Below are 56,736 nucleotides of genomic sequence, written 5' to 3' on the forward strand. Positions count from 1 at the left end.
CGTTGAGCACCCGGCGGTCATCAACCCGCGGCTTGCCGCGCACCTTGGTTGGCAACAGCGGTTTAATCATCGACCACTCGAAATCCGTGAGATCAAAACGGGCCATGCCATCCTCCTGCTCTGGTAAGCAGTGAATCAGAATAGGCCCGCCTTGGGAATCCAATTAATGGGTATGTGACCTAGCCCGGCGGCCTTTTATTATTGATGATAGGGGGATTATACGGGTTTCACCGCAACGTGACTTTGCGGTGTGGGCTGTATCTGTCAAACAGGTTGGTCATAATAAGCAAGAACCGGGCGCGCCGGTGAAGTGGAAATTGTGATGCCAACCATAAGATTGCTACGCTCCTGCTTTGTTGCCCATGTGCTGTCGCTGTTGTTATGTGTCCCTGTATCGGCTCAAGAATCTGATGGGGTGGTGAGCACACCTGTTGGCGTGGTTGAGTTGTTCACCAGTCAGGGCTGCAATGCCTGCCCGCCTGCTGACAGGTTTTTTACCGAGCTTGCCGCCCGTGGTGATGTCATCGCGCTCGCCTATCATGTCGATTACTGGAATTATCTTGGCTGGCGCGACACACTCAGCAACAAGGACAATACAAAACGCCAATATGCCTATATGCGCGCCTTTGAGGCGCGTTCCGTCTATACGCCGCAAGCGGTGATCAACGGTCGCACCCATGTCAACGGTGCGGATCGTGCAGCGGTCGATTTTGCCCTTTCAACGCTGAAATCCGCCGGGAATGGCATGAAGGTTCCGGTCACGATACGCCGCGAGGGAGAGAGCATGGTGATCGAGGCTGGCGATACGGATTTGGGCGGGGGGCTGCCCGCCAGTGCGCGTGTGGTTCTGGCCTGGTTTGAGCCGCCGCAAACGGTAGACATTGTGCGCGGTCGCAATCACGATCGGCAAGTCACTTATTGGAACGCGGTTTCCGCCATGCAAACTGTCGGTGTCTGGCATGGAAAATCACAGCGTTATGAGCTGCCGGTTGGTGAGATGATGCAAAAAGGTGGTTGCGCGGTCTTGCTGCAAGGCAATGCTGGTAATGGGCTGCCGGGACCAATCATCGGCGCGGCAATGATCCGCGACGGAATGCTTTAGAACACATTTTCCGAGGTTGGTTCGATCCGGCTTTGACCCGTGGGCGGGGGGGCTTGGGGGTACAGGCCTGTGCCGGACCGAACCATCTCAGGCAACGTCAAACAAGCTCGCTTCATAATAGGGCAGGAGCACGGATAGAAAAGGGCGAAACTGGGGCAAAAGATCACCAATTCCAACAGGTGGTTATAAATGTAATGTTCTGCTTACCTATGCCTTATACTGATCTTTTCCTGCCTGTCACATATCAAACTGGCAGACTTGCAATTGCCTTGAGAAAAGGCGAGGCTTTGGCATGAAGAAAGACAGTGCCGACGCGACTGAAAAAGAGGCATCCGCAAAGCTTGTTCCGCTTCACGGCATCGCTCAGGGGCGTGTTGGCATGCCGGTGGCGTTTGAACGCCGGGAACTTGATCTCATCTTGAGACTATATGGACGCATGGTTGCTGCCAATGAGTGGAAGGATTATGCCATCGATCATCTGGAAGACCGGGCGGTGTTTTCGGTCTATCGGCGCGCCAGTGAAGTGCCGCTGTTCCAGATCGTCAAGGACCCGAAACTGGCAAGGCGTCAGGGGGCTTTTTCAGTGGTTGCAGCCGGTGGACGCATCCTCAGGCGCGGCCATGAACTGGCGCGCGTGTTGAATGTCTTTGATAGCAGGCTCAAACTGGTGAAGGCGTAAATAGTTTCAGCCGTCTTTCAACGCTATTTCCGGCCATGAGCCGGGATCGGGTGGTTCATTTGTGCCGCCATTCATTTCAAGCTGCATGAAACTGGTATCCAGCCAGCGCCCATGCTTATAGCCGGAACCTTTCAGATTTCCTGTGTGATGAAAGCCAAGCTTTTCGTGCAGGCGCACAGAGGCGCTGTCGGGAGTTCCATCGCCAATGACGGCAATAACTTGCCGGAAACCAAGCTTTTGCACCTCATCAATCAGGGCTTTCAGCAGCGCTGTACCAAGGCCGTGTCCCTTGGCTTGCGGGGCGAGATAAATCGAATCCTCGACTATGAAACGATAAGCAGGACGTGCCCGGAACGGGCCGGCATAGGCATAGCCAAGCACGGCTTCATCGCTGTCCGTGGCCACCAGAAAAGGGTAGCCCTGTGCTTGCAACTGCGCAAAGCGGTCTGTCATTTCAACAAGTGAGGGCGGCTCCAACTCATAGGTGGCGGTGCCGTAAAGCACGGCATCACGGTAGATTTCGGTAATAAAGGGCAGATCGGTTTCGGTTGCCGTGCGTATCATGATCTGACTGTGAAGCTGGAAGATAAACCAGGATAATAAAATTATCGGGGCATGAAAAGCCAAAAGAAAAGGGCGGCTCAAAGGCCGCCCTTCATGTCATGTGTTGTCTGTTTCAGTTATTTTTAGCGACGGTCGCCCATGAACTGAAGCAGGAACATGAACAGGTTGATGAAGTCGAGATAAAGCGTCAGCGCGCCCATGATCGACTTGCGCCCGGCAATTTCTGCATTGTCGGACTCATAATACATTTCCTTGATCTTTTGCGTGTCATAGGCGGTCAGGCCGGCAAAGATCAGCACGCCAAGAGCCGAAACTGCGAAAGACAGGGCCGAAGACTGCAGAAAGATATTGATGACCATGGCAATGATCACGCCAAACAGGCCCATGATCAGGAACGAGCCCATGGCGGTCAGGTCGCGCTTGGTGGTGTAGCCATAAAGCGACAATGCGCCAAAAGCCGCAGCGGTGGCAAAGAAGGTCTGCGTGATCGAGGCGCTGGTATAGATCAGAAAGATCGATGACAGCGACAGGCCGACAAGACCGGCATAGACCCAGAATGTGGTCTGCGCGGCTGCGACGCTCATCGACTGGATGCGAAATGACAGGAAAAACACTGCCGCCAGCGGAGCCAGGATCACCACCCATTTCAGCGGGGAGGCAAAGATGGCATAGCCAAAGGAGGTCAGCATCTGGCCGCTGGGCAGGGTCGCAACTGCGGCAGCGGGGTTGGTGGTGGTGGCCAGCATGATTGTGGCAAAGGCGGCAAGGCCGGTGATCACCAGGCCAAGGCCCATCAGATTATAGACGCGCAGCATATATGCGCGCAGGCCCTCGTCGATGGCCATGTCGGCATGGCCGTAGGAGGCCGTGCGCGTCTGGTAGTTGTGAAGGGGGTCAGCCATTAAAGTCCTCTGTTGCTTCCTGCCCCGTCCGGTGTCGGGTTTTCACCCAGGCGCCGCTGGCGGGGCTCCAGCATGCCTATTGTGAAATATGATATTTATTGCGCCTGGGAACAAGACCTGTAACGGCCGGAAATAGAGGGTGTGTCTTAAAAATTACGTGATTTCATCATTTGCGACGGCTTTTTACAGAAAATTTCAACACGCCTGCCGGGTAGGGGTGAACCTGCGCTTGCTACAGGTTGCGTAAAACCGGGGCGGCCTTGTGGCCAAGAACGCGCCAGGTTCCGGCCAGCCCCATGCCGATGGTCAGCACCAGCGACAGGAGAATGGCGGCCAGCGCCACTTCAATCGAGAACTGCGAGGGCAGGTTCATGATATGAGTAATGATATACCATGAAGCCACCCCGCCTGCCGCCAGCGCAAAAATGGCGGTGGCAAGGCCCAGCAGCATATATTCCAGCATATAGGCCAAAATCAGCGTACGCCGCGTGGCTCCTAATGTTTTTAGAACCACCGCATCATGAATGCGGGCGCGGTTACCGGCAGCCAGCGCGCCAGCCAGCACCAGCACGGACGAGATCAGTGCCAGACCGGCAGCCGCACGGATGGCAGCGCCAAGATCGCGCACAAGCTGATTGACGATGTCGAGCGCGTCCTTGACGCGTACACTGGTCACCGCCGGAAAAGCGCGGGTGACAGCATTGAGAATGTGGGCGTCATCTGTGGCGCTGGCTGTTGTGTCGGAAAGGGTCGCCAGCCAACTGTGGGGGGCGCCGGCAAATGTGTTGGGCGAAAACACCATGACAAAATTGATGCCGAGCGTTTCCCACTGCACCTGACGGAAATTGGCGATGCGCGCCGTAATGTTGCGGCCAAGCACATTGACGGTTACCGTATCGCCAATGGCAAGGCCAAGCTCTTGCGCCTCCTTGGCTGAAAATGAAACCAGCGGTTCGCCCGAATAATCTTGTGGCCACCATGTGCCGCCGGTCAGGGATACATTGTCTGGTTGTGTGGCCTCATAGGTCAGGCCGCGATCGCCGCGCAGCACCCATGCGCCTGCCGGAGGAATTTCCAGTTCGCGTATATCGACGCCATTGAGCGCAATGACGCGGCCGCGCAGCATGGGCACCTTGACCAGCGTGCCTTGCGGGGCCTGAGTGGCGATCAGTGTCGAAAAATCATCGATATTGGCGGCCTGTATATCGACGAAAAAGAAGTTCGGCGCCATTTGCGGCAGGCTGTCAGAAATCTGGCGGCGCAGATTGGTGTCGATCAGCGCCAATGTCACCAGCAATGTCAGCCCAAGTCCCAGTGCCAGCACCACCGAAGGGGTAAGTGCGCCGGGCCGGTGGATATTGCCAACTGCCAGCCGCAATGCAGTTGAATTGAGGCGCGGGGCGCTGCGCGCCAGAAATTGCACAAAAAGCCCGACAAGGCGCAGTACCAGAAATGACAAGATCGTTGCCCCGACAAAAATAATGGCGATACGGCGATCATGGGCGGTCAAAATGGCCAGTGCCGCCAGACCAAGGGCAATGAAGAGGGCAATTGCGCTATAGACAGGGCGGGGTCGCCCCTCGGCATTCAGCCCCAGTTCCCGAAACAGGGCGGTGGCGGGCACATCACGGGCGCGACCCAGCGGCAGGATGGCAAAGGCCAGCGTGACAAGAAAGCCGAATGTCGCCGCCAGCGCCAATGCAGCCGGATAAATTCCGGCTTCTGCCGGCACCGGGATAATGGCCTGCAAGGCGCTTGCAGCGGCAAAGGGTATGAGTGTTGCCAGAACCAGCCCGATGGCGATGCCCAATGCTGCAATCAGCAATATCTGTATCAGATAGACGCTAAAGACAAAGCCGTCTGAAGCGCCAAGGCTCTTGAAGGAGGCAATGACACCGCGCTTGCCATCCAGATAGCTGCGCACCGCATTGGCAACACCTACGCCGCCCACCACCAGCGAGGTCAGGCCGACCAGTGTGAGGAACTGCGAGAAGCGTTCAATATTGGCAGACAGCGCCGGTGCAGCATTGGTGCGGCTGCGTATCGACCAGCCTGCCTGGGGAAAATCTGTGCGCGCCTGCGCTTCCACCTGTTCCAGGCGGGTCGTGCTGGCGTCAGGCTCCAGCCGCAGTTTGTAGCTGTGTTCAACCAGGCTTCCCGCAACCACAAGGCCGGAGGCACGCAACCCTTCCATGGATACCAGCAGGCGCGGGGCAAAGCCAAAACCTTCCGAGACGGCATCGGGCTCGCTGTTGAGTTTGGCGCGCAGCTCAAAATGGGCATTGCCAAGCTGGAGTGTGTCGCCGATTTTCAGGCCAAGCCGTTCAAATAAAAGTTCAGGTGCGGCTGCCCCGAAGCGGTCCGCTTTCTCGCCCAGCAAATCCTCATGGGGAAGGGCTGGCTGCACCTCCAGAACACCATAGAGCGGGTAGGCATTATCGACGGCCTTGACCTCGACCAGCGCCTGATCAGACCCATCGGCAAGGCGCGCCATGGAGCGCATATTTGCACTGTGGGTAACCTTGCCATGGCTGCGCAGAAAGGCAAGTTCGGCCTCATTGGCTTCCCGCTGGTTGAGGCGGAAGCGCACATCGCCGCCAAGCAAGGGCTGGCCTTGTGCGGCCACGCCATCGCTGATGGAGCGGGCAAGCGAATTGACGCCGCCAATGGCGGCCACACCCAATGCGATACAGGCAAGGAAAATGGCAAAGCCGGAAAGGCCACCACGCATTTCCCGCAAGGAAAAGCGCAAGGCCAGCAAAAATTGGCGGATTGTTTTTGTCATGCAATAGCCGTTTCCGGCAATGCCGGTGCTGCCTCGATGTGGCCGGAGCGCATGGCGATGCGGCGTGAGCAGCGCGCCGCAAGCGATGGGTCATGGGTGACAAGCACCAAAGTCATGCCGCGCTCTGCCGCCTTGGAAAACAGCAGATCGGCAATCTGCTTTCCTGTTGCCTGATCAAGATTGCCGGTTGGTTCATCGGCAATCAGGATTGGCGGGGCGGGCGCAAGGGCGCGCGCAATGGCCACGCGCTGCTGTTCACCACCCGACAGCGCCCCCGGATAATGGTTCAGGCGCTCGCCAAGCCCTACCGCCACCAGTTCCTGCTGTGCGATTTTGAAAGGCTCCGGATGGCCCGCCAGTTCCAGCGGCACTGCGACATTTTCCAGCGCTGTCATATTGGGAATGAGGTGAAAGGATTGAAACACAATGCCGATATTGCGGCCCCGGAAGGCGGCGATTTGATCCTCGCTTTTGCCATTGAGCGCCATACCGGCAATGTTGACGCGGCCCGTATCGACGCGCTCCAACCCTGCCAGAACCATCAGCAGCGTGGATTTTCCAGAACCGGAGGGGCCGACAATACCGGCAATTTCACCCTGCCGGATTGTGAGGTTGATGCCTTTGAGAACATGGACCGATGACGCACCTTCGCCCAGCGTCAGCGATACATTTTCCAGTTCGATGACGGTTTTTGTCAAAGCAGATTGTTCCTATATGACGAAGAGCAAGGCGGACAGGGATGCAAATTACAGATGACATATGGGAGCAAAAGCATGGCTTTCAAATACAAGTTTTTGTGCCCGGTTGTGTTTTGGAGTGCAATGCTTCTTGCCGCGGGGCTGGCGTTCGCCATTCCGGTGCAGGCAAAGCCCGTGCAGATCGTCGGTTTCGGTGACAGCCTGATGGCGGGTTACGGGCTGGGGCCGGGTGAAGGTTTTACCGATCAGTTGCAGGAAGCTTTGCGGGCAAAGGGCCATGATGCCGTGGTTGCCAATGCAGGCGTTTCCGGTGACACGACCAGCGGCGGGCTGGCGCGGCTTGACTGGTCGGTGCCGGATGAAACCGATCTGGTTATTCTGGAGCTTGGAGCCAATGATATGCTGCGCGGTGTTGACCCTTCCATCGTGGAAGAAAATCTGGATGAGATGATTGTGCGGCTGAAAGCGCGCGGCATCAAGGTGCTTCTGGCTGGAATGGTGGCGGCTCCCAATCTGGGGCCAGCCTATGGCAAAGCCTTTGGGGCGCTCTATCCGCGTCTGGCGCAAAAGCACGATGTTTTCTTCTATCCCTTTTTTCTGGATGGCGTGGCCGGTGAAATGAGCCTGCTGCACGAAGATGGAATGCACCCCAGCGCTGACGGGGTGCGCATCATGGTCGAAAAGATCATGCCTGTGGTGGAACAGGCGCTTGCCGTGTTTTCTGGCTCCCGACCCTGAATGATGACGAAGGCGTGACACTTTCCCCAGCGCCAATGCGGAATGAAACAATTGGCTTGCTTCACCGCTGGATCAATGGTCCGCTACAGTTCACGAGTCTTAGTTCAAAGACAGGAGGCCATGCCATGCCGCGTCTTTTCACCGCCCTCGAAATTCCAGGCAATGTCGCCTTGTCGCTTTCCCTGTTGCGGGGCGGTCTTCCCGGCGCCCGCTGGATCGATACTGAAAACTATCACATCACCTTGCGGTTTATCGGCGATGTCGAGGGCCATGTTGCCGATGAGATTGCCGATGCGCTGGACCGGGTGCGCCGCCCCTCTTTTTCTCTGTCGCTGGCCGGTGTCGGCGCTTTCGGCCAAAAAAAACCGCATTCGATCTGGGCAGGCGTTGCCCCTTCACCGGAACTTTCTATGCTTCAGGCTGAAATCGACCGCATTTGCCAGCGCTATGGAATTGGTGCTGATCCGCGCAAATTTATGCCGCATGTGACGCTGGCACGTTTGCGCAATGTGTCTGCGCCAGATACGGCGCATTATTTGTCGGGGCGCGGCAATTTTTCAACCGCATCCTTCAAGGTGGGCCGGTTTGTGTTGATGTCATCGCGCGATTCGGTGGGAGGCGGGCCTTACGTCATTGAGGAAGCCTGGCCGCTTACCGGCAATGATGGTTCACTGAACAGTCGTTTTGACCGTGTTTTCGATGAGCCGCAAAGCATGTCATAATCACAGGCAGGCAGGATAGATCATGGTACAGGACAGATTGACGAAAGATGCGCTGGATGCAGCGCTGCAAGAGCGCCCTGACTGGACATTGGCGGGTGATGCAATCGAGCGCCAGTTCATCTTGCGCAATTTTTCGCAAGGCTTTGCCTTCATAACCCGGGTGGCGCTGGCCGCAGAAAAAATGAACCATCATCCTGAATGGTCGAATGTCTATAACAGGGTCGATATCAGGCTCAGCACCCATGATGCAGGCGGATTGACGGAACTTGATTTTACGCTGGCGCGGCGCATTGACGCCATTTTTGATGATTTCAGCGCCCATGCTGGAAGGTAATCTATTGCAGGGGGCAATAGGAAACACCACATAAGACGCTATGACGGGCATCAGTCCGGTCATCGTTCAAGAGGTAGACAAAGATGACTGAAAAGGCCGATTTCAATCTCTTCGGCTTTGCAGACAAGGTTGGAGACGAAAGCCAGATCCGCAATGATTTCTGGCGCACCGCAAAGCGCGCTGCACGTCATGTGCCGTTCATGGAAGATGTCGTGGCTTCCTATTATTGCGTGCTCGACAAGCAGACGCCGCTTCGGCCCAAAGGCATCCTTCTGGCTGCACTTGGCTATTTCGTTTTGCCGGTTGACGCCATTCCTGATTTTATTTTCGGTCTTGGGTTTACCGACGATGTAGCGGTGTTGAGTGCCGCCATTGCAGCGGTACGGGCCCATATCACGCCAGCCCACCAGCAAGCGGCCAGGGATGCGCTTGCCAGGGATGATTGAATCTGGAGTATTTTGTGCGCCGCCAGGACGCACGGCACTCTGGATAAAGGACTGATTTGTCAAAAAGTCAAATTCTTGCCTTTTTCCTCCATTCCAAGTCACCCGCAGGGATATGGCGCTGACACTCGTAGATGAAAATTTACGAAAAGCGCTGGAATAGCGGTGGGTTCTACGGCTGAAACTCCTTTTTTGGGCAATCTTCACGCTTTGGTAACCCAGATTAAATCAAATTGAAGGAAACGGGCGGGGTCGAATCTTTGCCTGTGCCTGCACTGTCTGGAATATGAGAATTATGATGCGTCGATTGATAGCTACCGTTTCTGCCCTGCTTATGCTTGTCTTGGCCTCACCGGCACTGGCGCAGCAGGCCACCAAGATCGGTCAGCATAGTGCGTGGGGCACCTACAGCTATCAGGCGTCCGGCGGCAAGGTGTGCTATGTGCTGACGGTTCCGACCGAAAAGCAGCCGGGCAATCTCAACCATGGCGACATGTTCTTCTTTGTTTCGCAGCGTCCCGGCCAGCAAGTGTCCTACGAGCCGCAATTCATTGCCGGTTATGATTTCCAGGCTGATTCCAAGGTGCGTGTGACGGTTGGCGACAAGTCTTTTACCATGTTCACACGCGGTAAATCAGCCTGGGTTGAAAACGCTGCCGACGAGCCGCAACTGATTGCCGCCATGCGTGGCGGGGCCGACATGAAGGTTCAGGCCAAATCCGGCCGCGGCAATGACACCAGCTATGTGTTTTCGCTAAGAGGCATCACGGCGGCCCTCAATTCCATTTCAAGCTGCAAATAAGCCTGATTGCCTGATCAGGTTTGATTTCTGCGATTGAGGCCGGACCTGCGGGACCGGCCTTTTGCATGGCAGACTTGCCTTGATCAGACCATGACTCCGGCCCGAACTTGTGTTATTGGCGCGCTTCACCCAAATTCGTAGCTAAAAATGGCTGCAACCGCTTATATTGGGTCCATTATGAGCTTTTCACTCGATCTTGTTCCTGCTGGTGCGCGTGCTGCGCTGCGCCCTTCCCCCCGACTGGAAAAACCATCGCTGGTGGGCCTTTCGCGAGAGGAAATGGCGCAGGTGTTGGTCGAAACCGGCCTTGTTGCGCAACGGCAGGCAAAAATGCGGGTCAGCCAGCTCTGGCACTGGCTTTATGTGCGCGGTGTTTCTGATTTTGCGCAGATGTTCAACATCTCCAAAGAATTGCGCGCCAGGCTTGAGCAGGCTTTCACCATTGCGCGCCCTGAAGTCGTTGAAGAACAGATTTCCAGTGACGGCACGCGCAAATGGCTGTTGCGCTTTCCGCCACGCGGCGCCGGTCGCCCTGTCGAGATCGAAACTGTCTATATTCCCGAAGAGGGGCGGGGCACGCTGTGTATTTCCAGCCAGGTCGGCTGTACGCTCACCTGCTCTTTTTGCCATACGGGCACGCAAAAGCTGGTCCGTAATCTGACGACGGAAGAAATTCTGGCGCAGCTTTTGATCGCCCGTGACCGGCTGGGTGATTTTCCCGATAGCGATACACCGGCAGGCGCAATCGTGCCGATTGAAGGGCGCAGGATTTCCAACATCGTGATGATGGGCATGGGCGAGCCGCTCTATAATTTCGAGGCGGTAAAGAAAGCGCTTTTGATTGCCTCGGATGGTGAGGGGCTGTCGCTTTCAAAGCGCCGGATCACGCTGTCCACCTCCGGTGTGGTGCCTGAAATTTACCGCACAGGTGAAGAGATCGGCGTCATGCTGGCCATTTCGCTTCATGCGGTTAATGACGATCTGCGTGACCTTCTGGTGCCGATCAACAAAAAATATCCGCTGGAACAGCTTTTGAAAGCCTGTCGTGACTATCCGGGCCTGTCCAATGCGCGCCGCATCACCTTTGAATATGTGATGCTCAAGGACGTTAATGACAGCCTTGAAGACGCCAGGCAGATGGTCAAGCTGCTTAAAGGCATTCCCGCCAAGATCAATCTTATTCCGTTCAACCCGTGGCCGGGAACCAATTACCAGTGCTCGGACTGGGAAACGATCGAGCGCTTTGCCGATTATATCAATGCGGCGGGCTATGCCTCGCCGATCCGCACACCGCGCGGGCGCGATATTCTGGCGGCATGCGGCCAGCTCAAGTCGGAATCGGAGCGGATGCGTAAAACGGAACGGCTGGCGCTGGAGGCAATGATGATTGCCGGGCATGGTGAAGATTGAGCGGCGTTCTTGCCGTTCTGGCACGTTTTGCCGTGGTGCTGATCGGCTATGGCGCTGCCTGCCTTGCCGCCAGTGCCTTTTCGCATGTGCTGTTTTTGGGCTGGTCGGGGTTGGCAGAAGAAGAAGCCTATCCGATCTTTGCCACAGGGGCGATGATTTCCGTACCCTTGCTGGCGCTGTTTATGGCCCATTTCAATTTTTGGCCAAGTGTTGCCGCCATCATCATTGCCGAATTTACCGGCAAGCGTGACTGGCTGTTTTATGCGCTGGCCGGGGGCTTTGTGGCCCTGGCTTTTGCCGGCCTGTTTTATCGGGGCGCTGAGGGCGCAGCAGAAACACATGACATGGCGCTGCTGCTTGCCATGGTGGGCAGCGGTGTTGTTGGCGGTCTGGCCTACTGGCTGGTGGCTGGCATGTGGACACCCGACTGGCGCAAATAAACAGGTTTGCCTATTTCTGGGTTGTTAAAATCTTGAAGGCGAAGGCTGAAAAAACACCGGCAAACATATAATCCGTCAATCGGGTGATGCAGGGGCTTTTCTTTAAAAGTCCGGCAAAGCGGTCGGCGGCAATCACCATGGCCGTGGTGAATGGTAGCGCCACCACAATGACCATGACGCCCAGGAAGAACAATTTTTCGGGTGCATGCGGGTCCTGTGCAGAGACGAATTGCGGCAGGAACGTCATGAAAAACAGAATGATCTTGGGGTTGAGCAGATTGATGCCAAGCCCCGTTGCCCAGTTGCGCGCCAGTGAATGGCGTGTGCGTCCATTGGTTTCCAGTGAAAATGTCGAACCGTGGCGGAGCGCCTGAAAGGCCAGCCAGATCAGATAAAGCGCACCGGCAATTTTCAGGGCAAAAAAGGCCTGAGGCGAGGCAATGATCAGGGCTGACAGGCCAAGGGCGACAAGTGCCGTGTGAAAAATGATGCCGGTCATCGCACCCAGCATGCAGGCAAGCCCGGCAGCCCTGCCCTGAGACAGCGCCCGCCCGACAAACAGCGTCATATCCGGCCCCGGCGTGATCGTCAGCACCAGTGTGGCGAGTGCAAACTGGGCAAGTATGCTGGCATCGGGAATGAAATTCATGGCTGTTTGGTTGGTTTGAGCTGAAAAAAAGAGCGGCTGCGACATGCAAGCCGCCCCTTATACCCGATCAGCGGGCTCAGTTCGAGAACAATCAGCTATCGAAATAGCTTTGCGTTCCATGCGCCTCAATGGCTTCGGCAAGGCGGCTCAAGGCATGGATATAGGCGGCGGTGCGCGGTGTAACGCCATGGTCCACCGAATGCTGCCAGACGGCGCGGCCTTCACGCTCCATAATGGTGCGCAGCCTGGTGTGAACCTCGTCCAGTTCCCAATAATAGCCCTGCTTGTTTTGCACCCATTCAAAATAGGAGACGGTAACACCGCCCGCATTGGCCAAAATGTCGGGCAGCACCACAACATTGCGGCTGGCCAGAATAGCGTCGGCTTCCGGGGTCACCGGCCCATTGGCAAGTTCCAGCACAATGCGCGCTTTTACGGTCTCGGCATTGGTCTTGTGGATCATGTTTTCCAAGGCGGCAGGCACCAGAACATCGCAATCCACCCCGACCAGCTCATTGGCGGCAATGGCTTGATGGCCGCTGTGGCCTGCGGTGTAAATGACGGAATGGCCCTCGGCCTTGGCGGCCATGAGCGCCTTCAGATCAAGCCCGTTGGCAGCATAGACCGCACCGCCGGAATCCGAGACAGCAACGATGGTATGGCCATCGGCGGCAAACATTGAGGCGATATGCTGGCCGGCATTGCCAAAGCCCTGAACGGCGATTTTCATGGAACCGGACAGGCCAAGTTCTTGCGCAAGGTGACAGACCAGATAATAACCGCCGCGTGCGGTCGCATCGCCGCGCCCGACCGAGCCGCCAAGCGCCAGCGGCTTGCCGGTGATGACGGCCGGCGAACCTTCGCCGACAATCTGGCTATATTCGTCGGCCATCCAGCCCATGATCATGGAATTGGTGTAAACATCGGGTGCGGGAATATCGCGGTCCGGTCCGATAATGCGCGAAAAAGCTTGTATGTAGGCGCGAGACAGGCGCTCCAGCTCGGCCTTGGAAAGCTGGCGCGGGTCAACTTGCACCGCCCCTTTGCCGCCACCATAGGGCAGGTTCATCACCGCGCATTTGAATGTCATCCAGAACGCCAGCATCTCCACTTCATCGGCCGTGGCGTCAGGGTGAAAGCGGATACCGCCCTTGGTCGGCCCGCGCGTGTCGTCATAGCGGCAGCGCCATGCAAGAAACGACTTTCGTGAGCCGTCATCCATGCGGATCATCAAGCGCACCTTGGTGGTTTCACGTGGATATTTCAGCTTCTCAATGACATCGGCATCGACATTGAGGTGCGTTGCGGCTTCGTCGAGACGGGTAAGGGCGCTATCCAGCGGGCTTGTTTCCGGCATCGTATTATCCTGTCTGTTCGGGTGGTAAAGGTGCGGCCTGCCGGTCGCGGAGATTGAAATGCACCAAAATGTGCAGGTGCACAAGAAAAGCTTTTATATTGTGCGTATTTTGTCAGATTGTTGCGCATTGGCAAAATGACAGGGCAGCATCTATGGTCCCGATGCTTGTTCGGCGTTGCATTCCTGCTATGACAGCGACATTATTTTACATCTGGATTTTATATCTGGCCTAAATCCTGGAACACATACCGGAAACGCTCATGTCCAAGCTGAAAGATATCAAGAAAGTCGTGCTCGCCTATTCGGGCGGTTTAGACACCTCCATCATTCTCAAATGGCTGCAAACCGAACTGGGCGCCGAGGTTGTCACCTTCACCGCCGATCTGGGGCAAGGCGAAGAACTGGAACCGGCGCGCCGCAAGGCTGAGATGATGGGCATCCAGGATATCCGCATCATGGATCTGCGTGAGGAATTTGTAAAAGACTTCGTCTTTCCGATGTTCCGCGCCAATGCCTTGTATGAAGGCACCTATCTTTTGGGCACCTCCATTGCCCGGCCGCTGATCTCCAAACATCTGGTGAAAATTGCCGAAGAAACCGGCGCTGACGCCATTGCCCATGGCGCCACCGGCAAGGGCAATGATCAGGTGCGTTTCGAGCTTTCCGCCTATGCGCTCAATCCCGACATCAAGGTGATTGCGCCCTGGCGTGACTGGTCATTCAAATCGCGCACCGACCTTATCGAATTTGCTGAACAGCATCAGATTCAGGTGCCAAAGGACAAGCAGGGCGAGGCTCCTTTCTCGGTCGACGCCAATCTCCTGCACTCATCCTCTGAGGGAAAGGTGCTGGAAGATCCGTGGGTCGAGCCGCCTGAATATGTGCACCAGCGCTCTGTCTCGCCATTTGATGCGCCCGATGTGGCAACCGAGATCGAACTGGAGTTTCTGAAAGGCGATGCAATTGCGCTCAATGGCAAGAAGCTGTCGCCAGCCACAATGCTTGCTGCCCTTAACGATCTTGGCCGTGACAATGGCATTGGCCGTATTGATTTGGTTGAAAACCGTTTTGTCGGCATGAAAAGCCGCGGTGTTTATGAAACGCCCGGTGGCACCATCCTGATTGCTGCCCACCGGGCAATCGAATCCCTGACGCTGGATCGTGGTGCGGGGCATTTAAAAGATGAGTTGATGCCGCGCTATGCGGAACTGATCTATAATGGCTTCTGGTATTCGCCCGAGCGTGAAATGCTGCAGGCGCTGATCGACAAGAGCCAGGAAGATGTTGAGGGCACAGTGCGGCTCAAGCTCTATAAGGGCAATGTGATTGTTACCGGCCGCAAATCGGCAAAGTCGCTCTATCGCGATGATCTGGTCACTTTTGAAGATGATCGCGGCGCTTATGACCAGAAAGATGCGGAAGGGTTTATTCGCCTTAATGCGCTGCGTCTGCGTACACTGGCCGCACGTCGCCGCAATCAGGGCTGAATTAACTTTTTTCAAGCATATTTTGATCCCGAAACTGGTTTTCAGTTTAAAGCCTGTCTCTTGAACCGGAAACCAGTTTCGAGAGACAGGTTTTAATCTTGGCGGGAGCTTTTGCGACCGCATTTTTGATCCGGCAGGATTGGTTTCAGGTAGGGCATCGTTTATATTGCGCCGCAATATGGACAGGAGGGCATAGCATGACCGCCTCGCGCACTGCCATCATTACCGGCTCAACCTCCGGGATCGGCCTTGCTATTGCCCAAGTGCTGGCGCTGGAAGGCTGTAATATCGTCGTCAATTCTTTTTCCGATACGGCGCAGGATCATGAGATCGCCGCTGAACTTGCCCGCACCCATGGTGTTGAGGCCGTCTATATCGCAGCAGACATGTCAAATCCGGCCGCCTGTCGCAATCTGGTGACACAGGCTGCTGAACGCTTCGGCGGTGTTGACATTCTCGTCAATAATGCCGGTATCCAGCATGTTGCGCCGGTTGAGGAATTCCCCATCGACAAATGGGAAGCCATCATCGCTATCAACCTGTCTTCGGCGTTTCACACCATTGCGGCAGCGCTTCCTGTGATGAGGGGGCAAGGCAGCGGGCGCATCGTCAATATCGCCTCGGCGCATGGGCTGGTCGCCTCGCCGTTCAAATCGGCCTATGTGGCGGCCAAGCATGGCATTGTGGGCCTGACCAAGACCGTGGCGCTGGAAGTGGCGCAAGACCACATCACCTGCAATGCAGTGTGCCCCGGCTATGTGCTGACCCCGCTGGTTGAAGCCCAGATCCCCGACCAGATGAAAACCCATAATATGGATCGCGACACGGTGGTGCGTGAAGTGATGCTGGAAAAACAGCCGACCAGAGAGTTTGTCAGCGTCGGGCAGGTGGCGGCTTGCGTGGTGTTTTTATGCTCGCCAGCGGCTGCACAGATTAACGGTGCCCATATTTCGGTCGATGGCGGCTGGGTGGCGCAATGATCGCATTATAGCTGCTTCATAAGGGGTTAAAGCCTGTCTTTCGAACTGGACCAGTTTCAGGATAAAGTTCGAGAGACAGGCATGCGTAAAAATAAAAATGCTCTAAGCTCTTGTTTTAGCCGCATTTGTGCTTGCGTCAGATGTAACCATCTGTGCTCGCAAAATGCTCTAGAATTTTGCCTTGATGCCAGCAAAAGCCGAGATGCCGGGCGTACCATAGCCCTTTACCGTCTGATACTTCTCGTTCAACAGGTTCTCGCCGCGAAGATAGACTTCGGTGGAGTCGGTCAGTTGATAGGCAACCCTGGCGTTGAGGAGAAGATAATCATCGAGTTTGCTATTGCCGTCCATGATGTCTGCTGCAAACTTCAAATCTGCGCCGATGGTCCATTTCTCGGCAGGTTTGGCCAAGGTCGACAGAACAAAGGCATGTCTGGGGATTCGCGAGTTGCGCTCACCATTTTCAGACTTTGAATCTGTGTAGGTATAGGAGCCGCCTATATCGAGCCAATCGGTTGCTGCATAGGTGAAAGAGGTTTCAACGCCTCGCGAACGGGTGGTTCCAGGCACTTGTTCGTAGCCGTTTCCATATATGATCAGATTATCGACATCGATTGAGAAATAAGTGACGTCTGCCACAAGGCGGTCATTCCAAAATGATTGTCCGATACCGATATCAAAACTTTTACTGGTTTCTGGTTTTAGATCCACATTGCCAACAGGCCCTCCCGGAAAACCCCAATCCGGGTCGGGGGGGAAAGGGGGCGCATAGAGTTCGTAAAGGCTTGGCGCCCGGAAACCTGTTCCAAAAGAGGAATGGAGACGGGTTCCGGTATGGGAAAGCGTGTAAGAGGCGGTGCCCCTGTAAGTCGTATGACCGCCAAATTCGGAATGTTCATCGTGACGCAAGCCAGCCGTGATGACGAGGTCTTCGAGAGGGCTGAGAATTGCCTGACCCCATACGCCGGTAAGATCGTATTTGTCGTTGGTCGGCGGCGAGGTAATGACCTTGGCCTGTTGCCGTTCATGGTCGAGGCCATATTGCAACAGGACTGCATCGTTTACTTCAAATGAGCCCTGATAGTCGAATTTCTGCCGCTGGCCGATATATCTGAAGATTGAGATGTAGCCCCCGTATTCGGAGGTGTCTTCCCGATCCACCTTGAAGCCTTGAATGGAGAAGGTGTTTTTCAGCCGTCCGTCCATGAGATCAAGGTTGAAACCGGCGCGCCCGCCTAGTGATTTGCTTATCTCTTCATTGACAAGATTATCCGCTCCCTCGTTGTCATACTGCGCTTTGGCATCTATATAGAGTGCAGAACCGAATACAGAGAATGCTTCGTTGATACGGTGTTCAGCGACGAGATCGACTGTGGCATTTTTATAGCCGTCGCGCTCTGGAAAACCGGCAGCGGCTGAAATGCCATCAGTATAGAGGCCGGAAATATTTGTGGCGAAATGTGAGCCCTCATTGGCGGCAGTAAAACCATAGCGGCCGCGCACCGTGCCAAAGGAGCCGCCTTCAGCCTCGACAATATGATGAAGGCCGCTTTCAGCTTCACCCATTGTTGAAATGTCAACCAGCCCGGCAATGGCGTTGGAGCCATAAAGGGTGCTTTGGGAACCTTTCAGAACCTCGATATTGTTAATTCCGCCAGTGAGAAGATGCTGGTAATGGGTCTGGACCTGCGTGTTGGAAGGATCGGAAATATCGATGCCGTTATAGAGGGTCTTGACATAGCCTGAACCAAGACCGCGTATGAACAAACCGCTTCGCGCTCCAAGCCCGCCGTTATTGGCGATGGAGACGCCGGGCAATAAATTCAGATAGTCGCTCACCACCGGGAGGGATTTCGCCTCGATCTGTGCCTGTGTGATCTGCTCAACCGTGGAGCCGGTTTTATTTTCTTCGGTTGCTGTGCGGTTGGCGGTTACTGAAATGGTTTGCAGTTCAATGACATCATCGTCCTGGGCAATGTTGTCTTGCGCCCATGCTGTGCTGCCCAGAAGCAGCGCACAGGCACTGCCGGTCCAAAAATATTTTCTCATCACCTACCCCAAAGGCCGGGCATTCATGCGCCAGCAGTTTTTATTTCCACCGCAGTCATGACAGGCAAAAGAGGGGTTTGACATCCACCTTGCAGGCCGTAGAGCACGCGGCAACACTTATCGTGTCACCGCAACGGACGGCCGCGCCTGATTCCACCCCGGAATCAGGAATGGGTGACTGGAACCGGCAGGTCTCCTGACTTTCGCGTCATTGCCTCCAGCCGCCTTCCCGGACCGTTATTTAGATCCAGTGGCATGTCGGAGAGAGGCTCGGCGTCTACAGTTGCGGGGGCAGTCGCGGTTTTGCCGATTTTCCGGCTGACCGTGTTCCCTTTTCATCCGTATTCGGAACCGTTTCCAGCCATGACGCTAATCATTGCCGGGCCTGTTTGTCAATTCACCTGTATAGTGCTGCTTGCTTCAGTGGCTTGTTCTTGCAGGCATGCAAAAATTCCGCTACGTCCCCGCTTTACCAAGTGGAGCCAAGGCCTTGACCGACACACAAGCCGATGTCGCCATCATCATGGGCAGCCAGTCCGATTGGGCAACCATGCGCCATGCGGCTGAAACGCTGGCCGCATTGGGTGTTTCTTATAAAAGCCTGATTATTTCGGCGCATCGCACACCGCAGCGTCTGTATGATTTTGCTACCGGGGCAAAGGCTGCCGGTTACAAGATTGTGGTGGCAGGCGCTGGTGGAGCCGCGCATCTTCCCGGCATGGCTGCTTCGATGACGCCTTTGCCGGTTTTTGGCGTTCCGGTGGAATCAAAAGCCTTGTCGGGGCAGGATTCGCTTTTGTCCATCGTGCAGATGCCTGCTGGCGTTCCGGTTGGCACAATGGCCATCGGCAAGGCCGGTGCAGTCAATGCAGCCCTTCTTGCCGCTGCCGTGCTGGCGCTTGATGATGCAGAACTGGCCGGGCGGCTGGATGCATGGCGCGCACAGCAGACACAAAATGTGGCGCTTGAGCCGAAGGATGATGCCTGATGCTGGCTCCTGGATCGACCATCGGCATTATCGGCGGCGGCCAGCTTGGCCGGATGCTGGCCATGGCTGCGGCGCGCCTTGGCTATCATATCGCCATTTTGGAGCCGCAGGCTGAGTGTCCGGCAGCCCAGCTTGCCAACCGGCATATTGTTGCCGCCTATGATGACCCTGCCGGATTGGCGGAACTGGCTGCAATCAGCGCTGTCATCACCTATGAATTTGAAAATGTGCCGGTGGAGGCTGTTGAGGCTTTGGCTGCCAAAGTGCCGGTTTTGCCGCCACCGCGCGCGCTGGAAATGTCACAGGACCGGCTGGTGGAAAAGCAGTTTCTAAACAGCATTGGAATTGGCACGGCACCGTTTCTGGCGGTGGACAGTGATGCGGATCTGGCCTCTGCCTTGCAGGATTTTGGCGGCAATGGTGTCTTGAAAACACGCCGCATGGGCTATGATGGCAAGGGTCAGCGTGTATTTCGCAACACAAAAAGCACGGATTGCGCTGGTGTCTTTGAGGACATGGGAGGTGTGCCGCTCATTCTGGAAGGGCTGATTTCCTTTGAGCGTGAAATATCGGTGATTGGCGCGCGTGACGCCAACGGCCATGTGGCGATTTACGATGCGGCTGAGAACGTGCATCGCGATGGCATTTTGCACACTTCAACTGTGCCGGCAGCCATTTCACCGGCCATGGCTGGCAGCGCCGGTGAGGCCACTGCCACTTTGCTTGACGCGCTTGGCTATGTCGGGGTGATCGGCGTGGAGTTCTTTGCGCTGGAGGACGGGTCGCTGCTGGTCAATGAAATGGCTCCGCGTGTGCATAATTCCGGGCACTGGACGGAAGTTGCCTGCACCATTTCGCAGTTTGAGCAGCATATCAGGGCCATTGCCGGGCTGACGCTGGGAAGCCCGCGGCGGCACAGCGATTGTGTGATGGAAAATCTGATTGGCGATGATGTGGCCCGCCTGCCTGAACTGGTGGCTGAAACTGACATCATGGTTCATCTTTACGGCAAGACGCAAGCGCGAGCGGGACGCAAAATGGGGCATTTTACCCGCATTTTCGTTGCGCCAGACGTATCGACATAATGGTCTTGCCCGGTTATGGCTAGAGCGCCGTGCGTCCTGTCGGACGCACAAAGGACGCTCTAACTCTTTGAATGAGCATCGGAATTATCCAAAAACCGATTCCACTTTTTGGTCCGATGCTCTAAGAAAGATCATCATCCGAGACTGAAAACTGTCGTAAGGCCAGAGCCTCTTCAATCGGCAGGGCAGGCGAAAACAGGTAGCCTTGCGCGTTGACGCAGCCCATGGATTGCAAGATGCGGGCCTGTTCGCAGGTTTCGATACCTTCGGCTGTTACCTCTATATTGAGTGTTTTGGCCAGATCGATAACGGCCTTGACCAGCAGACGGTTTTCGGGGGTTCCGGCAAGATCAACGGTAAAGCTGCGGTCAATCTTGATCCGGGACAAGCGATGATCCTTGAGTGAGGCAAGCGAGGAAAAGCCGGAGCCAAAATCATCAAGGGCGATGGAAATGCCTGCTTTTGCCAAATATGTCAGCTTTTCCTGAAGATGCTCGCTATCGACAGGTGCTTCTTCGGTAATTTCGATTTCCAGCATCGAGGATGGCAGGCCATGCGCCTCAAGTCCGTCAAGGATCAGGGTATCGATGTCGGGGGCTTCAAGTTCGCGCGGCGAGATATTGATGGCAACGCGAATATCGGACCGCCCCTGATGGCGCAGCCTTTTTATCATGGTGCAGGCGTTTAAAAAGACTGTTTTGGTCAAAACCGGCAACAGGCCGGTGACATGTGCAGCGGTGATGATTTCAGGCGGGGCGATCGATCCATGGTCAGGGTGGTGCCAGCGCAGCAGGCTTTCAAAGCCGATGACCTTGCCGTTTTCCAAGCGGATGACCGGCTGATACCAGTTTTGTAGCTGGTCTGTTTCCAGGGCTGCCTTCAGATCGCGTTCAATACATTGCTGGCGACCGAAACTTGTTTCGAGCTCGGCGTTGAACATATAAAACTGGTTGCGGCTGTGGCGCTTGGCGGCATGGAGGGCATATTCAGCGCGCAACAGCATATTGGTCAGATCGGTCTCCGGCGTTACATAAATGCCGATGGAAGCCCCCAGGTGAACGGAACTGATACCCTTATAGGGACAGGAAAGAGAGGCAATGATCCGGCGCGCCAGTTCTTCAGGTTCGGGTGATTGACCATCTACCAGCACCAGCGCAAATTTATCGCCGCCTACACGGGCCAGAATGGGGCTGGCAGGAGCCTCGGTTTCGACCCGGTTTGCGATTTTGGCCAGCAGCTTGTCGCCGATACGGTGGCCATAGGCATCATTGACAGATTTGAACCCGTCCAGACCGATCAGCATGACGGTGAAGAGACTGTTTCCGACGGGGTCCAGCGATTTGACCGCCTGTTCCAGTCCACGACGGTTGAGCAATCCGGTCAGCGGGTCTTCCCGCGATTTTTTCTCCATCTCGGAGGCGTGTTGCCTGGCCTCGTATTTGAGGCGGCTTATTTCCCGAAAGCGGGTCTGGCCAAGAAAGGAGCTTTTCGTCATCCCGATGAAGAAGAGCAAGGTTGCGGCGGCCATCACATAGCTACCGGTGCCGCCATTCAAGATCATATACACTATAATCGTCAGCAGTGGCGGGGATATGAACAGGATCGGCAATGCAGCATAACAGCCGCTATAAGATACAGAACCTGCCGAAACGCCTGTCAGGATCAGAAGATAGACAGGCGCTTCAGGAGATGTGAAGCCTTGTGCCAGAACGGCGACATATGCCCATATGATACCCGCTGACAGCGCCAGCAGCTTATAGCTGTTGAGCCATTTGTTCAAAGAGTGCAGGTCAGCCTGCTCAAGCGCTTCTGCCTGGGGCTGCTTCAGCGCCAGAAAGATGCGTGTGCCATTGATGATATTGATGAGCACAAACCATAGCACGACATCCCAGGCAAAATCCGAGATGAATGTGGTGATGACGATCAGCAGCGACAAGATTGTGCTGATGGGCATTGAAATGAGCAGGCTGCTGCGCAGATCGGTAAGCTGATCGCGGAGAATGCCTGTTTCTACTCCGGTCTGTTTGCTCCGAAACGGCATCGTGCCCCTGAGGTTTGAAATTTGCTGTCGGGTCGTAGGGTCAGGATTTGATCAAATTAACAGGTCCTGACCCTAAGCAGACGAATTTCTTATTAAGGCGTAGCTTACACTCCATTGCAAGCGGGCAGAAGATGAAAAGTGGCGAAAATATGTTTTTGTCGGGGAAAATTTCTTTGAGCAAGAAGCAGCAGCGCCAGGTTGCCGCCATCTGCATTCAAAAATGAGCTCAGACCGGGTCTGAAAGCGTGTTTTCAATGGCTGCGATATTCAGTTCCAGATAAGCAACACGCTGGATCGTGCTGTTGCTGGGCAGGGAGCCGCTTGTGGCTGCTGCCAGCAACAAACTTGCCTGTTCCTTGCGCAGAGATTGCGACAAGGCTTCCAGTTGGGATTTTTCTTCATTGGTCATAGTGATGCGTATAGCCATATGGAGGCTGCCGCTCAAGCTGCCTGCCACCCAAAACCGGCAAGTTCATTACATAAAGGGTTAATTTTGCTGAAATTTACCCCGATTACCTGTCGGTGACGATTTTAACCTTGTCCCCGGCTGAAAGTGCAGCCCCCGGTCCAAGCGCATTGAGAACCCGAAACAGGTCGAGCTTGCGATCAACGCCCACCATCTGTGCAGCCAGCGTGCCCATGGTCTGGCCGGGTTTGACAGTGACGACTTTGATCCGCAGCGGCTGGAGCGCATTTTTTTCAGCCTGTGTCAGAAGGCGAAAAGAGCTGCTGACGGACTGCGCCACGCTGCCAAGAGCGGTGCTGGCTGCCGGGGCTGCAGTCAACAGCCGGTAAACCTGATTGCCGGCGCGGATGACGGTGACATCAAATTGCCAGCCTTCAGCGCGCGCTTTGGCATTTGCTGCCGGATTGCCGTTGATGGTTGTCTCTTGCACACTGGATGCGTCAAGCCCTGCCACCCAGCCGCTGCGGATATAGTCTGCCAGTGAGCGACCGGGGTCGAGGGCAACACCATCAAAGCGAACGGCCATATCGCCCGGCCCGGTTGCCGTGACAGCCGCTGCCGTGTTGTCAATCATGAAGCCGTCGGGGACTGAAAATGAAATGCCGAGCTTCGGGTGCAGAAAATCATTGCCGCGCACATAGCCTTCTTCGGGCGTGTCGCCAAAAAGCAGGCCGTCAATACCGGCAAGGTAGCTGTCGCGGTCGCGTGTGCCGACGCCGGGCTGGCCGAATTGACGGGCATGGCGCAAGGCCAGTTCAATGCGCTGCGGTGTGTTGGGGTGTGTGGCCAGAAAGTCGAGGCTGGCATCGGTTGCCCCGGTGACAGATCGAAAATCCGTATAAGCCGACATGGATTGCAGGAAGCGGCTGGAGGCATAAGGATCATAACCTGCCTCGCCCAGTGATTTGATGCCGATGACATCGGCTTCCAGTTCCTGATTGCGCGAGAACTGGGCAAGGCGCAATTTGCCGCGAATAAGTGCGGCCTTGGCGGCAGGGTTGTCGCCCAGCACGTCGGCGACGACCTTGGTGGCAAGTCCTGCCTCGGCTTCCAGCCGTTGCCGCTGCAAGCCGTGATTGGCGGTGACATGGCCCATTTCATGGGCGACCACGGCTGCAAGTTCTGACGAATCATTGGCCAGCGCCAGAAGGCCGCGGGTGATGTAGAGATAGCCGCCCGGCAGCGCAAAGGCGTTGACATTGGGTGAGTTTAAAATGGTGATGCGGTAATTCTGGCCCGGATTGGCCGAAACCGTGGTCAGGCTGCCAATGACCTTGGCCACCATGCGCTCCAGCTTCGGGTCGGAATACTCCCCGCCATAAGTGGCCAGAATGCGCGGGTGCTGGGCGCGCGCCAGTTCGCTCAGCTTGTTATTGGCGGTGACATTGTCCACGGTGACCGGCTTTGTGGAAGGCCGGAAGGCGGATTCCTGCATATCAGGCGGCACGATGGCCTGACAGGCGCCCAGTGCTGAAGCTGTCAGGGCCAGCATCAGCATCTGCAGCGAAAATGGCTTTCGGTCAGGCTTCAGAGCGGGCAACAGCGGGATTTCCTTCCTCAACCGGGATCAGCAAGATTTACAGCAATAGACAGGGTCTGCCGTGATTCGACCGATCCTGCCATAGTTTCTGACGTTTCCATGATGCTAAATTATGTCTGTAATACGGGCAAACAGTCCAGCCGGAGTATTTTATCTGCAAGATCAACCGGCTTGTTGTGTGCCTATATAGCGCTGGAAAGCCTCTGGACCAGCCTTGCTGAAGAAATCCTGCACCGGGCCCTGCGCCACGACATGGCCGGTCTCGATGAAAATCATGTCATGTGAAATACGTTGCGCATCCTCGGGCTGGTGGGTGACGAACAGCACGGTCATGGCGCGTTCCTTTTGCAAGGCGGCAACGAGATCCAGCATATCTTCGCGCAAGGCAGGCCCAAGTGAGGCGAAAGGCTCGTCCAGCAGCAGCACGGGGCGCTCACGCACCAGAACCCGCGCCAGCGCCACCCGCTGGCGCTCGCCGCCTGAAAGTTCGCCGGGCAGCCGCTTGTTCTTGGCCTCCAGTCCGGTGCGCGCCAGCGCGTCAATGATTGCAGCATGGTCTGCCTTGGTCAGGCGCAGGGAAGGGGAGCGACCCAGCCCGACATTTTGCTCGACATTCAGATGCGCAAACAGGTTGTTTTCCTGAAACACCATCGAGACCGGCCGCCGGGCCGGACTGTCATGGGTGACATTCCTGTTCCCGATCAGAATATGACCGGAAGCAGGCTTTTCAAAACCGGCAACAAGATTGAGCAGCGTGGATTTGCCTGATCCGCTCGGCCCCATAATGGCGGTGACATGGCCTGCCCGACAGGTGACGTCAAATGAAAATACACCCTCGCCATAGCTGAAAATCACCTTGTCCAGCTGCACTTCAGCGGGAGAGGAGGCAGAAGATTTCATGGCCGTTTTTCCCTTTGCCAGGCGGGCGCCAGCCTGGCAGACATAAACATGAGCGCCAGACAGGCCAGCCCCAGAATGAGCGCCAGCCCTGCCGCATCGCTGGTGCGGTAACTGCCCATGCGCTGCAATAAAAGATAGGGCAGGGTCTGCACCGCATCTGAGCCGAAAAGTGCAATCACACCAAGATCGCCCAGTGACAGCGCCATGGCAAAAGCCGCAGCCGTCGTCATTGGCCGGCGCAGCACCGGCCAGTCGATCAGCCGAAACCGCACCCAGCCAGCAATGCCAAGCTGGGCACATAAACGCTCATGGCGCGCACTTGCCGCATCATGGGCAGGGCGGATGGCTCGGATGGCAAAGGGCATGGCCATCACCGCATTGACGGTGATGACCAGTATCGGGGCAAGCGCAAACACATCAGCCACATGGCGCAGCAGGATGAACCAGCCAGCGCCAATGACAATGGGCGGCACCACCAGCACGAAGCTGGCACCTGTATCGGTGGCATAGTGCAGCAATGGGTGGCGCGCATGGGCAGGGTGTTCCAGCGCCTGTCGAGCCATTACCAGCGCCAGGGACAGGCTGGCCGCCAGCAGTGCGGACAGCATGGCCAGAACAAGGCTGGTAAGGGTTGCGCGTTGCACGGCAGGGTCCATGACAAGACGGCCAAGATCTGCTTGCAAGCCAGCCGCCACCATGGCCGCCATTGGCCCGGCAACAAACAGCACCGCCAGCAGGATCAGGACGCTGTTGAAGACTGTTTCGCTGGTTGCCGTGACAATAAAACGGCGCGGGGCAACGGAAAGATTGATTTGCGCCTGTGTATTGGTGCCCAGCCTTGCCAGCACAAAGACGATGGCAAGCGTCAGGGCCACCTGCAATGCGGTCAGCACAACGGCCCGGGCCGGGTCGAAATCAAAGCGCAATGCCTGATAGATCGCCACTTCCAGCGTGGTGGCGCGCGGGCCGCCGCCCAGTGTCAACACGATGGTGAATGAGGTGATGCACAGCATGAACACCAGCCCGGCAATACCCGGCAGCGCCTGCCGCAGCCTTGGCCATTCAATCAGCCGGAAACTGGCAAAAGCACCCATGCCAAGCTGGCTGGCCAGCCGCCATTGATCTGTGGGAACGGTTTGTAATGCTTCGACAAACAGACGTGTGGCCAGTGGCAGGTTGAAAAACACATGGGCAACCAGAATGCCGGAAAGTCCATATATGCCCGGCCATTCTCCAGCGCTGAATGTTGAAAAAAGCCCGGCAAAATAACCGGAACGACCATAAAGGGCGAGCACGCCAAGGGCTGCGACAAGGGAGGGCAGCGCCAGAGGCACGGCAAAAAGTTGCAGGATCAGCCCGCGCCCCGGAAAATCGGGAAAGCGCGTCAAGGCCCGCGCCACCAGCAGGGCAGGCGCAATCGATAGCAGGGTGGAAAGGAGCGCCTGCCACAATGTGAAGCGGGCAACCCTGATCATATAGGGATCAAAGGCAGCAAGCGCGCCTGAAAAATCCTGCACACCCTCAAGCGCCAGACCGGCAAAAGCCCCGCCAATCAGCGTTGAAATTGCGGCAAGTGCGACAAGCCCGGCAAGAATGCGCGGATTGCCTGTTATGGACGAGATTTTGCTGGCCAAGCTGGCTACCTGCTCATCACGCCCAGCCATTCATCGACCCAGGCTTTGCGATTGTCGGCTACTTCCCGAGGGGTAAATTGCAAGGTTTTGGCCGGTTTCACCAGACGGTCAAAGGTGGGGTCAAGCGGTGTGCTGGTTTTTCCCGCCGGATACATCCACTGGGTTTGCGATACCGTATCCTGAAAGCCCGGTCCGGTCATGAAGGCAAGAAACTGTTGTGCCAGCGGATTTTTGGCGCCGGTCAGGGTCATGCCCGCGACCTCGACCTGAAGATAATGGCCATCGGAAAAACCGGCCGCCTGATAGCGGTCGGACTTGTCGGCAATCATGTGATAGGCAGGCGAGGTGGTGTAAGACAAAACCATTGGCGCTTCGCTCTTGGTGAACAGCCCGTAAGCCTCACTCCAGCCGGGCGTTACCGTCAATATGCGGGTTTTCAGCTTTTCCCATGCCGCATCTGCCTCATCGCCATAGATGGCGCGTACCCACAAAAGCAACCCCAGCCCCGGCGTTGAGGTGCGCGGGTCCTGAATGATGATTTTTTGTGCCGGGTCGCCTTCAACCAGTTCTTTCATGCTGGCAGGCGGGACGGGCAGTTCTTGCGTGTCATAGACCACGGCGAAATAACCATAGTCGTAAGGTAAAAAAGTTGCATCAGACCAGCCGCCGGGAATGTTTGTTTCCATCGTCAGGCCATGGGGCGCAAACAAATTGGTCGCTTGCGCTTCCGCCACAAGATTGGTGTCGAGACCGAGCACAATGTCGGCTTTGGTGGAGGTCCCTTCAAGTTTGAGCCGGTTGAGCAGGGCAACGCCATCGGCCACCGAAATGAAATCAACCTCGCAGCCACATTCAGCTTCAAAATTTTTCTTCACCTGCGGGCCGGGACCCCACTCAGCGGTAAAACTGTCATAAGTGTAGATGGTGAGCTTGTCTTGCGCTGCGGCCGGAGTTGTCGCCAGCAATGTGGCGGACAGGATGGATAATAAAACTGTGCGCATCAACGCCTCCTTAAGGTGGTTTTGAAGGGGCTGAGGCACCGACTGTCCGGCAGCTTCTAATCCCTCCGCCGGTGCAAACCGGATCAGGTTCAGCGGGTTGGCGTGTGACGCCTCTCAGCCGGGCCGCAAATGATTGCGTCCGGCACCCCGTTAGAGCGTTTTACAGATAGGTTGCCCGCTTCAGGCAAGCAAGAGCATTGCTGCATCTTTCGTTCCAGTGATGGGACTGCTAAGGGGCTTGGATCATGAGCCAATATACAATCCTTCTGGGTGGAGAACTTGTCCGCACCCCTGCACTTGATCGCCAGATTGCGGGAAGCCGCATTATTGCCGCCGATTCCGGCATTCAACATGCGCACACCCTTGGCCTTGTGCCCGAACTTTGGGTGGGGGATTTTGATTCTGCACCCGCATTATTGCCACCACATCTAAATTCAGTGCCCAAACGCAGCTTTCCCGTGGATAAGGACAGCACGGATGGGGAACTGGCCGTTGAAATTGCGCTGGAAAAGGGGGCGATCCGGCTGGTTCTGGCAGGCGCCTTTGGCGGTGCGCGTACCGATCACGCCTTTTTGCATCTGGCGCTGGGCTTGCGGCTGGCTGAAAAAGGCATCGATGTGTTGCTGACCAGCGGCACACAGGAGGGCCGACCCTTGTCGCGCGGGTGTTCGACATTTGACTATGCCAAAGGCACGTTGTTTTCGATCCTTGGCTTTTCAGACCTTGCCGGCCTTAGTGTGCGCGGCGCCAAATGGGAACTGGCGGCAGTCAATGTGCCGTTTGGCTCATCACTGACCATGTCGAATGAGGTTTTGAGCCAGTTGACCATTGAACTGGAGCAGGGCTGCGCCATGCTGCTTGCCCATCCATTGCCTGAACAGGGAGGCTGATATGGCCCCGCCGCTTCTCAACCTTGCCGGTGTTTACCTTAGCTTTGGCGGCACGCCGCTGCTTGATGGCGCTGATTTTGCCGTTGGTCCGGGCGACCGCATCGCGCTCGTGGGGCGCAATGGATCAGGCAAATCGACATTACTGAAGATTGCAGCCGGGCTTGCCGAAGCGCAGGATGGCGAGATTTTCCGTCAGCCGACCGCCACCATTCGCTATCTGCCGCAAGCGCCTGACATGGAAGGTTTTGCCACGGTGCGTGGCTATGTCGAGGCGGGGCTTGGGCCTGCCGATGATCCATATCGCGCCACCTATCTTCTGGAGCATCTGGGCCTGACCGGTGAAGAAAATCCGGCCGAGCTTTCGGGTGGTGAGGCGCGCCGCGCTGCCCTTGCCCGCGTCATGGCGCCTGAGCCTGATATCTTGTTGCTGGATGAGCCGACCAACCATCTGGATCTGAATGTTATCGAATGGCTGGAAGAAGAACTGATCCGTTCATCTTCGGCGCTGGTGGTGATTTCGCATGATCGCCGTTTTCTGGAGCGGGTGTCACGCGCCACTATCTGGCTGGATCGCGGCCAGACCCGCCGCCTTGATCGGGGTTTTGCGCATTTTGAGGAATGGCGTGACAAGATTTTGGAGGAAGAAGAGCGCGAACAGCACAAGCTTGGCCGTCAGATCGTGCGTGAAGAGCACTGGCTGCGCTATGGTGTGACCGCCCGGCGCAAGCGCAATGTGCGCCGCCTTGGTGAATTGCAGGCGCTGCGCCAGCGCCATCGCAGCCACAGGGGGGCGGAAGGAACTGCAACCATGGTTGCCAGTGACGCTGCCGAATCCGGCAGGCTGGTGATTGAGGCAAAATCCATCGCCAAGAGCTTTGGCGATCTTAATGTGGTCAGTGATTTCTCCACCCGCATCCAGCGAGGTGACCGCATCGGACTGGTCGGGCCTAACGGGGCTGGCAAGACCACGCTTTTGAAAATGCTGACGGGTGAGCTTGCGCCCGATTCCGGCACTGTGCGGCTTGGGGTCAATCTGGAGATCGCCACGCTTGACCAGAAACGTGAGGCGGCTGACCCGAATGAGACATTGGCCCATTATCTGACCGATGGGCGGGGCGAGAGCCTGATCGTCAATGGCGAGCAGCGCCATGTCGCGTCCTATATGAAGGATTTTCTGTTCAGGCCGGAGCAGGCACGCACGCCGGTGCACAAATTGTCGGGCGGTGAACGCGCCCGTTTGCTGCTGGCGCGGGTGTTGTCGCGCCCTGCCAATCTTCTGGTGCTGGACGAGCCGACCAATGATCTTGACATGGAAACGCTGGAATTGTTGCAGGAACTGGTGGCGGGCTTTGCTGGTACGGTCATTCTTGTCAGCCATGACCGCGATTTTCTTGACCGCACTGTCACCAGCGTGATTGTGCCCGATGGTGAGGGGCGCTGGATCGAATATGCCGGGGGGTATTCCGACATGCTGGCGCAGCGCGGGGCCTCTAAGCTGGAAGATCGCAAGCAACGCTCACGCACTGTCGCAGATGAGGAAAAATCGGCTGGAAAACAGCCAGAGCCAGGCAAGGCCATATCCAGAAAACTGTCTTTCAAGCAGAAATTTGCGCTGGAAAACCTGCCCAAAAAGATCGAGGCGGCAACAGAGGCAATCAATCGGCTGGAAGACAAAATCGCCGATCCTAATTTTTACGAGCGTGATCCGGCAGGCTTTCAAAAGACCATTGCGGCGCTCGACAAGGAGCGGACGGATCTTGCCGCCTTTGAGGAAGAGTGGCTGGAACTGGAAATGCTGCGTGAGGAACTCGAAGCCTGATCCTCGGCTGTCATTTCACTCTGCCGTCTTTTCCTGCCAGGCCTTGATTGCCTCATCAAACACCTTGTCGCCTGGAATGCCTTTTTCCATGGTCAGCAAAGCGCGGCGTCCCGATTTATAGATGACGGGAATATCGATCCATTCCCGATTGCGAAAGAGCGCCATATTGGCATCTTCATCGGCCTTGGTGTCATTGAGCGCCACCAGAAAATAGCCATCGGCAATTTTGGCCGGAACGCCAATCAGCGGGCTGCCCGCATCCTGCTCGGCGCTCTTGAAGGCAATCCGTAACAGCCCGTCAATGCCGCCGCCCTCGAAGTCGGTGGGGGTCAGGAAAATCATTTCAATGATATGGCTGGCCGGAAGCGTGGTGTCGGCATTGCGGCGGATGGTCATGCGAAGCTGCACATCCTTGCCGGGGATTTGCACCTCAGCGCGAATGGCGGGTTCAGGTGGCTCATCGCCACCGGGTGATTCCTGTACCAGCGACCATACGGTGTTGCCCGATTCTGCCGAGCCTTGCGCCAGATTGGTGCGCTCTTCGTAGTAGATGGCCTTCTGGCCGACAGCAACGCCCGATTGTGCGCTTTGTGTGTTCTGGTCCTGTGCCGCAGATGGGCCTGCGCCGGGGGCTGCGGTTGGAGGGGGCGTGGTCAGCGCCACGACAGAGGAGCCTTCGCCAATGGAACTGCCACCACCGGCAGGGCCGGGATCGGTCTCTTCGCCGCTGGGCAGCAGGCGCTGCGTGAATTTTTGCGAGGCTTCACCGTTGGGTTCGATCGGGGCGGGTTCGACCGGGGCTGGCCCGGCAGATGGATCGGCTGCTGCCACGTCTTCACCGGGCGGCACTTCTACCGGTGTGACGGTTGTCGGTTCCGGTTCGCCGCTATCGCTGCTGGCAAACATGTCGCCAATGGCATCCTTGTTGTACCATGCGCCATAGCCGCCAGCGGCCAGCACAGCCAGCGCGACAAGCGCCGTTATCAGCCCCTTGTGGCTGCGCCGTTCCTCTTCATCCTGTTCGGTTTCGATATCTGGCAGGCGATCGAAAGCATCATCGGCATCATCTGTCTCATCCAGCCCGCCTGTCGGTGAATGGCCAAAGTCCGGTTCTGATTCTGGAGCCGGATCGTGGTTGAATTCAGGGCCAAGCGGCTCCTGCCGCGTTTGAGCGTCTACAGGCGGCTCCTGCCGCGTTTGGGCATGTAAGGGTTTGTCAGCTTCCGGCCCGGTCCGTTCTGCGGCGCTTTCAGCAACAGGGTGCACAGGCTCTACCGGGGGAGCTTCTACCGAAGGAGGCGGGGCAGGCGTAACCGTCACATTCGGAGAAGGAGCGGCATGGCTTGGCTGGTTCTTGTTGCGGTCAATGGACGAAAACAGGCTTTCCAGCTCTGCCAGCGGGTCGTCGCCGGTGGGCTGTGGCGGTGCATATTCACCCTCCACGGTGACAATAGCGTCTTCCAGTGCTTTTTTCTGGCGCTCAACAAGGGCTGCGGGCGGCTGCGGGTCAAGGGCTGCCAGCCTGGCCGCGATGGTGGTGCGGGCCTTGTCATAGACCCTTGCCCGCATTTCGGGCGTTGTCTCGCCAAGACCACCCAGCGTCTTTTTCAGAACCGCAACGAAATCTGCCATGCTTCAAGTTGACCTGTTTTTCAATTACGACGGGCGCACTATTCAGTTCCACCCGTCGCACGGGTATAGTTAATCTTGAAACGGGTCGGTCACAAGTATCGTGTCGTCCCGTTCCGGGCTGGTGGAAAGCAGCGCCACCGGCGCGCCGATCAGTTCTTCAATGTGGCGCACATATTTAACGGCCTGCGCGGGCAACTCGTTCCAGCTGCGTGCACCGGCAGTGGTTTTCTTCCAGCCTTCCAGTGTTTCATAAATGGGCTCTACCCGCGCCTGTGCGCCCTGACTGGCCGGCAGATAGTCGATTCTTTCACCATCGAGCATATAGCCGGTGCAGACCTTGATCTCATCAAGCCCGTCAAGCACATCGAGCTTGGTAAGAGCAATGCCCTTGATGCCGTTAACAGCAACAGCCTGACGCACCAGAACCGCATCAAACCAGCCGCAGCGGCGCTTGCGACCTGTTACTGTGCCGAATTCATGGCCATGTGTACCAAGAAAATGGCCGATTTCGTTGTCCTGCTCAGTCGGGAAGGGGCCTTCACCAACGCGGGTGGTATAGGCTTTGGTAATGCCCAGCACATAGCTGAGCGCTCCCGGTCCGATGCCTGAACCAGCGGCTGCCTGCCCGGCCACCGTGTTGGAGGAGGTAACAAATGGATAGGTGCCGTGGTCAATGTCGAGCAGCGTGCCTTGTGCGCCTTCAAACAGGATGCGCTCGCCTGCCTTACGGCTGTCGTCCAGCACTTTCCAGACCCGGTCCATGTAGGGTAAAATATCGGCAGCAATCGAAGTCAGTTCCTGCATGATGGTCTCATGCGTCACTTCCGGGTGGCCAAGGCCCTTGCGCAAGGCGTTGTGGTGGGTCAGCAGGCGATCCACTTTTGCCGGCAGCGTGTCCATATCGGCCAGATCCATCACCCGCACCCCGCGGCGGCCGACCTTGTCTTCATAGGCAGGGCCGATGCCGCGCCGTGTCGTGCCGATTTTGGTGCCGGAATTGGAGGCCGCATCTTCGCGAAATCCGTCGAGTTCCCTGTGCAGGGACAGGATCAGCGCGGTGTTTTCAGCAATTTTCAGGTTGTCAGAGGTAATGTCGATGCCCTGTTCGCGCAGCTTGCCCACTTCAGCCACAAAAGCATGCGGATCAAAGACCACGCCATTGCCAATGATGGACAGCTTGTTGCGCACAATGCCCGATGGCAGCAGTGACAGCTTGTAAACATTGCCGTCAATAACCAGCGTATGCCCGGCATTGTGCCCGCCCTGAAAGCGTACCACCACATCGGCGCGCTCCGACAGCCAGTCCACGATTTTGCCCTTGCCTTCATCGCCCCATTGCGAGCCGACCACCACCACATTGGCCATATTTTCTTCCCTTCTATCGGGCAACGCCAAGACACGCCCGTAAAATGACAGGCCTCTATAACGCCCTGAAACGCTATGTGCGACCTTTGTTTGCTTCTTTTGAGCATTTTGTGAGTACAGATGATTCCGCCTGTACTCACAAAATGCTCTAAGATGCATAACGCACAGTTATTTTACTTTGATCCTGATTTATCTGGCATAAAGCCAGATGACAACTTGGTCGGGACGCCATAAGCCGGGGCCTGCTATCAAATGCGACACAACGCCTATTTTTTGCTGGCTGCCGCCACACTGTTTTGGGCTGGAAATTCCGTAGCGGGTAAAATGGCCGTTGGTCATGTCTCGCCGATGTTTCTCAATGCCGTACGCTGGGCCTTGCTGCTGATCATCCTTGCCTTTGTCGGCCGTCGCGAAATTATGGCCGACTGGGCGGTTTTATGGCGGCATAAATGGTATTTGCTGCTTATGGGGGCAACCGGTTTTACCATTTTCAGTGTCGCGCTCTATAGTGCGCTGCTTTATACATCAGCCACCAATGCCAGCATCGAACAGGGTGGCATTCCGCTTCTGGTGTTTGTTTTCAGCTATCTGATTTATAAAACCCGCACAACGCTTGCCCAGCTTGGCGGGTTTATCGTGTCCTTTGCAGGGATTGTGCTTACCGCTACCCATGGCGAACCGGCCCGTATTCTGCAACTGGATGTGAATTTTGGCGATGGGCTGATGATTGTGGCGATCCTCACCTATGGGTTTTATACCGCTATACTTCGGCGCAAGCCACAGCTTCATTGGCTAAGCCTGATGACGGCATTATGTGCCAGCGCCCTGATCACCGCCTTGCCTTTTTTATGGATGGAGACAGCCGCCGGGGCACTGATTTTGCCTGACAGCCTTGGCTGGGCCATCATTGCCTATGTTACGCTGTTTCCGTCGCTGGTTTCGCACATTGCCTATATTAAGGGGGTGGAACTGATTGGCGCCAACCGTGCGGGCCTGTTTATCAATCTGTTGCCAATCTGGGGGGCGTTGCTGGCGGTGGCTCTTCTGGGTGAGCATTTTGAAGCCTATCACGCCATTGCGCTGGTGCTGGTGCTTTCAGGTGTGCTGATTGCCGAATATGATGGACGCCGCCAAACGGCGCCCATCAGGTGAAATCAGGTCAGAATTAAAGCTCGTTGACATCGAATTGCAGCGGTTTGGCTGAATCGATTGCTTCATGGGCGCGCACTTGCGCCAGCACATTTTCAGGGAACGGACCATCGAGATAAAGCAGGGCGATGGCATCGCCGCCCGGGCGGTCGCGGCCCAGTGCAAAATTGGCGATATTGACGTTGTTCTTGCCGCACAAGGTTCCCAGAAGGCCGATAATGCCCGGCGCATCGGAATTGGTGGTGTAGAGCATGTGGCGGCCCACTTCGGCATCGAGATTGATGCCCTTGATCTGGATGAAGCGCGGCTTGCCATCGGAAAAACAGGTGCCGGCAATGGCGCGCTGCCTGTGCTCGGTTTTCACCGTCAGCTTGATATAGCCGTCAAACACGCCGGATTTGTCGCGCTTGACCTCAGCCACGATGATGCCGCGCTCTTTGACCATGATCGGCGCAGACACCATGTTGACATCGGCCATTTGCGGGCGGATCAACCCGGCAAGAGCTGCACTGATCAAGGCCTTGGTGTTCATCTGGGCGGTGGAACCGTCAAACAGGATCTCGACTTCCTTGATCGGGTCGTCTGTCACCTGCCCGATGAAGGAGCCAAGCACTTCCGCCAGCTTCACAAAGGGTTTCAGGCGTGGCGCTTCTTCGGCAGTGATCGACGGCATGTTGATGGCGTTGGCAACCGCACCCTTGACGAGGTAATCGGACATTTGTTCGGCCACCTGAAGGGCGACATTTTCCTGAGCTTCGGATGTTGCTGCACCCAGATGCGGGGTGCACACCACATTTTTCATGCCAAACAGTGGATTGTCGGTTGCCGGTTCCGCTGCAAACACGTCAATGCCGGCCCCTGCCACCTTGCCGCTTTCCAGGGCGGCGATCAGATCGGCCTCAACGATCAGCCCGCCGCGCGCGCAATTGATGATGCGCACACCATCTTTCATCCTGGCAAGCGACCCCGCATTGATGATGTTGCGGGTCTTGTCGGTCAGCGGGGTGTGCAGGGTGATAAAGTCGGCACGGGCAAACAACTCGTCCAGTTCCACCTTTTCCACGCCCAGTTCTTCTGCCCGGCTTTCAGACAGGAACGGATCAAAAGCCACGACATGCATTTTCAGGCCAAGGGCGCGGGTGGCGACGATGGAGCCGATATTGCCGGCCCCGATAATGCCCAGCGTCTTGCCGGTGATTTCTACACCCATGAAGCGATTTTTTTCCCACTTGCCTTCATGGGTGGAGGCATTGGCCTCCGGGATCTGGCGGGCAACAGCAAACATGAGGGCTATGGCATGTTCGGCCGTGGTGATGGAGTTGCCGAAAGGCGTGTTCATCACAATGATGCCGCGGCGCGAAGCAGCCGGAATATCGACATTGTCAACGCCGATACCGGCGCGGCCTACAACCTTGAGTCTGGTTGCCGCAGCAATCAGCTTTTCCGTCACTTTTGTAGCGGAGCGAATGGCAAGGCCATCATATTGGCCAATGACTTGAAGCAGCTTTTCCTTGTCCTTGCCAAGATCGGGAAGATAATCGACCTCGATACCACGATCCTTGAAAATCTGCACGGCAGTGGGCGAAAGCTTGTCGGAAACGAGTACGCGGGGCGCCATCATGGCCTCCTTCGTCAAACAGAGTGAAAATAGGGAGAAAACCGGGCCGTCACCTTGGCTGACAGCCCTTCAATGGGTCAGGCAGAAGCCTTGAATGCAGCTTTTTGCTGGGCAAAGGCCCAGTCAAGCCACGGCATTAGCGCTTCAAGGTCAGATGTTTCAACCGTTGCCCCGCACCAGATGCGCAAACCCGGAGGCGCGTCACGATAATGGCTGATGTCATAGGCGACATTCTGCTTGTCGAGAAGTGTAACCATCCCCTTGGCAAAAGCGCTTTGGGCATCAATATCGAGTGCTGCAATTTCAGGGTCGATGATCGACAGGCATACAGATGTGTTGGAGCGCGTTGCCGGGTCGATAGCCAGATAACCGAGCCAAGTGGAGGCTGCCACAAACCGGTCAACCACCGCAAAATTGGCATCGGCGCGCGCCATCAGCGCCTCAAGCCCGCCGATACTTTGGGCCCAGTGCAGTGCGTCGAGATAATCTTCTACCGCCAGCATGGACGGCGTGTTGATAGTCTCGCCCTTGAAAATGCCTTCGATCAGCTTGCCATTCTTGGTCATGCGGAAGATTTTTGGCAGCGGCCATGAAGGCGTGTGGCTTTCCAGCCGCTCAACGGCGCGGGGCGACAGAATGAGCATGCCATGTGCGCCTTCGCCGCCCAGCACTTTTTGCCAGGAAAAAGTCACGACATCGAGCTTTGGAAAATCAAGAGGCTGAGCAAAGGCCGCAGAGGTGGCGTCGCATATGGTCAGCCCTTTCCGGTTGGCAGGAATGAAGCTGCCATCGGGCACACGCACCCCGGAGGTAGTGCCATTCCAGGTGAAGACAACATCGCGGTCGAAGTCGATTTGGGCAAGGTCCGGCAACTGGCCATAGGGTGCTTCAAATTTGCGCACATCTGGCAGTTTGAGCTGCTTGACGACATCGGTTACCCAGCCTGCGCCAAATGATTCCCAGGCAACCATGTCAACGCCTCGTGGTCCAAGCAGCGACCACAGCGCCATTTCAACCGCGCCGGTGTCGGAAGCAGGCACAATACCGATGCGATAATCGGCAGGCACTTGCAGAATTTCACGAGTCAGATCAATGGCCTGAGCAAGTTTGGTCTTGCCGATTTTAGCGCGATGCGAGCGTCCAAGCGGTGCATCATTGAGCGCCTCAGGTGACCAGCCGGGACGTTTGGTGCAGGGACCGGACGAAAAACGGGGATTGGCCGGACGTGTGTCCGGCAAAGGCAATGTGGTCATTTTGATCTATCCTTCCAGATAGCTGGCCCTTCGTTGGGGAAGGGTGGCCCACTGGTGGAAATATCGAAAGTCGCAGAAAGCCGCAATAGGCAAAATGCTCCAGAAGACCGGCGCTAGAGCATCGGACCAAAAAGTGGAATCGGTTTTTGGATAATTCCGATGCGCATTCAAAGAGTTAGAGCGTCCTTTGTGCGTCCGATAGGACGCACGGCGCTCTAATGAAGTTGTTTTCAATCAATCATTATTCTGCCGTCACCACATGGCGGCCCGACGGCGTTTTTTCCACAGTCAGCGCGACGCCATAAAGATGGCTGAGCCGCTCCGGGGTCAGCACCTCATCCACCGGACCGGTTTCAAGCTGCTTGTCCGGGCCGAGCGCAAGAACCTGATCGGCGATAGCAAATGCCTGTTCCGGTTCGTGGGTGGACAAAAGGATCGACAGACCGTCATCGGCCAGAGCCCGTACCTTGCGCAAAACCTGAATGCGATTGGCGAGGTCGAGACTTGCGGTTGGCTCGTCCATGACGATGATTTTGGCCTGCTGCGCCAGGGCCCTCGCAATCAGGACCAGTTGCCGCTGCCCGCCGGAAAGCTGACGTGCATCGTGATGCGCCAGCGCGGCGATGCCGAGCCTGTCGAGCATTTCAAGGGCAATATTCACATCCGGTTGCGTTGGCGTGCTGAAGATGCCGAGATGCGCTGTGCGGCCCATCACGACCAGATCAAGCACAGTATAGGCAAAATCGGCGGAATAGGATTGCGGGACATAGGCAAGGTGGCGCGCAAGCATGGGCCGGGACAGGCTGGCCAGTTCGGCATCACCGACCCGGATCGACCCGGCAAGTTTTGGAAGCAGGCCGAGCAATGTCTTGAACAGCGTTGTCTTGCCGACGCCGTTCGGCCCGAGCAGGCAGGTGACGGTTCCGGCGCTCAGATCGAAAGCAAGGCGGTCGGCGATCATGGTCGAGCCATAACCTATCACCAGATCGCGCGCGGCAAGAACGCTCATGGCAGCGCCACCCGGCGGGATCGGGCCAGCAGCCAGACAAAGGCTGGCCCGCCGATGATTGCGGTGAGAACGCCAAGCGGAATTTCGATCTCGGCCACTGAGCGGGCAAGCGTGTCGACAATGACCATGAATATCGCGCCAAGCAGGATCGAGGCGGGCAGCAGCCGGTCGAAGCGCGGCCCCACGAGCAGCCGGGCCATATGCGGCACCATCAGCCCGACCCAGCCGATTATCCCCGAAACTGCAACCACGCTGGCGGTGACGAGGGTGGCGGCGGCAATCACCACTGCGCGTAGCCAGCCCGCTTCCACGCCAAGTGCCCGGGCTTCCTCATCGCCCAGCGACAACACGCCGATGCGCCAGCGCAACAGGATGAGTGGCAGCAGACCGAGGGCGACCACGGGCATGACGGTCATCACATCTTCCAGCTTTACGCCGGCAAGGCTGCCAAGCAGCCAGAAGGTGATTGCCGGCAACTGGTCATAGGGATCGGCCAGCACCTTGACGAGAGAGATCGCCGCGCCCGCCAGAGCGCCGACGACGATGCCAGCCAGCACAAGCAGCAAAACGTCGCCGCTGCCGCGCAGCATTTTGGCAAGCATGACGACGAGCATCACTGTCAGCAAGCCGCCGCCAAAGCCGAGAAACTGGATCGCCGCCACCGGAAGGCCAAGGAGAATGCCGAGCACGGCGCCAAACCCGGCTCCCGACGACACGCCTAGAATATCGGGAGAGACGAGCGGATTGCGAAAGAGGCTTTGATAGGCCGCGCCCGCCGCCGACAGGGCTGCTCCGACAAGAATGGCGGCAAGGACGCGCGGAAACCGGATCTGGAACAGCACCGTGCTGGCGCTTGCGATATCCATATCGTCTGACGCAGTGGCAAGGAGGATCGTCAGGATCTGTTGCGGGGAAACCGGGTAAGGGCCCGTTCCGGCAGCAAAGAGAACGGTGATGACCAGCAGGGCCGACAGCAGGACAAGAACGGCCGCCGCCGGTAATGGCTGTCTAGTCACGTGAGACACCCAGAAGGTTGTCGAGATCGGCATCGGAAAGGTCAGCCTGATAGAAAAGCCGGTAAAAATCCCGCACCTCGTCGCGCAGGTCTCCCGACACTTCCTGCGGATAGAGCTGATGCAGCAGCCAGGTCAGCCCAATCAGCCTGTTCACCGAGGGCGGAAAATCCACAAAGCCGAACGGGTTGCCGGGGGCCGGGAAAATGCGCCCCGATGACACAGCCGGAACGGGCTGCCAGATTGGGTTGGCACCGACGGAACCGGCGAATGCGGGTTCGAGCGCGATGATGGTTTCCGGGGCCCAGGCGATGATCTGTTCGGGCGAGACATTGACGATCCCGCCTTTCTCGCGCAGGCCGTCAACCACATTGATCGCACCGACCCGCTCGATGATCTCGGTGTTGATCGACCCGCGCGAGCCGCTTTCCAGCCCGTCCGTCCCGCGGGCGAGATAGACGCGCGGGCGGTTCTCCTCCGGTATCGAGGATAAAACCCTGTCCACTGAAGCGAATATGGTTTCGGCGGCGCTGGCCAGTTGTTCGCCGCGCTCGCCCACATCGATCATGTCGGCCAGAAGCCGGATGGCAGCAGGCGTATTGTTAAAACGGCCGTCGATCAGCAGATAGGGAATGCCGGTCTGTGCCTGAACCCTGTCGGCCAGAGAGCGGTAGGTTTCGCTGACTGTGCCGAAATCGATGATCACGTCCGGCTTGTCGGCCATCAGCCGCTCAAGATTGAGCGTGTCGCCACGGCCCGTCAGGCGTCCATGTTCGGGCAGATCGTGTACGGATGGAAGCAGGAACGGCTTGTCGGTCTCGCGCGGGGCTCTGACCCAGCCGGTCATTTTTTCTGGCGCCAGCATGTAAAGCAGTACCGATGCTGGCGGTCCGGCGGCAAAGACGCGCGTGACATGATCGGGAATTTCGACGCTGCGCCCGGCTGAATCGGTGACGGTGCGCGCCAGCGCCGGTGTTGCAAGAGCGATGATAAAGGCGATGAGAAACGCAAAAAACCTGCGAAAAATCATGGATTTTCTATCTCGTAATCGCCCCGCGTCGGCGGGGCGGGGGGTATGAACAGAGTACGATCGGGCTTGATGTCGAGAAGTGGCGTTCCGTCGAGGCAGTCGAGACCGCGAACGATGAGGGTCGTTTTCTCGATCTCAACCAGCCTGACGATCGACGTGCCGATCGGATTGGGCCGCATTGGTGAGCGCAGCGCAAAGGTTCCGCGCGTTGCGCCGTCATCGCGCGGGCTTTGCAAGACAAGATCGCGCCGGGAATGGTCCAGCCAGTAGAGCACTTCCAGGCGTTCATAAGCATCAATGCCTTCGAGCGCATCCGCCCATGCCTCATCAATCTCGATGCGGCAGAGCGGACCGTCATGACGGCCCTGACGAGGGCAGTCTTTGCGTGACGTCCACGGAGTACGGATGCGGCCGATATAAACCAGTCTGGCATCGCTTGCACCACACCATTTGATCGCCCGTTCTCCGTCCCGCAACCCGTCATCTTGCGCCATTGGCTCAGTCCTCGACGCCAACCATCACATCGGATGCCTTGATAACGGCAATCGCGTTCTTTCCCTTGGCAAGCTGCAATTCATCGGCAGCCTCGTTGGTGATCGATGATGTGACGATATTGCCGCCGATATCGATACGGACATGCGTGGTGGTCGCACCTTTGATGACCTCGACGACCGTTCCCTTAAGCTGGTTGCGTGCGCTGATTTTCATGGTTCTTTTCCTTTGTTTTCCGGTCGCCTCGCTGGACGACCATCGCCTGATAAAAGCTGTTTAGTGGCGCTGATGCAATGCCCTCCGGCTCGCTAATGACAGGCTGGAGGGCAGGCAAGACGAGAGCATTTCTTGTTTTCACAAAAACGGATAAAATGCTCCAGGCTCTTGTTTTAACCGCATTGTGCTTGCGTCAGATGATTTCATCTGTACCCACAGAATGCTCTATATATGTCGTTATATTTGGACAAATATATTGCGCAAGGCCGATTCTGGCCAGGTGCTGGACTTGGCAGATTTTTTTGGAAGTTCAGTTGGTTGTCTGGAAGGGAGCAAGACGGAAATGGATACGTCGTTTGGAAAGAACACGATCAGCGTCAAAGAGGCACGACACCTGATCAATTGCAGCATGCGCCTGACCGGCACACAGGAACTGGCGTTGCCGCAAGCGCATGGCCGTGTCCTTGCAAATGCGGTGGAGGCCCTGACGCAATCGCCACCTTTCGACGTTTCAGCTATGGATGGTTATGCGGTGCTGGCCGCAGATGTGCCGGAAGCAGGTGTGGTGCTGCCAATGTCGGGGGCCTCGAAGGCGGGTGTGGCCATGGTGCCAACCCTGCAGCGGGGAACCTGCATGCGCATATTTACCGGAGCGCCGGTGCCTCATGGAGCCAATGCAATCATCATTCAGGAAGATGTCGAGGCTAAGGGGAGGCAGATCAGCTTCAATGAGGTCGCAATTGAAGGATTGCATATCCGCAAGGCGGGCCTCAACTTCAGCAAGGGCGAGCAGCTGGCAGAGAAAGGCCATCTTCTTACCGCCCGCGACATCGGCCTGCTGGCTGCCGCCGGCCATGCCTCCGTTGCGGTTTTCCACCGGCCGCGCATTGCCGTGCTGTCAACGGGTGATGAGGTCGCCGCCAGCATGGCGGATGCGGCCAGCGGGCAAATTGTTGACGCCAATCGCCCTGCATTGCTGGCGCTGATCCGGGCATGGGGCGGCGAGGCGATCGATCTTGGCATTGCAGGCGACGACGATGCAGCCATTGTCTCGGCGCTGGACGGGCTGGAGGCCGACCTTCTGCTGGTGACGGGCGGAGCATCGGTGGGAGAACATGACCGTGTGCGCCCGGTGCTTCAGGCGCTCGGCCTTCGTTTCGACTTCTGGAAGATCCGCATGCGGCCGGGTAAACCGCTGATGTTTGGCACATTGGGCGCCATGCCGGTTCTGGGCCTGCCGGGAAACCCGGTTTCTGCGCTGGTCTGTTCGCTTCTGTTTCTTAAGCCCGCGATTTCCGTCATGACCGGAGGCGAAGGCCTGGGACCGGAATTTGAGAATGCGCGGCTGATGGAGCCAATCGACAAAACCGGTAATCGTGATGACTATTTGCGGGCAATGGTGGAAATGGCGGATGGCGCACTCGCGGTCAGGGTGTTTGCGCAGCAGGACAGTTCGATGCTTGCCGTGCTTGCAAGGGCTAATGCGTTTCTTTTCCGTCCTGCAGGCGCTCCGCCAGCCGATGCAGGCGAGATGGTCAAGGTGATACGGCTCAACATGGTTCCCGGTTACTGATCCAGACCCGGATTTAAAACAGCACCTGTTTTCAGGTGCTGTACCTGACCGGGCGGCAAACATTGACAATGGAATTTTATCATGACATTTGTACTCATCTTTTACTGAGAGATTAGGGTCAGGACCTGTTAGCCTGACTGGTCCTGACAGCAAGTGTTTGATTGGCCATGGTATGGGGAAAGTGAGCGGGATCGGCACGACAGGGGTTTCAGTTTATTCTTGATTAATATAATCAACATTAGAATTTACATGACCCCGTGATGACATTCGGGTCATCTTCAACCGCTCAAGCCTGATGGACACCGACAATGCCAATTTTCAAGCGATCCGCAACATTATTGCAGCGTGCCGCAGGTGCTGGCAAAATAATTCTCGCGGTACTTGGTGTTGCCAGTATCGTGCTTCTGCAAGGCGCCAATGCACAGGCGCAGGACGGTGGCGAGACACTTTTGCTGGAGTTGAACGCGCTGCAATCCAACGAGCGCGGCTGCCGTTTCACGTTCCTGATTGGTAATCATCTCGGTGTCGGCCTTGATGATGTCGCATTTGAACTCGCCCTGTTCACCAAAGCAGGCATGATCTCGCGGATGACGCTGATAGATTTTGCCGAACTGCCGGAAGGCAAGTCCAAGGTTCGCCAGTTTGATTTTACCGGAATTGACTGCGCCGATGTTGGCCGCGTTCTCGTCAACACCGCAACGCGTTGCAATGGCCCCGGCGTAGAGGCGGGCATCTGCATCGGACGCCTGAACACTGAAACCCGTACCGATACGATTTTTGGACGCTGAGTCTCGATTATGCAAATGATTACCCATCCTGGCCTGACGCGCACGGCGCAGTGGTCGCTTGTTGTTTTGATGTCGCTGTTTTTAATCATGTTCGTCACGCTCGACGTGTCGGCGCAGGAAACCCAGCCGGGCGTGACTGTGACACAACCCGCCGAACCGCAAACCGAGCCGGCCGCCGAACCACAAAACGAGCCGGCAATTCAGCCGGCAACAGAGCCGGAGCCGACCGCGAGCGAAGCGCCCCTGACGACACCCTCGATTGCAAATCAATCCTCGGAGGCAACTGAAATCGTTGCTGGCGAGGAGGCCGCCGATGAAGAGCAGCGGGTGCTGCCGCATGATCTGTCGCCATGGGGCATGTTCATGGCTGCCGACTGGGTCGTCAAGGCCGTGATGATCGGGCTTGCCATTGCCTCGCTGGTCACATGGACGGTGTGGATTGCAAAATCGCTGGAACTGAAAGGCGCGCAATTGCGCGCCCGCAGGGCGCTCAAGGGCATTGTCGAAGCCAGCACGCTTGCGCAGGCTGCCGAGAAAACGCGCAATCGCAAGGGCCCCGGCGCGTTGATGGTGCGTGCAGCCATGCACGAAGTGGAGATGTCGCAAGGCACACGGGGCAGCGGCACCGGCGAAGGGCTGAAGGAGCGCATCGCCTCGCATCTTGGGCGGATCGAGGCGCAGGCGGCGCGGAGCATGACGCGCGGCACCGGCATCCTTGCCTCCATCGGTTCGACCGCGCCTTTCGTCGGCCTGTTTGGCACCGTCTGGGGCATCATGAATGCGTTTATCGGCATTTCCGAGGCGCAGACGACAAACCTTGCCGTGGTCGCGCCGGGCATTGCTGAGGCACTGCTGGCAACCGCGCTGGGGCTGGTTGCTGCAATCCCGGCGGTGGTGATCTACAACAGTTTTGCGCGTTCGATCGCCGGTTACAAGCTTTTGCTGGCCGATGCATCGGCGGCTGTCGAGCGCGTGGTCAGTCGCGACATTGACCGCGACATGGCCACAGCAGGCGCTGCCTTGCACAAACAGGCCGCGGAATAGGACGATGGCTGGTCGAATCAACAGAGGCGACGATGACGATCTCGCGGAGAACCACGAGATCAACGTCACGCCCTTCATCGACGTCATGCTGGTGCTGCTCATCATCTTCATGGTTGCCGCACCGCTTGCGACCGTTGACATCAATGTCGATCTGCCATCCTCGGCAGCCACGCCGCAGCCACGCCCTGACGAACCGCTTTATGTCACGGTGCAGGAAGACTTGAGCGTCTCGGTTGGCAATGATCCCGCCAGCCATATCGAATTGGGCGCAGCGGTTGATCGCCTCACCGAGGGTGACAAGGAAACCCGCATCTTCCTGCGCGCCGACCGTGCGGTTGCCTATGGCGACCTGATGAATGTGATGAACCTGCTGCGCATGGCGGGATATCTGAAGATTGCGCTTGTCGGGCTTGAAGGCACCGGCGAGGCCGCACCGCAAATGCCGGCGGCAACGGCAACGGAGACTGTCGAGCCATGAATGCGAGGCCCGATGTTGCATGGTCGCAGCAGGTGGCGCGAAGCAGCGCGTCTCACCTCGTTTTGTGGACCACAGCAGCGGCACTGGCTTTGGGTGCTCATGCGGGGACTGCGTGGTGGATCCTGCAGGAACCGCCCGTCATACCGGCAGAAGCCGGTGGCGAGCCAGCCATCATGATCGACCTTGCGCCTGTCGCCATGGCGCCTGCTGCCGTCGAGGAGGAGATCTCGCCCGATCTCGTCGAGTCGGTCGCCGCTGAAGCTTTGCCAACCCCGGTCGATGTCGAGCCGGTTGAACCTGTCGAGGTGGCGGAAGCTGTGCCGGTTCCCGTCGAGACGCCGCCGGAAACCGAGGTGGCAGAGCCGGTGGAACCCGATGAGGTCGTGCCGGTCGATATTGCCGAGCCGGTCGAGGAGCCGGTTGAGGTCGAGCCTGTCGAGGAGCCGCTCGATATTGCCGAGCCTGTCGATCCCATCGAGGAGATGGTTATTGCCAGGCTGGAAAATGTCGAAGTTCCGCTGCCGATAGTGCGTCCGGCCCCGCCGAAGCCGCAGGTCAAGAAGCAACGCCAGAAGCCGCCGCAGAAACAGCAATCCGCACCATCGCGTGATGCAACGCGCGCGCAGGCACGGGTGCAGCAGGAAGCGCGGCAGGTTGCAGCGCCGCAGACCAACCGTGGCGGAAGTTCGGTTTCGCCCGCTCGCTGGCAGTCGCGGTTGATGGCGCATCTGGAGCGACGCAAGCGCTATCCGGCTGAAGCGCGCCGTCAACGCAAGGAAGGCGTTGCGCAAGTTCGCTTCACCATCGATGGCAATGGCAATGTGCAATCGGTGGCGCTGACGCGCTCGTCCGGCGTGGCGGAACTTGACCAGGAAGTGGTGGCGATGGTGCGCCGCGCTTCACCCGTTCCTGCGCCGCCTCCGGGCATCAATCGCACAATCGTCGTGCCTGTCCGGTTCAATGTGAGATAGCCTGCGCTTAAAAAGCATTTGCAGCCATCTGGCTGCAAAATTGCTCTGGCAACAAAAAAAACCCGCTTCGGCGGGGCTTTTTCATGTCTGGTGCTGCTGATCGTCAGGGCTTCAAGGTAATACGGGTAATGCGGTCACCAGCGGGATTGTCTGCCCCGCGTGACTTGTTCACCGCAAAGACATTGCCCTTTCCGTCAGCAAGCACATGGTTTGGCAGCGGCGCGTTTTCCAGATTTGCAACGATGTTGCCATCGGGATCGACCACGGTGACAGTGTCGGCGCCACGGTTGCTGACATAGGCAAGGCGATTGACCGGATCGAACGCCACATTGAGCGCACCCGCCCCGACCAGCACGTTATGAAGCGTCTCACCGCTCTCGGCATCGACGATGAGGAGATTGTCGCTTCCCTGGGCTGCAACAAATATGCGGTTGGTTTCATTGTCATAGGCAATACCGATCGCCGAGCGAGCACCCTTCAATGTAATGACCTTGTCGACGGTGTTGGTGGCGGTGTCGATGATTGCCACCTCAGCCGTGCTCAGGCTGACCGCAAACAGCTTGCCGGTCTTGGCGTCGAATTGCAGGCTGGCAGGCGAAAATGTCTCGCGGCGGTTGTTGGACTTGATCTCGATCGGATCAGCCTGCTCAAGCGTTTTGGTGTCGAAGACAACGAGTTCGGCAACACCGATTTGTGAAGCATAGGCGTTGCCGGAGGCGATGGCGACGTCGCGGGCGTGGGTCGCAATTCCCGGCTCGAACTGCTTGATCAGGGAGAGATCCGACTGGCTGTAAACAGCGACCGTGTTCTGGCGGGTATTGGTCACCCAGACCGTTCCGTTCTCCTCGTCAACGGCAACGCCATAGACGGCATAGAGACCGCCTTCGCGGTCTCCGCTTGCCGGTGCTGCAGGGGGCGCGACCTGCGCGATAATCTCGAGTGTCGTCGGATCAACCTTGACGAGCGTCGAATCCTTGATCGGCGGGCGGCCAACTGCAGCAGTCACGAAGAGTACGTCATTGCTGGCGCTGTAAGCTGTCTGATAGAGGCCCTGCACGAGTTTTTGGTCGGCAAGATCAAACTTTTCTGCGCCCGATAGCGGGATATCCGGTGAAATTTTCAGCTCGACGATTTCGGCGTGGTAAGGCTCTTGTGTTGAAAGCACGAGCGGATGGACGCCGACCGCAGCATCTGCCGGCAGCGTGAACCCGGCCTCAAAGCGACCTTCACCGTCTGCGGTCGCCGGTTCTTCCGCCGAAGGTTGCAGACCACGGGAGATGACGATCTTCTGTCCAGGCTTGAAGTTCTGGCCGGTGACCTTGACCTCGCTTCCGGGAAGAACCGGCTGGCCGGGCGCTGCGGCTTGCGCGCGGACCTGACCGCTGGTCTGGGCCGGTGCATCGAACGCGACCTGTGCAAGTGCCGGGCTCATGCCTCCCGCAATCGCCCCAACCGCAATCGTTGCTGCAAGAAGCGTCGTTCGTGCGGCAAGCGCAAAGCCGTGCCCACGGATGGTTCGGATGGTCCTGATCATGGTGTCAAATCCCGAAATGGTTAAAAATTTGAGTGGCTGAGCCTGACAGGGCGGCCTGCTCCACAGGCGTAATACTAAAGATGACTATAATACTCAAGATAATGTTTGCAATCCGATTGTACCGGCCAGATGCCATGCTCAGGCGCGCTGGGTTGCGCCGCCATCGACATAGAGATCGGCCATGGTGATATGAGCGGCGCGGTCGGACAGCAGGAAGACAATTGCATCGGCAATGTCGTCGGGGCTTGCCAGCTTGCCAAGCGGAATGCCGCTCTTGAAAGTCTCCAGCGATCCGGCAATCACCTTTTTGGCCCCGCTATCATCAGCCCACATGCCGGTCTGCATCGGCGTGAGGGTGGAACCGGGAGCTACGATGTTGCAGCGGATGCCATGCGGGGCAAGTTCCATGCCGAGACAGCGGGTGAACATCGTCGAAGCTGCCTTCGATGCCGCATAGGCTGCCATGGCATGGCGCGGCACACCGGCGGCATTGGATGAAACGGTGACGATTGCGCCGCGCTGTCGCGGGGTCATCACACGCGCCAGCGCGCGTGATACATGAAACACCCCGTCGGTGTTGACGGCAAAGACCTGTCGCCATGCCCCGTCATCCGTTTCGGTCACAAGGCCCGTGGCCAGCACGCCTGCGACATTGACGCCAAAGTCGATCGGCCCCTGTTCGGCCTCGATGCGCGTAACCAGTGCATCGACGGCAGTGCTGTCGCGCACATCGAGCGCATGGGTCGTGCAGGCAAGGTCTGCGAGCATTGCTGTGTTGAGATCGCTCGCCACGACGCGGGCGCCCTCGTCGAGAAGCTGGCGCACCACGGCTGCCCCGATGCCGCCGCCCGCGCCGGTGACGAGCGCCAGCCTGCCTTCAAGTCCTGAGGGTTTCATCTGTCGTTTCCTGTTGCCTGTCATGTGCTGCAAGCCGTTTTTCCAGTTCCGGCGCAATCATTGCGCTGGCTTCGGGCGAGGTAAGATGGGCGTGCAGGAACGGGACATCGACCACGTCGATATGCGCTGCATGCGCACGCCACAATCCGGGTGCAAGGTCGGTTCCCGCATGGTCGAGGGCGGCACGAACATGGGTCAGCGTGCCATCGAAGCGCCGATGGACATGTCCGCGCACCAGACGGTTGACATCGAGCACCGAACGCACGACGCCATCAAGTGCTGCCGGTGGAAGATTGCCCAGCGCACTGTTGCCCTTGCGCAGAAAATCGACGATTTCATCGCGGGTCACAAGGTCTGTATGTGCGTCAGGGTCATGGCCTGCAATTGCCAGCAAGGCACGCAACGCCGCCGACTCGTCCGGTGTTGCTTCGGAGCGCCAGCACTCGGCAGGATAGGAATCCAGCAGCGCCAGCAGCCCGACCTCATTGCCCGCATCACGCAGTATCGCCGCCATTGCCTGGGCGATGATGCCGCCCACCGACCAGCCTGCAAGGTGGAACGGGCCGTTTGGTTGAATCGCGCATATGCGCTCAACATAGTCAGCCGCAAGCTTTTCAAGACTGTCCGGGGCAAGATGCGCATTGTTGAGCGTCGGGGCCTGAAGGCCATATATCGCACGTGTCGGCCCCAGTGCCCGTGCCAGATCGCGATAGCCCCACGAGATGCCACCAGCCGGGTGGATGACGAATAGCGGTGGCGCATCGGTTGTGCCCGCAGCAAGGCGGATCACTGGTCCAAGACCGTCATCCGTTGACAGGCTTTCGGCCTCGATCACCGCCGCAAGATCGCCAAGGACGGGATGTTCAAACAGCGCGCCAAGGCCGGGATCGCGCCCGAATTCCTCCTGCACCCAAAGCATCAGATTGACCGCCAGCAGCGAATCGCCGCCAAGCATGAAGAAATCGGCATCTGCACTGGCTGGAGCCGGCAGGCCAAGGATTTCTGCAAAAAGACCCGCAAGCACGATCTCGACTGGCGTGGTTGCGGGCCTCACCCCGGTATCGACGAAATCGGGTGCCGGTAATGCTGCGCGATCAAGCTTGCCGTTGGAGGTAACGGGAAGATGGTCGAGCGCAACGATGGCCGCTGGCACCATATAGTCGGGCAGGCCTGTGGCAAGCCTGCGACGCAACTCGTCTTCCTCATAGGTTTTTTCGGCAACGATATAGGCAACGATGCGCTTTTCGCCCGGGCGGTCCTCGCGTGCGATGACGCCTGCCTGTCTTGCCAGACCGCTTGCCATCACGGCGGCCTCGATCTCGCCAAGCTCGATGCGCAGGCCACGTACTTTCACCTGATGGTCGGAGCGGCCAAGGAACACGACCGCGCCATCATCGTCCACACGCGCAATATCGCCCGTGCGGTAGATGCGCTCGCCTTGCCGGAACGGATCGGGCATGAAGCGCTCAGTGGTCAGGTCGTCGCGGCCAAGATAGCCGCGTGCAAGCTGGATGCCGCCCAGCCACAATTCACCGACCACGCCAACTGGGAGCGGGCGCATGCGCGCATCGAGCACGTAAAGTCGTGTGTTCCACACCGGAAAGCCGATCGGCACGGGCGACGTGGTATCATCTGCCCCGGCTTCCCAGTAGCTGACATCGACGGCGGCCTCGGTCGGGCCATAGAGATTGTGCAGTTCGGCCCGGATCATGCGATGGAACCGGTCGCGCTGGTCTGCCGTCAGTTCCTCGCCCGAGCAGAACACGCGGGCAAGCGTCAGCCCGGCGGCAGAGGGTGAGGCGAGAAAGGCAGACAGCATCGAGGGCACAAAATGCAGCGTGGTGACAGCTTCCGCACGGATGAGCGTGGCTATCGCCTGCGGGTCGCGGTGAGCGCCGGGCGGGGCGATAACCAGTGTCGCACCGCAAATCAGCGGCAGGAAAAACTCCCACACCGACACGTCGAATGTCGCGGGCGTCTTTTGCAGGATACGATCCTGCGCGTCAAAACCGTAATGGCTGCGCATCCATTCCAGTCGGTTGACGATGGCGCGATGCTCGATGACGACGCCCTTTGGCTCGCCCGTCGATCCTGACGTGTAGATCACATAGGCCATGTCACTGGTGGATGCTTCCGGCAGTAAGATGCCGGAAACCTCCTGCGGCCACTCGTCAGGGCCAAGACGGGTCAATGAGGCATCAAACAGTTGAGCAGCGTCATCGCGTGCCAGCACGCAGACAGGCTGCGACGACTGCATAATGCGTTCGATGCGTGCTGGCGGATGCTCAAGATCGAGCGGCATATAGGCTGCCCCGGCGCGCAACACGCCGACAAGGGCGATCACCAGTTCAAACGAGCGCGGCAGCGCAACCGCAACGATCCGGTCGCGTCCGGCGCCAAGCTCGACAAGCCTTTCGGCAAGCGCCGCCGAGTGCCGGTCAAGCTCGCCATAGGTCATCGTTCGGCCATTGAAGCGAAGGCAGCAAGCCTCCGGCGTCTGGCGCATCCTATCTTCGATCAGCTTGACCAGCGTTACATCCGCCACCGTATGGCCCGTATCATTCAGATCGAATAACAGGCGCTGCGCTTCCTGTGGCGAGGCGGTGGCAGTCGCGGACAGAGACGGTGCATCAAGTGCCGCCCCGATAAAGGCCAGCAGGCGGTGGGCATGGGCTTGCGCATCCCCGGCAGAATAAAGATCGGGGTTGGAATCCGTTTCAAAGACGAGGGTTTCAATGGCGTCGCCACGAAATGTAAAGGTGATGTCGTCAACAGCGCCCGCCCCTAGAATGTGAAGCCGCACATCAAGGCCGGACATTTTCGGCGCGACATCGAAGGGCTGGACATTGATCATCGGCCCGAACAGGCGTCGATGGCCGCCGATCAGCCCCAGTTCGCGGCGCATCTGCTCGCTGCGGTAGCGGCCATGGCGGCGCATGCGTATGGATTGCCGCGCAATATCGCCCAGATAAATTTCCAGCGGGGCCTCCTCATCGACGCGCACGCGCAGCGGCAGGACATTCATCAGCGTGCAGGGAAGCCGGGCGGCCTTGCTGCCGAGCCGCCCCATATGCGGCACGCCGACGACGATCTCGTCGCCCTCGATGAAACGTGCGCAATAGGCGGCAACGATGCCGACAAGCATGTCGGGCCAGGTCACCTTGTATTCCTTTGCCAGCACCTGAAGCCGCTGGCACAAATCCTGCGGCACTGTCAGCGTTTCGCGGCGGAAGGAATGGGCGGAAACTGCCCGACCGGGCGCCAGCGAAGCGACTTGTGGCAGGGCGTCGAGATAGTCACGCCAGAATGCACGATCCGTTTCGCGCCGCTGCGATGCAAGATATTCGGCATCTTCCTTGACCGCCTGGTGAAATGGCGGAAAACCGGCAGAGGGGGTCGCGCCGGTTTTCTGCGCTGAATAAAGCTCGGCAACCCGGTTTGTCACCAGCACCATGCCGTAACCGTCAATGGCAAGATGATGGATGCGTTGATACCAGAAGAAGCGCTCCGGACCGAGAATGAACAGCCGGAACGAAGAAAGATGCCCGGCGGCAAGATCGACGGGCGTATCGGTGTCCCGGCGCATTGCTTCAAGTGCTGATTGTTCAGGTTCGGGCGCATCGCTCAGATCGACAATGTCAAGGCGCGGGCGAAGCGTGTCATCGACATGCTGAACGGGGCCGTCCGGCGTTTCCTCAAAACGCAGGGACAGCGCCTGCGCCTCACCTGCCATCTGGTCGAAGGCGCTGCGGAATGCGTCAAGATCGAGCTGACCGAGAATTTCGAGATACTGACCGGTGTTGAGGATCGGGTTGTCTGGTTCGATCTTCTGCAAATACCAGAGGCCGGACTGCGCTTCGGTCAGGGGCAGAGGCTGAACGTAGCTGCTGCGTTCGGCCTGTAACTGTCGGTTTTCCACGATGGCGGGCCTTAACCCGCCGCGTCCGGCTTTGCAGCCTGCCGCGCCTGCACGGCATCCCACCAGGCGGCAAGCGTGAAGCTTTCGGCGAATTCGCCAAAATCAGGGTCAATGCCAGCCTCTTGCCAGATAAGGATGAGGTTCATGAGACGCATGGAATCGAGGCCGAGATCCATCAGATTGTCGTCAAGGCCGATGGCTTCCGGCTCTTCGCCAATCATTTCGGCAATATCTGCGCGCATCTTTTCAAGGGTGATGGCCATGGGTGAACTCCATTCAGTCGAGCGCGGCGATCAGTTTCGTCGTTGTCATCGGGGTGCCGCATCTGCCGGCAACCCAGTCGAGCGCAAGGTCATGCTTGTCGCGTGAGAAATCGGCCAGTGCGTCGGCGGCAAGGAAGGTCTCGATATCGCGCTGGAATGCTTCACCAGCGGTTATCATGCATCCAATATGCGCATAGATGCCGGTGATGATGATCTGGTCGCGCCCGCGCACCCGCATCAGCGTTTCAAGATTGCTGCGCTGGAATGCGCTGTAGCGATGCTTGACCAGCACATGGTCCTGCGGTTCGGGCGCCAGTTCGGCAATGATCGCCTGATGCTCCGGCGCCGATGTCATGCCCGGCCCCCATATATCTGCCTGCAAGCCACGGTCGCGCCGGTCCTGATCGCCATTTTGTGCCGTGTAGAATACCGGCACGCCCCTTTCCCGGCAGTGGGCTGCCAGTCGCGCAATATTGGCGACTGCCGGTGCAATCGGCGAGACATCGGGCGTAAACACATTGACGAAATAATTCTGCATGTCGTGGATGAGCAGCGCCGCACGTTGCGTCTCAACCTGCCACGGCCCGCGTGCAGCAGGAATTTCGTCTTCGCCCGGTAGCGCATAGGCTGGAATTTTTGGAAGGCCCATCCGGTTATCCCTTTGCTTTGTCGCTCAGGAACTGTTCGCGCAGCATGGCGCGCAGTTCCTTGCGGCTGATCTTGCCCACCGCCGTGGTCTGGAAGGCATCCACGAAAACAATCTGGTCCGGCACCTTGAAATCGGCCACCTTGCGTGTGCGCATGAACGCCTTGAGCGCGGCTGCCTTGGGTTTTTCACCTTGCGCGATCACGAAAGCGCAGCTTTTTTCGCCAAGGAACGGATCGGGAAGCGACACTACGGCTGCGTCGAAAACCTGCGGATGGGCCAGCAAATGGTCCTCGATTTCCTCGGCGGAAATCTTTTCACCGGCGCGGTTGATGTGGTCGGTCGCCCGGCCCTGCACCACGAGATAGCCTTCAGGCGTGCGCTTCACCACGTCACCGGTGCGGTAATAGCCATCTTCGGTGAACGAGCGCGCATTGGCGCTGTCGTCATTGTGATAGCCCCTGATCGTGTATGGCCCGCGTGTGAGAAGATTTCCCGGCTCGCCATCCGGCACCGGGTTGCCCCTGTCATCGACGATGAGGATTTCATCGTCCGGGCTGATCGGGCGCCCTTGTGTCTCCACGACAATCTCGTAAGGATCATCGAGGCGGGTGTAGTTGACCAGCCCCTCGGCCATGCCAAACACCTGCTGCAGGCCGCAGCCAATGGTTTGCCGCACCCGCCGCGCCGCTTCCGGCATGAATTTTGCGCCGCCCACCTGTATGACCTTCAGGCTGGACAGGTCATGCGTGGTCTTTGCCGCCGCCTGCATCCACAACAGCGCCAGAGGCGGGACGAGGCCGGTGATCGTCACCTTCTCGCGCTCGATCAGCGCAAAGGCGGTTTCCGGGCTTGGCGACGGACACATGACGATGCGGCTGCCTGCATAAAGAGCGCCAAAGACACCGGGAGAACTCATCGGGAAATTATGCGCAACCGGCAGCGCCGTCATATAGACGCTGTCATCATCGAGGCCACAAATCTCCGCGCTGGCGCGCAAGGTGTAGATATAGTCGTCATGGGTGCGGGGAATGAGTTTTGACAGGCCCGTGCTGCCGCCGGAAATCTGCAGGAAAGCGACATCCGATGGTGACGGATCGTCCGGCAGGGTTGCATCATTGGCCTTGAAGTTCGCAAATGGCACGAACTCTTCCGCCTCGCCGATCACCACGACATGCTTTATGGCCGGAACCTGTGCAACCGCCTCGCGGGCAAGCATGCGATAGTCGAACCCGTCATGGGTGGCGGATATGACATAGGCGCTGGCCTCGGCCTTTTGCGCAAAATGGACGATCTCGGTCAGCCGGTGTGCAGGCAGGGCATAGACCGGCACAAGGCGGGCAAGGAAAAGTCCAAAAACCGCCGGAAAAAACTCGATGATATTGCCAAGCTGCACAACGACGCGGTCGCCGGGCTTGAGGCCAAGCGCAAGATAGCCCGCAGCGGCAGTGCGGGCTCCGGCAAGAAGCTCGCCATAGGTGAGGCTTGCGCCATCTCCGCCAATGACCGCAACCCGGTCGCTGAACTGTGCGGCGCGCTCGCGCAGGAAGCCGGGAAAGGTTTCGCCACGCCAGTAGCCGCGTTCACGATAACGCTGCGCCAATTCGTCGGGCCAGGTCTGGCGAAGGGGAATCATGCTGCCTGCTCCCGCAAGAGATGGCCGTTTTCATCGATCCCCAGCGCGCCAAGGATCGCCAGAAGCTTGCCGGATGTCTCGTCGATCTCGGCGGCTGGCTCCGAGCCTTCGACAATGCCTGCGCCCGCAAAGAGCCGGGCCTTTGCGCCGTGAACTTCCGCGCAGCGCAGCGCCACATACCATTCGCCATCGCCGCTTGCATTCATCCAGCCAACTGTACCGGCATAAAAACCGCGGTCATAGCCTTCAAGATCATGAATGACCTGCGCGGCGCGCTCGCGTGGCATGCCGCACACCGCAGGCGTCGGGTGAAGCGCATTGACCAGTTCACCCACCGGCGTTTCGGGGTCCTTTAGTGTACCGACGATCCGCGTACCCAGATGCCACATCGTGGCTGTCGGGCGAAGCGTCGTGCCTTCGGGCGTGGACACATCGTCGCAAAATGGTGCAAGCGCTTCGGTCACGGCATCGACGACTTCCATATGCTCGCGGCGGTTCTTGTCGGAGCGCTCCAGCCATTGCGCTGACTGACGGTCAAGTGCTGAATCGGCATGACGGCGCGATGAACCGGCCAGCGGATGGGAGACGACGGTGCGCCCGATCCGCGACACCAGAAGTTCAGGCGTTGCGCCAATCAGCATCGGCGGCGCACCGGTTGCATTTGACGGTAGTGGCGTCATGAAGGCGGTGATTGAGCGGTCGTGGCCGAGATGGCCAAACAGCCATTCCGGGTCGATGTCGTGGGCGGCGGCAAGTTCGAGAGTGCGCGACAGGACGACCTTGCGCAGTTCTGCCGGCTCGCCGCGCGTCCCAGCTATCAGTTGCAGGCACCGCGCTACGGCAGCGCCATAGGCTTGCGCGCTCGGGGCGGGCGTGATGGTGCAGGCCCCGCTCAGCGTCGCCTGTGTTACGCCGTCTGAAGACAGGCGGGGTTGATTATCCGTTGAAACGGGCTGGTAGATGAAATCGGCTGCGTTGCGGTCAAACGGGACCGCGCCGACAAGCACCGAAGGGCCATCTTCAAGGGTATTCATGAAGGCTTGCGCGCGTGCCGCAAGCGTTGAAACCGGTCCACGCGGCAACAGTTGCTTTTGCCCGGAAGCAGAGAAACTGCCGGTCTGGGCAGAAAGCCAAAACTCGACGGATTTGTCCGGTGTCATTGCGCAGCAGTCACTTTCCATGCACTTAACAATTTGCGCAGCGGCTTTCCGGTTCCCCCGAAGCTCGGTTTTCCAGAAGGATTAGCCGGTTACGCCGCCGTTTTTCTCAACGCGAATGCGTCTTGCACGGCAGACATATAAATGTGAGAGATAAAGTCAACTTACATAATTGTAACCCATGCGCCTGCGTGGCCAGCCATCCCGGGATACGAACCCTTGTCTTCTGATACATCTTCCCCCTCTGATGCACCTGCCTATGACCGCGTATCGGTGACGTTGCACTGGCTTGTTGCCGCGCTTGTCGTGATCCAGTTTGCGACCGGCTGGGTCTGGGGCATTTTCGAGCGTGGATCGGACCCGCGCTTCGTGCTTTTCCGCATCCATCTTGTGGCTGGCACGGCGGTTCTGGTGCTTGCAGTGCTGCGGATCGGCTGGCGGCTCACCCATCGCGCCCCGCCCCTGCCGCAGGGCACATCACGCCCCATAACGCTTGCTGCAAAGGCGGTGCATGGCCTGCTTTATCTGGCAATTCTGGTGCAGCCGGC

Annotated in this window: 52 protein-coding genes, 1 pseudogene and 2 riboswitches (1 of these 55 only partly in view); of the genes and pseudogenes, 23 read left to right on the forward strand and 30 right to left on the reverse strand. The window is 57.7% G+C overall.

The annotated features are described in order from the left end of the window. Positions 1-106, reverse strand: a pseudogene (locus ACFPLB_RS13205) (IS5/IS1182 family transposase); the annotation flags it as partial. A 216-nt stretch (positions 107-322) separates the two neighbouring features. Here ACFPLB_RS13205 and ACFPLB_RS13210 point away from each other — a divergent pair. Beyond that, positions 323-1,102, forward strand: a complete 780-nt coding sequence (locus ACFPLB_RS13210; protein ID WP_378230356.1) for a DUF1223 domain-containing protein — start codon at positions 323-325, stop codon at positions 1,100-1,102. Between the two features lie 292 nt (positions 1,103-1,394). After that, positions 1,395-1,781 (forward strand): DUF2794 domain-containing protein, encoded by a 387-nt coding sequence (locus ACFPLB_RS13215; protein WP_378230358.1) that lies wholly within the window; start codon positions 1,395-1,397, stop codon positions 1,779-1,781. Positions 1,782-1,787: 6 nt separating this feature from the next. Here the strand turns inward: ACFPLB_RS13215 and ACFPLB_RS13220 are convergent, their stop codons facing one another. From ACFPLB_RS13220 to ACFPLB_RS13235, 4 genes are all read right to left on the reverse strand, one after another. Next, positions 1,788-2,345, reverse strand: a complete 558-nt coding sequence (locus tag ACFPLB_RS13220; RefSeq protein WP_378230360.1) for a GNAT family N-acetyltransferase — start codon at positions 2,343-2,345, stop codon at positions 1,788-1,790. 122 nt (positions 2,346-2,467) lie between these two features. Further along, positions 2,468-3,247, reverse strand: a complete 780-nt coding sequence (locus tag ACFPLB_RS13225) for a Bax inhibitor-1/YccA family protein (protein WP_378230362.1) — start codon at positions 3,245-3,247, stop codon at positions 2,468-2,470. A 232-nt stretch (positions 3,248-3,479) separates the two neighbouring features. Further along, positions 3,480-6,032 carry an ABC transporter permease gene (locus tag ACFPLB_RS13230; protein ID WP_378230364.1) on the reverse strand — a complete coding sequence of 851 codons (2,553 nt, stop codon included), beginning with the start codon at positions 6,030-6,032 and terminating at the stop codon, positions 3,480-3,482. After that, entirely contained in the window at positions 6,029-6,730 is a 702-nt protein-coding gene (locus tag ACFPLB_RS13235) for an ABC transporter ATP-binding protein (RefSeq protein ID WP_378230366.1), read from the reverse strand. Before ACFPLB_RS13235 ends, ACFPLB_RS13230 begins: the two co-directional genes overlap by 4 nt. A gap of 123 nt (positions 6,731-6,853) precedes the next feature. On the opposite strand from ACFPLB_RS13235, the gene ACFPLB_RS13240 reads away from it, so the two are divergent. The 7 genes from ACFPLB_RS13240 to ACFPLB_RS13270 all read left to right on the forward strand — a co-directional run bounded on the left by ACFPLB_RS13240 (position 6,854) and on the right by ACFPLB_RS13270 (position 11,619). Continuing rightward, positions 6,854-7,468 (forward strand): arylesterase, encoded by a 615-nt coding sequence (locus ACFPLB_RS13240; RefSeq protein ID WP_378230368.1) that lies wholly within the window; start codon positions 6,854-6,856, stop codon positions 7,466-7,468. Positions 7,469-7,593: 125 nt separating this feature from the next. Then, positions 7,594-8,190 carry an RNA 2',3'-cyclic phosphodiesterase gene (thpR, locus tag ACFPLB_RS13245; RefSeq protein WP_378230371.1) on the forward strand — a complete coding sequence of 199 codons (597 nt, stop codon included), beginning with the start codon at positions 7,594-7,596 and terminating at the stop codon, positions 8,188-8,190. 22 nt (positions 8,191-8,212) lie between these two features. Further along, positions 8,213-8,524, forward strand: a complete 312-nt coding sequence (locus ACFPLB_RS13250) for a 4a-hydroxytetrahydrobiopterin dehydratase (protein ID WP_378230373.1) — start codon at positions 8,213-8,215, stop codon at positions 8,522-8,524. 83 nt (positions 8,525-8,607) lie between these two features. Beyond that, entirely contained in the window at positions 8,608-8,970 is a 363-nt protein-coding gene (locus ACFPLB_RS13255) for a YkvA family protein (protein WP_378230375.1), read from the forward strand. Positions 8,971-9,265: 295 nt separating this feature from the next. Then, positions 9,266-9,769 carry an invasion associated locus B family protein gene (locus ACFPLB_RS13260; protein WP_378230484.1) on the forward strand — a complete coding sequence of 168 codons (504 nt, stop codon included), beginning with the start codon at positions 9,266-9,268 and terminating at the stop codon, positions 9,767-9,769. A 177-nt stretch (positions 9,770-9,946) separates the two neighbouring features. Further along, on the forward strand, positions 9,947-11,179 hold the full coding sequence (gene rlmN / locus ACFPLB_RS13265; RefSeq protein WP_378230377.1) for a dual-specificity RNA methyltransferase RlmN: 1,233 nt from the start codon (positions 9,947-9,949) through the stop codon (positions 11,177-11,179). Beyond that, on the forward strand, positions 11,176-11,619 hold the full coding sequence (locus tag ACFPLB_RS13270) for a hypothetical protein (protein WP_378230379.1): 444 nt from the start codon (positions 11,176-11,178) through the stop codon (positions 11,617-11,619). The genes rlmN and ACFPLB_RS13270 overlap by 4 nt, the downstream gene beginning before the upstream one ends. A 10-nt stretch (positions 11,620-11,629) precedes the next feature. On the opposite strand, the gene ACFPLB_RS13275 is transcribed toward ACFPLB_RS13270, so the two are convergent. Next, entirely contained in the window at positions 11,630-12,268 is a 639-nt protein-coding gene (locus tag ACFPLB_RS13275) for a LysE family translocator (RefSeq protein WP_378230486.1), read from the reverse strand. A 91-nt stretch (positions 12,269-12,359) separates the two neighbouring features. Continuing rightward, entirely contained in the window at positions 12,360-13,625 is a 1,266-nt protein-coding gene (locus tag ACFPLB_RS13280) for a Glu/Leu/Phe/Val family dehydrogenase (protein ID WP_378230381.1), read from the reverse strand. Between the two features lie 260 nt (positions 13,626-13,885). Here ACFPLB_RS13280 and ACFPLB_RS13285 point away from each other — a divergent pair, with 260 nt between their 5' ends. After that, positions 13,886-15,112: an argininosuccinate synthase gene (locus tag ACFPLB_RS13285; protein WP_378230383.1), complete on the forward strand. Its 1,227-nt coding sequence runs from the start codon at positions 13,886-13,888 to the stop codon at positions 15,110-15,112. A 197-nt stretch (positions 15,113-15,309) separates the two neighbouring features. Next, entirely contained in the window at positions 15,310-16,092 is a 783-nt protein-coding gene (locus ACFPLB_RS13290) for a 3-hydroxybutyrate dehydrogenase (protein ID WP_378230384.1), read from the forward strand. Between the two features lie 168 nt (positions 16,093-16,260). On the opposite strand, the gene ACFPLB_RS13295 is transcribed toward ACFPLB_RS13290, so the two are convergent. Beyond that, positions 16,261-18,141, reverse strand: coding sequence for a TonB-dependent receptor plug domain-containing protein (locus ACFPLB_RS13295; protein ID WP_378230386.1), 1,881 nt, complete (start codon positions 18,139-18,141; stop codon positions 16,261-16,263). Positions 18,142-18,310: 169 nt separating this feature from the next. Continuing rightward, positions 18,311-18,512, reverse strand: a riboswitch (cobalamin riboswitch). Positions 18,513-18,631: 119 nt separating this feature from the next. Here ACFPLB_RS13295 and purE point away from each other — a divergent pair. Continuing rightward, the gene (purE, locus tag ACFPLB_RS13300) at positions 18,632-19,129 is read left to right on the forward strand and encodes a 5-(carboxyamino)imidazole ribonucleotide mutase (protein ID WP_378230388.1); all 498 of its coding nucleotides are present in this window, start codon (positions 18,632-18,634) and stop codon (positions 19,127-19,129) included. After that, positions 19,126-20,214 (forward strand): 5-(carboxyamino)imidazole ribonucleotide synthase, encoded by a 1,089-nt coding sequence (locus ACFPLB_RS13305; RefSeq protein ID WP_378230488.1) that lies wholly within the window; start codon positions 19,126-19,128, stop codon positions 20,212-20,214. Before purE ends, ACFPLB_RS13305 begins: the two co-directional genes overlap by 4 nt. A gap of 121 nt (positions 20,215-20,335) precedes the next feature. Here ACFPLB_RS13305 and ACFPLB_RS13310 read toward each other — a convergent pair whose 3' ends face one another. Next, positions 20,336-22,255 (reverse strand): putative bifunctional diguanylate cyclase/phosphodiesterase, encoded by a 1,920-nt coding sequence (locus tag ACFPLB_RS13310; RefSeq protein WP_378230390.1) that lies wholly within the window; start codon positions 22,253-22,255, stop codon positions 20,336-20,338. A 47-nt stretch (positions 22,256-22,302) separates the two neighbouring features. Here ACFPLB_RS13310 and ACFPLB_RS13315 point away from each other — a divergent pair, with 47 nt between their 5' ends. Then, positions 22,303-22,479, forward strand: coding sequence for a hypothetical protein (locus ACFPLB_RS13315; RefSeq protein ID WP_378230392.1), 177 nt, complete (start codon positions 22,303-22,305; stop codon positions 22,477-22,479). A gap of 2 nt (positions 22,480-22,481) precedes the next feature. Here ACFPLB_RS13315 and ACFPLB_RS13320 read toward each other — a convergent pair whose 3' ends face one another. From ACFPLB_RS13320 to thiB, 5 genes are all read right to left on the reverse strand, one after another. After that, entirely contained in the window at positions 22,482-22,682 is a 201-nt protein-coding gene (locus tag ACFPLB_RS13320) for a hypothetical protein (RefSeq protein ID WP_378230394.1), read from the reverse strand. 85 nt (positions 22,683-22,767) lie between these two features. Next, positions 22,768-24,219, reverse strand: a complete 1,452-nt coding sequence (locus tag ACFPLB_RS13325) for a M48 family metalloprotease (RefSeq protein WP_378230490.1) — start codon at positions 24,217-24,219, stop codon at positions 22,768-22,770. 204 nt (positions 24,220-24,423) lie between these two features. Continuing rightward, positions 24,424-25,161: a thiamine ABC transporter ATP-binding protein gene (gene thiQ, locus ACFPLB_RS13330; RefSeq protein ID WP_378230396.1), complete on the reverse strand. Its 738-nt coding sequence runs from the start codon at positions 25,159-25,161 to the stop codon at positions 24,424-24,426. Beyond that, positions 25,158-26,825, reverse strand: a complete 1,668-nt coding sequence (gene thiP / locus ACFPLB_RS13335; protein ID WP_378230398.1) for a thiamine/thiamine pyrophosphate ABC transporter permease — start codon at positions 26,823-26,825, stop codon at positions 25,158-25,160. The genes thiQ and thiP overlap by 4 nt, the downstream gene beginning before the upstream one ends. Beyond that, positions 26,801-27,796, reverse strand: a complete 996-nt coding sequence (thiB, locus tag ACFPLB_RS13340) for a thiamine ABC transporter substrate binding subunit (RefSeq protein WP_378230400.1) — start codon at positions 27,794-27,796, stop codon at positions 26,801-26,803. Before thiB ends, thiP begins: the two co-directional genes overlap by 25 nt. A 43-nt stretch (positions 27,797-27,839) precedes the next feature. Then, a riboswitch (TPP riboswitch) is annotated at positions 27,840-27,956 on the reverse strand. A gap of 85 nt (positions 27,957-28,041) precedes the next feature. Between thiB and ACFPLB_RS13345 the strand changes: the two genes are divergently transcribed. Then, complete coding sequence (locus tag ACFPLB_RS13345) at positions 28,042-28,686, forward strand: thiamine diphosphokinase (RefSeq protein ID WP_378230402.1); 645 nt, start codon at positions 28,042-28,044, stop codon at positions 28,684-28,686. A 1-nt stretch (position 28,687) separates the two neighbouring features. After that, positions 28,688-30,505 (forward strand): ABC-F family ATP-binding cassette domain-containing protein, encoded by a 1,818-nt coding sequence (locus ACFPLB_RS13350; RefSeq protein WP_378230404.1) that lies wholly within the window; start codon positions 28,688-28,690, stop codon positions 30,503-30,505. A 15-nt stretch (positions 30,506-30,520) separates the two neighbouring features. Here ACFPLB_RS13350 and ACFPLB_RS13355 read toward each other — a convergent pair whose 3' ends face one another. Beyond that, positions 30,521-32,137, reverse strand: coding sequence for a hypothetical protein (locus tag ACFPLB_RS13355; protein ID WP_378230406.1), 1,617 nt, complete (start codon positions 32,135-32,137; stop codon positions 30,521-30,523). 69 nt (positions 32,138-32,206) lie between these two features. Next, on the reverse strand, positions 32,207-33,502 hold the full coding sequence (locus ACFPLB_RS13360) for an adenylosuccinate synthase (RefSeq protein WP_378230408.1): 1,296 nt from the start codon (positions 33,500-33,502) through the stop codon (positions 32,207-32,209). Positions 33,503-33,754: 252 nt separating this feature from the next. Between ACFPLB_RS13360 and ACFPLB_RS13365 the strand changes: the two genes are divergently transcribed. After that, a complete protein-coding gene (locus ACFPLB_RS13365) occupies positions 33,755-34,654 on the forward strand; it encodes a DMT family transporter (protein ID WP_378230411.1) in 900 nt (299 codons plus the stop codon). A 13-nt stretch (positions 34,655-34,667) separates the two neighbouring features. Here ACFPLB_RS13365 and serA read toward each other — a convergent pair whose 3' ends face one another. The 7 genes from serA to ACFPLB_RS13400 all read right to left on the reverse strand — a co-directional run bounded on the left by serA (position 34,668) and on the right by ACFPLB_RS13400 (position 41,282). Next, positions 34,668-36,269: a phosphoglycerate dehydrogenase gene (gene serA, locus ACFPLB_RS13370; protein WP_378230492.1), complete on the reverse strand. Its 1,602-nt coding sequence runs from the start codon at positions 36,267-36,269 to the stop codon at positions 34,668-34,670. A gap of 77 nt (positions 36,270-36,346) precedes the next feature. Then, positions 36,347-37,522 (reverse strand): phosphoserine transaminase, encoded by a 1,176-nt coding sequence (locus ACFPLB_RS13375; RefSeq protein WP_378230413.1) that lies wholly within the window; start codon positions 37,520-37,522, stop codon positions 36,347-36,349. A gap of 241 nt (positions 37,523-37,763) precedes the next feature. Beyond that, positions 37,764-38,531 (reverse strand): ABC transporter ATP-binding protein, encoded by a 768-nt coding sequence (locus ACFPLB_RS13380; protein WP_378230420.1) that lies wholly within the window; start codon positions 38,529-38,531, stop codon positions 37,764-37,766. Further along, entirely contained in the window at positions 38,528-39,547 is a 1,020-nt protein-coding gene (locus tag ACFPLB_RS13385; protein ID WP_378230423.1) for a FecCD family ABC transporter permease, read from the reverse strand. Before ACFPLB_RS13385 ends, ACFPLB_RS13380 begins: the two co-directional genes overlap by 4 nt. After that, positions 39,540-40,574, reverse strand: a complete 1,035-nt coding sequence (locus ACFPLB_RS13390; protein WP_378230426.1) for an iron ABC transporter substrate-binding protein — start codon at positions 40,572-40,574, stop codon at positions 39,540-39,542. Before ACFPLB_RS13390 ends, ACFPLB_RS13385 begins: the two co-directional genes overlap by 8 nt. Then, positions 40,571-41,068: a tRNA (N6-threonylcarbamoyladenosine(37)-N6)-methyltransferase TrmO gene (gene tsaA / locus ACFPLB_RS13395; RefSeq protein WP_378230428.1), complete on the reverse strand. Its 498-nt coding sequence runs from the start codon at positions 41,066-41,068 to the stop codon at positions 40,571-40,573. The genes ACFPLB_RS13390 and tsaA overlap by 4 nt, the downstream gene beginning before the upstream one ends. Positions 41,069-41,072: 4 nt before the next feature. Continuing rightward, positions 41,073-41,282 (reverse strand): TOBE domain-containing protein, encoded by a 210-nt coding sequence (locus ACFPLB_RS13400; protein ID WP_378230431.1) that lies wholly within the window; start codon positions 41,280-41,282, stop codon positions 41,073-41,075. 343 nt (positions 41,283-41,625) lie between these two features. Here ACFPLB_RS13400 and ACFPLB_RS13405 point away from each other — a divergent pair, with 343 nt between their 5' ends. From ACFPLB_RS13405 to ACFPLB_RS13425, 5 genes are all read left to right on the forward strand, one after another. After that, the gene (locus ACFPLB_RS13405) at positions 41,626-42,855 is read left to right on the forward strand and encodes a molybdopterin molybdotransferase MoeA (RefSeq protein WP_378230433.1); all 1,230 of its coding nucleotides are present in this window, start codon (positions 41,626-41,628) and stop codon (positions 42,853-42,855) included. Positions 42,856-43,163: 308 nt separating this feature from the next. After that, complete coding sequence (locus tag ACFPLB_RS13410) at positions 43,164-43,643, forward strand: hypothetical protein (protein WP_378230435.1); 480 nt, start codon at positions 43,164-43,166, stop codon at positions 43,641-43,643. An 87-nt stretch (positions 43,644-43,730) separates the two neighbouring features. Next, positions 43,731-44,687: a tonB-system energizer ExbB gene (gene exbB, locus ACFPLB_RS13415; RefSeq protein ID WP_378230494.1), complete on the forward strand. Its 957-nt coding sequence runs from the start codon at positions 43,731-43,733 to the stop codon at positions 44,685-44,687. Positions 44,688-44,691: 4 nt separating this feature from the next. Next, positions 44,692-45,165 carry a TonB system transport protein ExbD gene (gene exbD, locus ACFPLB_RS13420; RefSeq protein ID WP_378230437.1) on the forward strand — a complete coding sequence of 158 codons (474 nt, stop codon included), beginning with the start codon at positions 44,692-44,694 and terminating at the stop codon, positions 45,163-45,165. Next, positions 45,162-46,136 carry an energy transducer TonB gene (locus ACFPLB_RS13425; protein WP_378230440.1) on the forward strand — a complete coding sequence of 325 codons (975 nt, stop codon included), beginning with the start codon at positions 45,162-45,164 and terminating at the stop codon, positions 46,134-46,136. Before exbD ends, ACFPLB_RS13425 begins: the two co-directional genes overlap by 4 nt. Before the next feature lie 103 nt (positions 46,137-46,239). On the opposite strand, the gene ACFPLB_RS13430 is transcribed toward ACFPLB_RS13425, so the two are convergent. The 7 genes from ACFPLB_RS13430 to ACFPLB_RS13460 form a co-directional block, all read right to left on the reverse strand. Then, positions 46,240-47,670 carry a YncE family protein gene (locus ACFPLB_RS13430; RefSeq protein ID WP_378230442.1) on the reverse strand — a complete coding sequence of 477 codons (1,431 nt, stop codon included), beginning with the start codon at positions 47,668-47,670 and terminating at the stop codon, positions 46,240-46,242. 138 nt (positions 47,671-47,808) lie between these two features. After that, positions 47,809-48,567, reverse strand: a complete 759-nt coding sequence (locus tag ACFPLB_RS13435; protein WP_378230444.1) for a 2,3-dihydro-2,3-dihydroxybenzoate dehydrogenase — start codon at positions 48,565-48,567, stop codon at positions 47,809-47,811. Beyond that, positions 48,548-52,486: an amino acid adenylation domain-containing protein gene (locus tag ACFPLB_RS13440; RefSeq protein ID WP_378230447.1), complete on the reverse strand. Its 3,939-nt coding sequence runs from the start codon at positions 52,484-52,486 to the stop codon at positions 48,548-48,550. Before ACFPLB_RS13440 ends, ACFPLB_RS13435 begins: the two co-directional genes overlap by 20 nt. Before the next feature lie 11 nt (positions 52,487-52,497). Further along, complete coding sequence (locus ACFPLB_RS13445) at positions 52,498-52,749, reverse strand: phosphopantetheine-binding protein (protein WP_378230449.1); 252 nt, start codon at positions 52,747-52,749, stop codon at positions 52,498-52,500. A gap of 13 nt (positions 52,750-52,762) precedes the next feature. Further along, positions 52,763-53,398 carry an isochorismatase family protein gene (locus ACFPLB_RS13450; RefSeq protein WP_378230451.1) on the reverse strand — a complete coding sequence of 212 codons (636 nt, stop codon included), beginning with the start codon at positions 53,396-53,398 and terminating at the stop codon, positions 52,763-52,765. Positions 53,399-53,402: 4 nt separating this feature from the next. After that, positions 53,403-55,031, reverse strand: coding sequence for a (2,3-dihydroxybenzoyl)adenylate synthase (locus ACFPLB_RS13455; RefSeq protein ID WP_378230453.1), 1,629 nt, complete (start codon positions 55,029-55,031; stop codon positions 53,403-53,405). Further along, positions 55,028-56,191, reverse strand: coding sequence for an isochorismate synthase (locus ACFPLB_RS13460; protein ID WP_378230455.1), 1,164 nt, complete (start codon positions 56,189-56,191; stop codon positions 55,028-55,030). Before ACFPLB_RS13460 ends, ACFPLB_RS13455 begins: the two co-directional genes overlap by 4 nt. A gap of 216 nt (positions 56,192-56,407) precedes the next feature. Here ACFPLB_RS13460 and ACFPLB_RS13465 point away from each other — a divergent pair, with 216 nt between their 5' ends. Beyond that, positions 56,408-56,736 carry the 5' portion of a cytochrome b gene (locus ACFPLB_RS13465; protein ID WP_378230457.1) on the forward strand. It continues 202 nt past the right edge of the window, so 329 of the gene's 531 nt are visible here — the first part of the coding sequence; it begins with the start codon at positions 56,408-56,410; its stop codon lies off the right edge, out of view.

This window comes from Aquamicrobium segne (assembly GCF_042656785.1).
In the GTDB taxonomy this organism is placed as follows: Bacteria; Pseudomonadota; Alphaproteobacteria; order Rhizobiales; family Rhizobiaceae; genus Mesorhizobium; species Mesorhizobium segne.

Excerpts from the sequence above, each read along its gene's own strand:
- ACFPLB_RS13210 (WP_378230356.1), top strand. The coding sequence starts at position 323 with ATGCCAACCATAAGATTGCTACGCTCCTGCTTTGTTGCCCATGTGCTG.
- ACFPLB_RS13215 (WP_378230358.1), top strand. The coding sequence starts at position 1,395 with ATGAAGAAAGACAGTGCCGACGCGACTGAAAAAGAGGCATCCGCAAAG.
- ACFPLB_RS13220 (WP_378230360.1), bottom strand. The coding sequence starts at position 2,345 with ATGATACGCACGGCAACCGAAACCGATCTGCCCTTTATTACCGAAATC.
- ACFPLB_RS13225 (WP_378230362.1), bottom strand. The coding sequence starts at position 3,247 with ATGGCTGACCCCCTTCACAACTACCAGACGCGCACGGCCTCCTACGGC.
- ACFPLB_RS13230 (WP_378230364.1), bottom strand. The coding sequence starts at position 6,032 with ATGACAAAAACAATCCGCCAATTTTTGCTGGCCTTGCGCTTTTCCTTG.
- ACFPLB_RS13240 (WP_378230368.1), top strand. The coding sequence starts at position 6,854 with ATGCTTCTTGCCGCGGGGCTGGCGTTCGCCATTCCGGTGCAGGCAAAG.
- thpR (WP_378230371.1), top strand. The coding sequence starts at position 7,594 with ATGCCGCGTCTTTTCACCGCCCTCGAAATTCCAGGCAATGTCGCCTTG.
- ACFPLB_RS13250 (WP_378230373.1), top strand. The coding sequence starts at position 8,213 with ATGGTACAGGACAGATTGACGAAAGATGCGCTGGATGCAGCGCTGCAA.
- ACFPLB_RS13255 (WP_378230375.1), top strand. The coding sequence starts at position 8,608 with ATGACTGAAAAGGCCGATTTCAATCTCTTCGGCTTTGCAGACAAGGTT.
- ACFPLB_RS13260 (WP_378230484.1), top strand. The coding sequence starts at position 9,266 with ATGCGTCGATTGATAGCTACCGTTTCTGCCCTGCTTATGCTTGTCTTG.
- rlmN (WP_378230377.1), top strand. The coding sequence starts at position 9,947 with ATGAGCTTTTCACTCGATCTTGTTCCTGCTGGTGCGCGTGCTGCGCTG.
- ACFPLB_RS13275 (WP_378230486.1), bottom strand. The coding sequence starts at position 12,268 with ATGAATTTCATTCCCGATGCCAGCATACTTGCCCAGTTTGCACTCGCC.
- ACFPLB_RS13280 (WP_378230381.1), bottom strand. The coding sequence starts at position 13,625 with ATGCCGGAAACAAGCCCGCTGGATAGCGCCCTTACCCGTCTCGACGAA.
- ACFPLB_RS13285 (WP_378230383.1), top strand. The coding sequence starts at position 13,886 with ATGTCCAAGCTGAAAGATATCAAGAAAGTCGTGCTCGCCTATTCGGGC.
- ACFPLB_RS13290 (WP_378230384.1), top strand. The coding sequence starts at position 15,310 with ATGACCGCCTCGCGCACTGCCATCATTACCGGCTCAACCTCCGGGATC.
- ACFPLB_RS13295 (WP_378230386.1), bottom strand. The coding sequence starts at position 18,141 with ATGAGAAAATATTTTTGGACCGGCAGTGCCTGTGCGCTGCTTCTGGGC.
- ACFPLB_RS13310 (WP_378230390.1), bottom strand. The coding sequence starts at position 22,255 with ATGCCGTTTCGGAGCAAACAGACCGGAGTAGAAACAGGCATTCTCCGC.
- ACFPLB_RS13320 (WP_378230394.1), bottom strand. The coding sequence starts at position 22,682 with ATGGCTATACGCATCACTATGACCAATGAAGAAAAATCCCAACTGGAA.
- ACFPLB_RS13325 (WP_378230490.1), bottom strand. The coding sequence starts at position 24,219 with ATGCTGATGCTGGCCCTGACAGCTTCAGCACTGGGCGCCTGTCAGGCC.
- thiQ (WP_378230396.1), bottom strand. The coding sequence starts at position 25,161 with ATGAAATCTTCTGCCTCCTCTCCCGCTGAAGTGCAGCTGGACAAGGTG.
- thiP (WP_378230398.1), bottom strand. The coding sequence starts at position 26,825 with ATGGCTGGGCGTGATGAGCAGGTAGCCAGCTTGGCCAGCAAAATCTCG.
- thiB (WP_378230400.1), bottom strand. The coding sequence starts at position 27,796 with ATGCGCACAGTTTTATTATCCATCCTGTCCGCCACATTGCTGGCGACA.
- ACFPLB_RS13345 (WP_378230402.1), top strand. The coding sequence starts at position 28,042 with ATGAGCCAATATACAATCCTTCTGGGTGGAGAACTTGTCCGCACCCCT.
- ACFPLB_RS13350 (WP_378230404.1), top strand. The coding sequence starts at position 28,688 with ATGGCCCCGCCGCTTCTCAACCTTGCCGGTGTTTACCTTAGCTTTGGC.
- ACFPLB_RS13355 (WP_378230406.1), bottom strand. The coding sequence starts at position 32,137 with ATGGCAGATTTCGTTGCGGTTCTGAAAAAGACGCTGGGTGGTCTTGGC.
- ACFPLB_RS13360 (WP_378230408.1), bottom strand. The coding sequence starts at position 33,502 with ATGGCCAATGTGGTGGTGGTCGGCTCGCAATGGGGCGATGAAGGCAAG.
- ACFPLB_RS13365 (WP_378230411.1), top strand. The coding sequence starts at position 33,755 with ATGCGACACAACGCCTATTTTTTGCTGGCTGCCGCCACACTGTTTTGG.
- serA (WP_378230492.1), bottom strand. The coding sequence starts at position 36,269 with ATGGCGCCCCGCGTACTCGTTTCCGACAAGCTTTCGCCCACTGCCGTG.
- ACFPLB_RS13375 (WP_378230413.1), bottom strand. The coding sequence starts at position 37,522 with ATGACCACATTGCCTTTGCCGGACACACGTCCGGCCAATCCCCGTTTT.
- ACFPLB_RS13380 (WP_378230420.1), bottom strand. The coding sequence starts at position 38,531 with ATGAGCGTTCTTGCCGCGCGCGATCTGGTGATAGGTTATGGCTCGACC.
- ACFPLB_RS13390 (WP_378230426.1), bottom strand. The coding sequence starts at position 40,574 with ATGATTTTTCGCAGGTTTTTTGCGTTTCTCATCGCCTTTATCATCGCT.
- tsaA (WP_378230428.1), bottom strand. The coding sequence starts at position 41,068 with ATGGCGCAAGATGACGGGTTGCGGGACGGAGAACGGGCGATCAAATGG.
- ACFPLB_RS13400 (WP_378230431.1), bottom strand. The coding sequence starts at position 41,282 with ATGAAAATCAGCGCACGCAACCAGCTTAAGGGAACGGTCGTCGAGGTC.
- ACFPLB_RS13405 (WP_378230433.1), top strand. The coding sequence starts at position 41,626 with ATGGATACGTCGTTTGGAAAGAACACGATCAGCGTCAAAGAGGCACGA.
- ACFPLB_RS13410 (WP_378230435.1), top strand. The coding sequence starts at position 43,164 with ATGCCAATTTTCAAGCGATCCGCAACATTATTGCAGCGTGCCGCAGGT.
- exbB (WP_378230494.1), top strand. The coding sequence starts at position 43,731 with ATGTTCGTCACGCTCGACGTGTCGGCGCAGGAAACCCAGCCGGGCGTG.
- exbD (WP_378230437.1), top strand. The coding sequence starts at position 44,692 with ATGGCTGGTCGAATCAACAGAGGCGACGATGACGATCTCGCGGAGAAC.
- ACFPLB_RS13425 (WP_378230440.1), top strand. The coding sequence starts at position 45,162 with ATGAATGCGAGGCCCGATGTTGCATGGTCGCAGCAGGTGGCGCGAAGC.
- ACFPLB_RS13430 (WP_378230442.1), bottom strand. The coding sequence starts at position 47,670 with ATGATCAGGACCATCCGAACCATCCGTGGGCACGGCTTTGCGCTTGCC.
- ACFPLB_RS13435 (WP_378230444.1), bottom strand. The coding sequence starts at position 48,567 with ATGAAACCCTCAGGACTTGAAGGCAGGCTGGCGCTCGTCACCGGCGCG.
- ACFPLB_RS13445 (WP_378230449.1), bottom strand. The coding sequence starts at position 52,749 with ATGGCCATCACCCTTGAAAAGATGCGCGCAGATATTGCCGAAATGATT.
- ACFPLB_RS13450 (WP_378230451.1), bottom strand. The coding sequence starts at position 53,398 with ATGGGCCTTCCAAAAATTCCAGCCTATGCGCTACCGGGCGAAGACGAA.
- ACFPLB_RS13455 (WP_378230453.1), bottom strand. The coding sequence starts at position 55,031 with ATGATTCCCCTTCGCCAGACCTGGCCCGACGAATTGGCGCAGCGTTAT.
- ACFPLB_RS13460 (WP_378230455.1), bottom strand. The coding sequence starts at position 56,191 with ATGACACCGGACAAATCCGTCGAGTTTTGGCTTTCTGCCCAGACCGGC.